The following is a 57671-nucleotide window of genomic DNA, read 5'->3' on the forward strand; positions in this document are numbered from 1 at the left end:
TAGTGAAACAGGGCTACATTACAATCGTTATCGCTATTATGATAATGATATGGGAATGTTTATCTCAAGAGATCCAATTGGGCTAAAGGGTGGTAATAATGTATTTGCTTATGCACCTAATCCAACAGGGTGGGTTGATCCGTTGGGGTTGACGGCTGGGGCTATAGGTTGTGCTGCAGGGCCTGTAGGTTGTGGTATCGGAATAGGTGGCAGCCTCCTGGCAGCATTCATATTGGGTGGAGGAGCGACTGTATCTGGAGATACTCCTAAACAAAAAACTGCAACTGATACTCCTTGTACAAGCTGTCAACCTTGTCCCCCTTGTAGACCGTATCCAAAAGGGACTATTGGTTATCAAGGACCTGAGACTCATCAAAGAGGTATCGATGCTGGTAAGGCCCACTATCACATTTTCGTTGTAAATCAAAATACTAGAACCTGTCAATGTTTTTGGAATTATGGTAAAAAAAGTGAGTGGGGGCATCAGTACTTTGGTTTTATTAAGTCAACATGGATAAATTTAAATAGTAGTCCTAAAAGACCACCAAACTATCCACATTAAGGTATAAATAATGTATTTATCAACTAGAGTTTGTGCACAGCCAAATATTAATCATAATAATTTTTCATTATCGTATGATGATGAAATATGGCAGTCTACGAGTAAAGTTAATAAGGTTGAGCAATTATACTTTGACCAATATGGTCTTCTATTGGCTGATGAATATGTAGAACATTTTCAGCCTAAAAATGCTTTGTCTCTAAATTACTTTGAATATAATTTTTATCCCTGTATTTTGAAAGTCAGAGATTACGAGGACTGGATTCAGGCGTGCCACTTTTATCCTGATCAAGCAGTTTATGAAGAAGCTAACTTAGTTTCGATAGGATATGATGTCATGGATCTTGGATTTATCAGCATAGTTTCGCATGGTATATCTGCACAATATAGAGGTGATTTAGATTCATTAAATAAATTTAATTTGTTGAAAAGTCCTGTAATAGCTGACTGTTATTTAAATTTAAATATAAATCAAATACCAGAACACCCGTGGAAAATAGTTGAAGTATTCATTAATAGTGGAACTTATGAGACGTTTAATCATTGGTTATAAGAACAAAAAATGACTGAACGGCCCCGACTATATCGGAGAGTGGATTACTTGAGTCAGGCAGCTCTGTCTGACTCACTAAGACTTTCATAACATCGTCTCTCAAACTAAAAAGGCGACACATAACCAATTATACTATGCAAACGTGTTTTGTTAAACCAATCGACCCATTCAAGATTTACTAATTTAACATCACTCACACCTTGCCATTGTTGCTTTAAATAATCAATCACCTCAATTTTATAAAGCCCCTTAACCGTTTCAGATAATGCATTATCGTATGAATCACCTGTCGCACCAACAGATGCAATGATGCCAGAATCAGCCATCTTATCAGTATAGCGAATGGCTAAATACTGAACACCTCTATCACTATGATGAATCACATCTTTAGGATGGTTTTTATCGGCTATCGCTCAAGAGTATAGCGACACTCATGTATTCCCACTGTCTATGACCAAGTAAGCTTTGCTCCAGTAGCAAGGTTAGTTTGGCTACAAGAACATCCCATCAATGATCAAGTGAACCAGCAGGACAAAGAGTGGTTAACTAAGTTTGAACAGTGGGAGAAAGAAAGACGCATAGATCCCCGCGAGCACCCTTACTATGCAAAAGACTATAGCAAAAAAGATAAACTAGCTGATATCTTAAACCTGCACGTTTATTACTATCATAATGACCAGCTTGGCACGCCTAATGAGTTAACCAATGAAAATGGTGAGGTGGTTTGGTTGGCTGACTATGAGTCGTGGGGTGAGATTTATAAAGAAAAGTATATTACGCAAAATATAGGCGAATTAGAGATCGCTTCAAATCAATTACAGCCGATACGTTTCCAAGGACAGAGCTTTGATAGTGAAACAGGGCTACATTACAATCGTTATCGCTATTATGATAATGATATGGGAATGTTTATCTCAAGAGATCCAATTGGGCTAAAGGGTGGTAATAATGTATTTGCTTATGCACCTAATCCAACAGGGTGGGTTGATCCGTTGGGGTTGACGGCTGGGGCTATAGGTTGTGCTGCAGGGCCTGTAGGTTGTGGTATCGGAATAGGTGGCAGCCTCCTGGCAGCATTCATATTGGGTGGAGGAGCGACTGTATCTGGAGATACTCCTAAACAAAAAACTGCAACTGATACTCCTTGTACAAGCTGTCAACCTTGTCCCCCTTGTCGTACTGTCAGTGGAAAAATAGTATATCCTGGAGTAATAGGTTATCGTCTTGATAGAGTTCCACCTTCTAGACCTCACTATCCATTTTCAGGAGATCACTATAACTTATCTAAAGCAAATCAAAATCCTAACAACTGCCAATGTTTTTGGCGGTCTGCTGGTGTTAGTGATGCTTCAAATGGAAAACCACCTCCGCCTAATTCAATACCTATTGAACCTTTTGTTAAGGAGTCTTTAAAATGAACCAGATAAATATTGATAGCCTGGAGATTGGAGATAGAGTTGTAACATCAGATGGTTGGAAAGGTTGCATTGTATGCAATATTGAAGACTCGAAATACTCTAATAAATATCCTAAAAAAGATTGGGAGTATCTTAACTCAGGTGTATTAATTATGACTGATGAAGCCGGATTAATATATTATCCTTCAACTTCTAAAGTTAAGAAAATTAATTAAGATACAGTTAATCATATCTAAAGTATTGAATAAGAATATATTGGTATTGGTAACCAAGAGCTAGGCATAGACAGAAAGGCCTATAAAATAGATGACTTAATAGCTCAGAATAAAGCCACAACAACTGCTAATGGATTAAGTGTCAATATAGATATACCTAGTACCAGTCGCTTTCAACCTCAATACATAGGATCATATAAAGAAGGCACTCGAGACCCAAATAAAGAGCGGCAGATGCAAGAAGCTAGAGAAATAGCTGAAGCGAACCCTAACCGTGAAATCGATAAACTAAGAGCAGTAGTGAAGTATGCGCTTAACCCAAGTATGAATCCGTACTACCAGCTGCGTACTAGCGTCACAAGTCGATAAGGATAATAATATGCAACTTCGAGATGACTTTGCTAAACATATCAGTGAGTTAAAGAATCCTATTGATCGACCGTATACAACCGATATAGACAAAAGCTTATTTGAAAGTATTGAGGATGTCGAACATCTAAACAAAGAAATAAAGAATATCAATCCTGACTATCTAACCTTTTTGCCTGCCTACTTTTGGGTGTTTTACTTTGCTATCGGTTGGGTGTATGTATCAGCTATTTTTTTATCAAATTTTATTTATGATGGTATCACTTATGTCTATGTAAGACCCGAGGGATGGGGTTTATTAAATATTATAGGCACTTTGTTTTATGTATCTTCTGCTGGAATACCTATTTTTTTACTTCTTTTTCAATTCATACAGAAACACCCATTTCGCACCCAATACTACTTTTTAAAAAAAGAGCAAAAAATAGCCTACTACTATCGTCCTTTTTGGAAAATTAGACAACCGTATGAGCTTAAAATAGTCGATTATAAAGACGTTCATCCAGATTTGCATCAGGACCCATACAACCAAGCATATACACCGCTCAACCTATATGTCGCAGACTCTAAAACAGGTGACATTACTCATCACATGAAGCTAGAGGATTATAGAGTAGACCCAAGGGTACAATGGGCCTTTATCCGTACCTATATGGAAAGCGATGCCAAAGAGTTACCCATAGACCAAAAGTTATGCCAAGCTTATCCCGAAGACACCAGCAAATCACTATTTGCCTGTGCTGACATCATCTACCGTAAAACAGGTGTACTACCTAGCAACCATTCAGGCGGTGATCAAATCATTGTCTTTATCATAGGCTCACTCATAGCACTAGGTAACCTATTTCAAGCCAACCATTATCAATGTACCAAACAAGCCATATTACATCCTGACGTTAAACAGATGCTCACATGGGATGGTAAAGATAATCCATATCCCATACAGCCGATAACGCATGAGGCAAAACTTGCCTTTGAAGGCAGGAACTGGGAGGTTAACGTCAGATGGGTATTAATCATTCTAATTAACGTAAGCTTATTTGCATGGGCGGTGTATGCTTACAATAGCTAGTCAGAGTCATTCAGCTACGAACTAGCGTCACAAGTCGATAAGGATAAGATAATGATTGAAGACAAACATAGCGAGTTAGCCAAGCATATTCAAAAAGCTAAAAATCATTTCAATGCTATAGGCTTATAGATGTTATGATCAAAACAATTATTCCAAAAGACCTTAAGACTAACAATAGTTATATTATAAGAGGCCTTCATTCAGGTATCATACTATGTATACTTGCCAACGGATTCATGTTACTTCCATCCTTAATGAGCTATTATTATAAATCTATAAATATTTTATTATTTATAACTGCCATATTAATTTTGCTAATACCTAAACATTATAAAATCCAAACATTAAAACGGTACTTTTATCTGAGTTTTTTAGGTGCTCTATACGGAAGTTTAAGTTTATTCATATGCTTTTTTTCATATTTTATGAATATTGAAATTTATAACTCTAAAATTGTATTAATAGGTTTCATAATATCATTTGTCATGATGATGATAGAATATATTTTGATTATTAAAACTAAACACTACATACACTATTATGATTATATTCTATCTAACATCATAACAAATAATAAAATTTGTTTATTTGATTTTGTTAATTGGACTGAAATGGAGAGAAAAGCTAAGATTAAAACTAATCCAAGTTCATTTTATATGCGAATTCTTGGAATTTTACTGATACCTATTATTATATTCGGTATATTTGGTAAAGGATCAGTTGGTGTAAGTTTAGTATTCGCTAAAAAATACAATAGTACGGTAGGTGATAGTTTTTTGTTGTACCTAATTGGTCTAGGTGTATTCGTCATTTATCTTTTCGCTAATAAAGTACTTGTTCACTATGCATTTTTAGCATACTCAGCTTATAAAGTCGAAAAAAACTTACTTTCTGACTCTTATTGAGCTCACAAACTATCCCTTAAAGAAATATTATGATAATAGCTAAGATTATCGAACAATCGTAATGACAACGGTAAAAGAGAATTGAAATACACTTTTTAGCAGAATGGAACTTTGAACTTTCCCCCTGTGTCAGGATAGTTGTCACCCCTAAATAAAAACTAAAGGGGGCGACAAGGAACAAAGATGCCAAGATATAGTGAAGAGAGAAAACAAGCAATACTGAGTAAACTATCCCGACCCAACAACATGAGTGTCGCAGAAGTTGCAAGAAGAGAAGGCATTGGACTACAGACCCTGTATAATTGGCGTAATCAAGCCCAAAAGCAAGGACAACCCATGCCCGGCAATAAAAACACCCCCGACAACTGGTCAAGTGAAGCCAAGCTTGCCACCATCATGGAACCAGCGGACTGACTGAGACCGAGCTTAGCGAATACTGTCGTAGTAAAGGCCTATACGTCGAACAAATCAAAGCATGGCGAGCAGGTGCCCTATCAGGATTCAATCAAACGCATGAGCAGAGCCTAGCAAGCAGACGACAACAGCAAGCCGATCGTAAGAAGATTAAAAAGCTAGAACGTGAACTTCATCGCAAAGAAAAAGCACTTGCTGAAACTGCCGCCTTACTGGTGCTCAGAAAAAAGCTGGATGCGCTTTGGGAGACAGACAACGAGGACGATTAACCTCACTACCACAGCGTAAACAGTACATCATTTGGATACAAGAAGCCACACACTCAGGGGCAAGACTACCGCCTGCTTGTACCGAGGTTGGCATTAGTGTACGCACTTATAGACGATGGTATAAAGAGGGTCAAATCCATCATGACAAGCGAGCCGAGGCCATACGCTCTAGGCCTAGTAATAAGCTGACTGATGCTGAAACAGCCAGTATTATCGCCGTCTGTAACGAGCCCCGCTTTGCAAGTCTCCCACCGACACAGATAGTTCCCACTTTACTCGATAAAGGCATCTACCATGCTTCAGAATCCACCTTTTACCGCGTACTTAAAACACATAATCAATTGAGTCATAGAGGACGTAGCCTCGCGCCCAGAGCTGACAGTGCACCGCAGTCTTTTACCGCCACAGCCCCCTGCCAAGTGTTCTGTTGGGATATTACTTACTTGCCAAGTCCTGTACGGGGTCAGTTTTACTATCTGCATATGATTGAAGATGTGTATAGTCGTAAGATTGTGGGCTGGGAGGTATATGATCACGAGTCAGGTGAGCTTGCTGCCAAGCTTTTACAGCGTACGTTAATTAAAGAGAGATGTCTGCATTCAGGCGTGGTTCTACATTCTGATAATGGTGCACCGATGAAGGCTCAAACGATGCGTATGAAAGCGTATGAGCTTGGGGTTGTGACCTCTTATAGTAGACCTCGAGTAAGTAATGATAATCCGTTTGCAGAGTCTTTATTTAAGACATGCAAGTATCGCCCTAATTGGCCAACAGATGGCTTTAATAGCCTTGAGACCGCGAGGCAATGGGTGCTTAAGTTTACTCATTGGTACAATATGGAGCATAAGCATAGCAAGCTACGCTTTGTGACACCTAATGAGCGTCATACAGGTGAAGATAAAGAGATACTAGCGAAACGCAAACTGATAATGGAGGATGCTAAAAGTCTAAACCCTACTCGTTGGGGAAGCCGTGCCGTAAGAAATTGTACGCCAGTTAAGCCAACGACTTTAAATCCGTTAAAAGAGCCAAAATCGATTGATGAGATGAGAGTCGCCTAATTCGTAAATTGGTGACAACTATGTTGACAAACACCGCTTTATACAAACTTGCTTATAGGTGAGTCCATGTATCCTACTTGTAAGCGCCTCATGCTGAAACCTTAGTTATCTTACTTTATAGTGCCAATCGCTTCTTTGAGCGAGAACGCTCTGATCCCAAAGGTAACCGAGTGTCTGCTAGAGACACTGCTACATCTGCCTATCAAAATAATTCTACTCAATTCAGCAATAAAGGTAGACCTACCGAACTGATTAGCAATGGTAAACTTATACGCTACCGTTATGATGAACATGGCAGAGTCGTACATAAAATAATCACAGCCGATAACACTCAATTAGCGAATCAGCAATCAAACAATAGCCTGGTTCAGTTTAGAAAAGAACTAAACTTTAGCTACAACCCTAATAACGAGTTGATCAAAACAGAGCTTATACATCATAAAGGTAGCGATACTACCACAACCATTACGCATTACTATTATGATGCCTTTGGACGGCGTATTCACAAACAAAGTAACATCAACCAAAAAGATAGTATTCAAAGTAACGCTACTCATGTGCTCTGGGATGGTGACAAAGCGATCCAAGAATATACTGATGATCAAGTGTTCACTACCATATACGATCAAAACAGCTTTGCACCTATTGCTAGAGCAGTGTGGTTAAAAGATGATGATAAGCAAAGTATACAGGTGTACTACTATCATAATGATCAGCTTGGCACGCCTAATGAGTTAACCAATGAAAATGGTGAGGTGGTTTGGTTGGCTGACTATGAGGCGTGGGGTGAGATTTATAAAGAGAAGTATATTACGCAAAATATAGGCGAATTAGAGATCGATTCAATTTCGCTACAGCCGATACGTTTCCAAGGACAGAGCTGTGATAGTGAAACAGGGCTACATTACAATCGTTATCGCTATTATGATAATGATATGGGAATGTTTATTTCAAGAGATCCAATTGGGTTAATGGGTGGAGAAAACGTATTCTTTTATGCTCCTAATCCTACGGGGTGGATTGATCCGTTGGGGTTGCAAAGGAGAGCAGCCTATCTGTTGAATAAGGAACCAAAACCCTTTGAGTGGAAAAATGTACTTGGTAGCAATGGTATGAAATCCAGTGGTGGCCAAATGGGAAGACCTAAGAAAGAACCTGAAATTGATCCTTCTAGAGCTAATACTACACATATGGGAAATGTTGATATAACTGGTAGAGCTTTTAGAGGCGTGGAACTTGGAGCAGGTATGGGGAAAAGTTACGATGAAAATGGCGTTCCTACACAATGTTATCAAATCACTCCATGTTTGACTGGAGGTACTGAAGTAAGGCTAAGTGGAGGTCTAAATAAAACCATAACTAATTCTTCTTCAAGTAAGGGAGTCTCTTTCTCCAATCAAGCTTGCACTGATGCATCTGCTACTTATGGAGTCGGAGGTAATGCCAGCTTATGTGCAGGTGATGATGGTAGTTTAACGAGTGGTGGTGGTGTTACATTAGGCGGTGGTACTGGTGTTTCTAGTAAAATATGTAGACCACTAGTATGGTGTGAATAATATAAGGAGTGTTATGTGAAAAGTCATCTACTATTATTAATATTTTTATTATGTTCGTGTACTTATAATCAAGGTACAAATGTTAAACTTACTTTAGAACAAGAATGTGAGAATTCTTTACGTAAGGATAGTACTCAATGCAAAATTGCTTACGAAGATGATTTATCCTTAGATAAAAAACAGCAGTTATTAGGAATGTACTATTTAACGAATTCTAGTAGAGTCGAAGAAGATTGTAAGAAATCTAAATATTGGTTTACTCAATCTGCTTATAGAAATAATCCTGAAGCCTTTGACGGTTTAGGTACTTTATATTATTCAGGTTGTGGTGTTAATAAAGATTTTAAAAAAGCTGAGGAGTATTTCTTATTAGCTTATGATAATCATAGTAGACAAGCTGCAGCAAATTTAGGCAATATATATGTCCTAGGTGGCTATGGAATAGAACAAGATTTTAAAAAAGCTTTAAAATGGTTTAACTTAGCTATAGATAAAACACCTTTAAGAGCATATAGAGGTTTAGCTCAGACCTATTATTATTTAGATGATTATGAAAATTCTTTTAAATATACATTGGAAGCAGCGAATTTAGATGATGCTGAATCTCAACATAATATTGGTTATATGTATGAATCAGGACTAGGTGTAAAGAAGGACTTATATAAAGCAAAATATTGGTATGAAAAATCTGCAGCTCAGGGTTTTGCATTGGCTTATAAAAAACTAGAAGATTTATCATTTGATAGTACTAACTAAATATTTAAATCAAAAGATGGTTTTCAAACCCTCACACATAAGCTGGTCTAGCACTACTATTACAATACAACGCCAATCATATAAAACAAACTCCATCTGAAAATGACTTTCCTGAAAACGATAAAGATAGTCATAAAGGCTATGCAAAATAATAGCTGCTGCGATACAAGGTATTGGGGTTTTCCAAAATCTAAAGTTAAACATTATTGTTTTAGATAATTAATCACCAGTAAAGCTATTTCGGATTTTTATTATGAAATACTTAAAATATTTATTGATTATTATCTTATGTCTCGTTGTTATCTCATGGCTCTATTCTTATTTAATCAGTCCAAATGTAAAATTAGTCAACAATACAAATGATGTCATAAGAATAGCTAAAATTGAGTTTGATAACAGTAAAATAGAGCCTGAATATGATGACATAAAAAATTCGTTTCTTAGCGAAGTATCCCTAAAGCCAAATGCCAGTTATTCATATGATGTTAGTATGAAGTCTATACTATCTGAGAAAGTTATTAGAATGGTTATATCATATGAAAAAGGAGAGTTTGGTGTAGGCAAACGTTTCACCTTAGGCCAGAATGGTTTCTGTAAATACACATTAGATATTTATGATGGCTATGTTGATATCAAAACTAGTAAACTCAACTTATGTTATAAAAAGTTATATTTAGTAGAGTAAAAGAGACTAAGGCATCAATGGTTATGAATGAAAATATTTCTAAGTCAGTCATCGATTTTTCAGTATCCAGAGTTAAACATTACTGTCTGAGTTAATCATAGCGTACTTTAAATGGATTAATGTCATAGCCAATGACACTCAAGACCTCAGCACCAACTGCAACCACAGAGCACACATCCCCTATCATTCCACCCAAAAAATTGATTCAAATAAAAATGGCTTGGTTAACAGCAAATGGCTAGCCTAATTCTCCAAGATGGAAGTATTTCAGATACTAAGTTAAGGTGTTATATGAAGAACAAAATTAAGAAAAGGCTATTTCTAGTTGCTTTAAGCTGTGCACTGTTACAACCAAAACAAAATCTGATTCCCCAGTTCCTTGCAATTCTGAAATTCTAATTAAATCTCCTTGCCTAAATTAAGAATTAATGTATAACCCTCCATTTCTTTCAATAAACAAGCTTGTTAGAAACAATATAAAGCTTAAAAAGACTATTTTAGAATGAGATAGCATATTTTAAACCTTATAACTTATTTATAGTTTTTAAATCGACTCTAATAATGAAACCATATCGTTGATAAACTGATTGGTTGACAGATTTATATGATTTTTGCAGCTAATCTCGCCATACGCTTTTATCTACCGGTTTGGGCGAGACGGTGACACGAATTGTTCGATTGCTGTTACCTCGACACTCACTCAATATCTAGTCACCGTAACTCGCCCATACCAGTAGGATACCGCTACTGTCGAGGCTAAACCGCTCCACGAGACTACTATTCAACTTATACCTACCTAATCAGCATTATTTGCCACTTATTACTGTGCCTAACTCTAATTAATTTATTAGTGCTTAATTTTAAATAGTCCTTTACTGCTCTGAATTTTTATAATATAGTTAACAAAGTTAATAGTTAATTTGGTTAACTAATATAATCAGCTAGATAATAGGATGCTATGGATAATTCAAAACTATACAAAAACCTATGTGATTTTAGAGAAAGAACATATCGCATATTTCTTAATAGCAAAGAGAAAGCCAATTCAAGTATTACGGATGCGAGCACTCATGATGAGCATTACCTAAATTTAATATCATCATTAGGCAAATCAAATTTAGCGACCATTGCAGAAGTAGCAAATATATCACGCCCTGCAGCAACCAAAGTTATCAAAAAATTTTTGCAAAAAGGCTATGTTACTAAGACTCTAAATAGTGAAGACAATCGAGAATATTTTATCGAGCTTTCATCATGTGCTTGTCAATATATGCAAGAGAGTGAGGCGCTATTTGCTCAAATTTTAGATGAAAAACTTTCCGTATTAACAGATACCGAAATACAAGAACTATCACGAATAATGCAAAAATTGATTACTGACAATAATTGGGAGTAATTTATCTCACGATAATAGCCCTTAACTTAATAGAAATATAGGAATGAAAAATTATGGATTTTATAAAAAAGCTATTGGGAATTGCTCCACAAAAGACAGAAGAAGGTGGGTATATCCCATCAAAACTTGCCCTAAAACTTGCAACATCTGCAACGACTGATTATGAAAAAATTTACACTGATAAACAGTATAAAGGTGCTAAGAAGATTTTAATGATTTGCACGCAAGAAAATCAGATGACCATGCAAAATGGTAAAGTATTTTCTACAGGGAATCACCCTGTAGAGATGCTTGTACCAATGTTACACCTTGATGATGCAGGTTTTGAGATTGATATCGCAACACCAACTGGAAAACCTGTGCAAATTGAAATGTGGGCATTTCCTAATGAAGATAGCTATGTCAAAACTATTTATCAAACATACCAATCGCAATTTGACAAACCTATTAATTTACACGATTTTGCCCAAAACCAACTATTAAATGATGACTATCTAGCCCTATTTATCCCAGGTGGTCACGGTGCTATGCTTGGGCTTCCTGATAATAAGGATGTTGGCAGTATTCTGCATTATTTCCATACAAACAATCGCTACACATTAGCAATATGCCACGCACCAGCAGCACTTTTAGCCGCCGATTTAGATAAATCTCAAGACTTCATTTATCAAGGTTATAAGATTGCTGCCTTCCCAGACTCTGTGGATAAGCAGACACCCATGATTGGATATATGCCGGGACATATGCCTTGGTTATTTGGGGAAAAACTTGAGAATCTTGGCGTCAAAATCGTCAATAAAAAAGCTGACAATACCTGCTATGTAGATAGAAAGCTAATCACAGGCGCAAGTCCTAATGCTGCTAACGAGTTTGGTAAATTATGTGCAGAGCATTTGTTAAAAGAGAGTAAATTATGAGTAACATTAAACAAAAAAATTGACAAGCAAACGAGATAGCCCTCAAGTCTTGTTTTGGTTCGGAAGCCTATATCACATTATTAAGTTAAAAAATTAACGTATTCAACAATTAAACCACCATCCATAAAAAAACCCCGCTACATAATATGTAGCGGGGTTGAAACTTTGTACTTACTTAAAAGGTAACATAAGTTTTGAAATATGGCGCAGCGGACGGGACTCGAACCCGCGACCCCCGGCGTGACAGGCCGGTATTCTAACCAACTGAACTACCGCTGCTAAGGTCGTCTAGCTTATTTATCCACTTGGTGTTGAAACCATTGCTATATAGTGGTGGGTGATGACAGGCTCGAACTGCCGACATTCTGCGTGTAAGGCAGACGCTCTACCAACTGAGCTAATCACCCTTAGGTCTTGCTCTGTGGGTGTGTATTATATAGATTTTCATTAGTGTGTCAAACCTTTTTTGACATATATTGATAAAAAGTTCATTTTTGTGTTTTTATCAATCTAAGGCAGGCTATTTATTACCGTTTAAAGCAGGTATGTTAAACTAGGTGATTAATCAAAATCAATTTATCATACGAAAAACAAGTACGCCTAATTCTAAGTACTTATAAATTAAACAAAAAGTTTAAAAACTAATTTGAGAATAAGAGACGTTCATGAATAATGCAGATAATCCGACTCGGGTAGTAATCGATCTTGATGGCAGTTTGGATGAGTTAGACGATGATGACATTACTTTACCCGACTTACCCAGTGCGCAAGATATTCCAATTATTGAGACACCGCGAGTTGAACAAGCGAACACGCCATCAGTTGATAAGTTAGATACTGGTGCTGCTCATAACGCGGTTGATCAAACGCCACCCGTTTCAATATCAAGTCATGAGGTTAGTGCTAGTCTTGATAATGAGAGTGAGCAAGATAAACAAGACCGAAAACGAGGTGGTTGGTTTTCTCGAATGAAGTCAGGGTTATCTAAGTCACGTAAGAACTTAGCTGAAGGTGTGGCCAATATCTTAATCGGTGGCAAAGAGATTGATGATGAGCTATTGGAAGAGGTAGAAGATCAGCTATTGGTCGCTGATATCGGGGTGGAAGCCACGGATAAAATCATCAAAAGTCTGACCGAGCAGACTGCCCGTGGCGATTTGATTTATTCTCATTCATTGTACAAAGCCCTACAAAAAGAATTGGTTGAAATACTAGAGCCAAAGGTGGCCCCGCTAATTATCGATACGACGAAAAAGCCGTTCGTTATATTAGTGGTGGGTGTCAATGGCGTCGGTAAAACCACTACTATCGGTAAGTTGGCAAAACGTCTGCAAGCCGAAGGTAAATCGGTGATGCTTGCTGCTGGAGATACCTTTAGAGCCGCAGCAACAGAGCAACTTCAAGTATGGGGCGAGCGAAATAACATACCCGTTGTTGCGCAAGGTCATGGTGCGGATAGTGCGTCAGTTGTTTTTGATGCGATGCAATCTGCCAAAGCCAAAAATATCGATGTATTAATTGCCGATACGGCCGGACGTTTGCAAAACAAAACCCATTTAATGGCTGAGCTTGAAAAAGTGGTGCGTATTATGCGCAAGTCTGATCCTACTGCACCGCATGAAGGGATGATTGTACTTGATGCAGGCACAGGGCAGAATGCCATTAATCAGGTGAAAATATTTAACGATGCTGTGCCTTTAACGGGAATTACTATTACCAAACTGGATGGCACCGCAAAAGGTGGTGTGGTGTTTAATATCGCAAATACTACCGATATTCCCATTCGCTATATTGGGGTAGGTGAGTCGATCGATGATTTACGTGCGTTTAGTCCTAAGCAGTTTGTGGCTGCCTTATTTGAGACGGATGAACAATAAATTTAACACCCAGTATGTCATCAATGGCGACAGTGCAAACTTTGTAAAATGGCATCATTGTGATGCCATTTTTTTTGTGTCAAGATAGTAGAGAGATCAGCTCCTGATTTTTAAGGGCAGTTGTCAATGAATCTATCACTATGTAAGGATACTTTAAAGGTGAATAAAATGATTGTAACTTCGACTGACATTGCCGGATACCCCTTAGTCTTGATGGCAGGTAGGGTGGCTGAAGCATGTGATGCACCGAAACTTTTGGCGGTCAATTGGTTAGAGGCGGGTAAAGAGTGGCAAAGCTGCAAAACGGTTGTGCAGTTGAAGAAGCAACTAGAGCTTGATGATAATCATTTTAAGTTTGTGAATAGAAATAGCCTAAGCAAAGATGATGTCACTCACACTGTCCTCTTAACAACAATTACTCAACTACAAGAATATCAAGATAGAAATCGCCGAAGTTTTGACTTACCGCTAAATATGTCATTGGGAACTGCCTTCCAACAACGTGTTTGGCAAGCATTGCAGCAGATTCCTTATGGGAAAACGATCAGCTATTCACAGTTAGCGCACAATATAGGCAAACCGACCGCGTATCGTGCGGTTGCGAATGCCAATGGCAAAAACCCGTTTAGTATTCTCATTCCTTGTCACCGTGTTATCGCAAGTAACGGTGCATTAGGTGGGTATACTGGTGGGCTTGACAAAAAGAAATTACTGTTGCAAATTGAAGAGCATTAAACCTTATGCTATCTAAAAAATATGTATTATGACTGCCGTGCAAAAAGATAATAATTTCCCGCCACATAAAACGGATGGTAGTCACCACCATGGCGAGGATATGCCTGAAGAACCTCGAAATAAAGGGAATTTAAAACAATACGCCATTGAGCAATCCCAACCTCAACAAACCCTTCAAGCTAACGCTAATCTAAACCAAGTCAGTCAACCTGAGTCTGCTCAATTTCAAGTTAATGAAAGCGGCGAAAACCTTCAAAACCAAATCAAACGCCAGCGTGAATGGGTCTATTTAACCCATTATCTGACCATTCAAGGCCTAGATCCCATTCATATTATCTCCGGCCAAGATGATGGCTTTGAACCTGATTTTACCTTGGTATTTTGGGAGAATAATCAACTGGTATATATCGGTATTGAGCTGACAACTTTGCCAAGATTGCGCACCCAGATGAGTGAAAAAGGACTGATTGCTAAGCGCTGGTATTGGCAAGCATTGAATGTCGTCGCAAAGCAGAATATCTCGGGTCATCTTTATGATGAGGATAATGGTTATCTAACGGCTGAGCGCTTTAAGATTCCGATGAAAACCTTGTATATGCCGAATAATAAATTTATAAAATTAAGAAAGGGTAGAACAATTTCAAGTATTACCCAACAAGATATCGATAAGGTAATGCAAAAAAAACAACCGAAGATTGAAGCGTATCAGACTAGACGGGCACTTGATGAGTTATGGCTGTTGATTCATACGGATAAGTATCAGCCAGATACCATATTGTCGTTTGAAAAAGATAAAGTGACAGGTTGTGATATTAATCTGACGCATAGCACTGCTTTTGATAATGTTCAGATTACGTGCTATCCCAGCTATAAAATACTAAATGTACAAAAAAAGACCAGTCATTGATCTGGTACTAGGGCGTGTGGAACATTCGACCATGGCACTGGCGGAGACTATTTTTTAGTCAATTTGCAGTGAAATTTTTGACGCTTAGTCATTCTAAGTTAGAACCCTAAATTTTTAAAAGCCGCCATATATTGGCAAAAAAGAGTCCCGCCCCTTCCGGCTGATACTAAAATCGCCCCAGACGTTGTTACAAAACTAGCCAAGGTCTAGACATTAGCGTCAGTTTGCGCCTAGTCTGGAACGATTTTAGCTATCAGCAGTGCTAATTTGCGAATGTTCCACACGCCCTAATTTTAGCTTTTTCATATACTGCAACGGCTTTATCAAACTCAATTTATATCTCTATCTTTCTCTCTAAGTGCTTAGACCTCTATAAATTCATTAGCGAAGGTCTTTGTGAATGGGTATGGCTAATGCGGGCTTTAAAAATCTACAGTCATTAATTTAACCTGAATTCGGGATAATCAACCCATTAAAGTTAAGGTTATAGGCACTCCTTTGTTGCAAAGCAATGCATCTCATCTTTTAAAGAAACGGTCATTCATCTCTTTTAAACTTAGGAAAGGTTAGCTCCCTTCCTTTTCCAAAGGAAGGGTTGGGGATGGATTTATTAACTCAAATAAAAACAAGAGCTTACTAAGATTATTATCCCGAATTCAGGTTAATTTAATAAGCAATAGTTATGAGGCATAAATGCCTTTACTTAAAAGCACAGGACAACAACATTTTTTATATAAATTTCAATCATATTTTCATTAGGATGACTCTAATAATTAATAAAATAAACTCTTATATATTTAAGGAGTTAACCTTCTATAATATTTCATAAATTAAGCTTCTCTTTCATTCAATCACCAAATACTTGTTTTCAATACTTATTTTTAATCACACCTGCCAGCGGACGCCAGCATGACTACCTTAACTTTATCAATTAATAATAAAAGCTATCATTTCGATGATCTTGATCCCCGAACGACTTTACTAGACCTTTTTCGACACCACTTGCACATTACAGGCCCCAAAAAGGGCTGTGATCATGGACAATGCGGTGCCTGTACTATTTTGATTAATGGTCAACGTATTAATTCATGTTTAACCTTAGCGGTAATGCACGAAGGTGATGAGATAACCACTATTGAAGGGATTGGTTTACCTGAGACTTTATCTGATTTGCAAAAAGCATTTAGAGATCATGATGCCTTTCAATGTGGCTATTGCACACCGGGTCAGATTTGTTCTGCTACTGCCCTTATTGAAGAGGTTAAGCAACAGTGGCCAAGTTATGTCACTGAAGACTTAAAAAAACCGAATGCGCTATTAGTCAACGAAATTGCCGAGCGTATGAGTGGTAATATTTGCCGATGTTCTGCGTACCCCAATATTATTAATGCCATATCTGAAGTGCTGCAAAAAGAACTTAAGCTTTTTGAGGATTCACATAACTTAAATAAGTTGCCTAACTCAAATGAAAGTACAGCTTCTCAATCAGGTAGCAGCGGTATTACAGGTATATGGTCCCCAGCGCCCAGTCAAGCGCAATTACAAAATAATCAATCGACTAAAGCCTCTAACAATCAACCCAGCACTAAAAACAATAACCAAAGCAACAAGAACGATGCCCAACGTTTAGGAGAAAACTCATGAAACGTTTTGAATATGTCCGTGCCAATGAGTTAAATCCTGCTTGCGTTGCTGCCAGCTCAGAAGGCGCTGCCTTTATCGGTGGCGGTACAAACTTACTTGATCTTATGAAGCTTGAGATTGAGACACCGATTAAACTTGTTGATATTACTCAGTTAGAACTTACGCAGATTGAGCCGACATCAGAAGGTGGTTTACGTATTGGAGCCTTGGTGACCAATAGTGATTTGGCAACTCATCCTGACATCATAGCCAATTATCCAGTACTCTCTCGCGCCATATTAGCGGGTGCGTCAGGTCAGCTACGCAATAAGGCGACGACTGGCGGTAATTTTCTGCAACGAACCCGTTGCTACTATTTTTACCAACCAGATAGTCCATGTAACAAACGTGAACCGGGCACAGGCTGTCCAGCAATTGAAGGTCAAAACCGCTCACTTGCCATATTAGGTACCAGCGATCATTGTATCGCACAGCATCCCTCTGATATGGCAGTAGCAATGAGATTATTAGATGCGACGTTAGAGACCCAAAATCCAGATGGTAGCTCTAGGAAAATTCCGATTAAAGATTTCTATCGTTTGCCTGAAGACACTCCTCATATTGAAACAGTATTAGAACCGGGTGAATTGATCACTCATATCGTACTTCCAACGCCGATTAAAGGTATGCATACTTATGACAAGATTCGTGACCGTGCGTCCTATGCCTTCGCTCTAGTATCAGCAGCTGCAGTGATAGATAAAGATGATACGGGTACTTTAACCACTGTACGTTTGGCGTTTGGTGGCATCGGGTCGCAGCCGTGGCGTAATGAGGCGGTAGAGGCGTCCCTTGAGGGCACTAAAGGAGATATTCCTGATATTGTGAATGCTGCCAATATTCTTTTAGAAACGGCGAAAGGTCAGGGACAAAACAACTTTAAAATTCCACTAACCCGCCGTTTACTTAAACAAATTATCCAGCGCGCTCTTGACGCTAAGGAAGCTTAACCATGCCATCATTAAATAAAGCGTTAAATGAAGCATTCAATAAAGGAATCCTTAATTCCGAACCAAGCAAAAAAATGATCATGAATGAGCCGGTTGCGACCCTATTTGACAAAACATCGAGTCAGTTAGTTGGTCAACCTATCACTCGGGTGGATGGTTCTTTAAAAGTGAGTGGGCAGGCGCCTTATGCAGCAGAATATCATGTAGACAATATGGCTTATGGCGTATTGGTAGGCGCAACTATTGCTAAAGGTCGTGTTAAAGATATTGATAAAAGCCCAGTTGCCGATATACCAGGCGTTATTAAAGTAGTGACTGATCCAAAGCATTTTATTAGAAACTCCCAGCAAGGCGGCAAAATGAAAGCGCCGACCCAAGGCACTAACGAGATTGCCTATCATGGTCAGCCGATAGCGGTTGTCATCGCTGAAACCTTTGAAGCGGCCACCGAAGCGGCTAAGGCTTTAAAAGTTACTTATGAGGATCAGACGGATAAAGCGGCTTTAGATTTTAAGTCAGAGCTTAAAAACACTCATGAGGTTAATGAGAAAGAAGGGTCTGATAAAAATAGTGAACAAGGCGACCCTGAAAAAAGCTTAGAGAGTGCAGCGGTTCGTTTAGACCGCATTTATACCACGCCTAGCCAAAGTAACTCGCCAATGGAGCCGCATTCATCACTAGCCCATTGGGAAGGGGATAAGCTCACTATTTATACCTCTAACCAGATGGTGGCGTTTGGTAAAAAACAAATAGCGGATGCCTTACAGATTGATGCTGATAACGTTCATTTAATTGCACGATATGTCGGTGGCGGCTTTGGTAGTAAATTAGGTATTGCCCCTGAGTCAATCGCTGCCGCTATTGCAGCCAAAGAGCTTGAACGTCCTGTACTGATAATGATGACGCGTCCGCAGGTGATGGAGGCAACGGTGAGACGGTCTAATACCCGTCAAAGAGTCGCCATTGGCTGTCGTGAAAACGGGGTAATAGACACCATTATTCATGAATCAATATCTAGCAATCTACCTGATGAGGCATTTTTTGAGCCATCTGCCTTGTCGACTCATTTTCTGTATCGTGGTGAAAACCGCAAAGTCGAATACCAAATGGTTGATATGAACTGGACGCTTGCAGGTTCGATGCGCGCACCAGGCGAAGCGGTTGGTCAGATTGCACTTGAATGTGCGATGGATGAGTTGGCTTGTCAGCTCAATATAGACCCTATTGAGCTACGTCGTCTTAATGAGCCAGAAGAGGATCCATCAAAGCAGATCCCTTTTTCAACAAGACAGCTTATACCGTGCATTGAGCAGGGCGCAAAAGCATTTGGTTGGGATGAGAAGCATATCGCAAAACCAGCCAGTCGTTTAGAAGGCGACTGGTGGATCGGTACTGGTATGGCAGTCGCCTCAAGGGGCAATCAGCTAATGCCTGCAGAGGCTCGTGCTACCTTACAGCTGGATTCAACCAAATCTTATGGTATTAAAGCGGTGATTGAATCCGATATGACTGATATCGGTACAGGATCTTATACTGTATTTTCTCAGGTAGCAGCGGATATTTTGGGCTTACCTATCGACCATATTGAGATGAAACTGGGTGATAGTAATTTGCCAGCCGCTCCCGGTTCTGGTGGAAGTTTTGGTGCAGCCAGTGCGGGTAGTAGTATTTATCTTGCTTGCGCCGAATTACGGGAGCAAATTGCCAAACGGATTGGCCTGCATGCTGACACTATACAGTTGCAACAAGGTCAAGTCTCTAAAATCGGCGATCATGACGCCACACTGACAGAAACGGCAATTGAAGCGGGCAAGAATGTGCTTGGTAGTGTCCTTAGTAAGTTAGATAAGCTAGATAAGTTAGACAAACTTGACAATATTGCAGAAAAAGTAGGGTTACCGATCTCTATTAACGGATCTGAGGCAACGGAAAAAGAGGACTATGACTTTAGTCATTTTGCCGCTTATCCACTAGCCGATATTATCGCCAAACTTGATAACCAACAACTAAGTGCAAAAGGCGAAATCGCACCCGGTAAAAACGGTAAAACCCATCGTCAAGCCTGCTATGGTGCCAACTTTGCAGAAGTTGCTGTACATCGGATTACAGGTGAGATACGCGTGAAGAATATGACGGGTGCATTCACTGCAGGACGTATTTTGAATCATAAGCTAGCAACTTCACAATGTTATGGCGGTATGGTATTTGGGATTGGTTCAGCGTTGATGGAAGAGGTCATTCATGATAAACGTGATGGAAGATTGTGTAACCATGACTTGGCTGAATATCATATTCCTGTGAATGCAGATGTCCCTCAACTTGAAGTCATCCTCGTTGAAGAAGATGACCCGTATACCAATCCGATGCACATTAAAGGGATCGGAGAGACAGCCATCTCAGGTGCTGCTGCTGCAATTGCCAATGCGGTATATAACGCAGTCGGTGTACGTATTTATGACTTCCCGATTACGTTAGATAAGCTGATTGATCAATTGCCAGATTAAGACGCGGACGTTTTATAGCATTGGCGTTTTGACAGGGCAGGCCGTACATCACTGTACTATTTGCCCTCATTTTATCGATTAGCAGCTCTATTCAATCAATTCTAAACAGGCCTATTTTTTAATTTTAAACACCTTAAATAAGTCGATATTATGAATCATGTTTCTGATATTTTAAAATTGGCGACTGAAGCCTACCACAGCGGTATTGAAGCGGTACTAGCAACAGTTGTGCGTACTGAGGGTTCTGCGTATCGTAAAGAAGGTGCGATGATGCTTATCTGTGCAGATGGCCGCTCAGTAGGCATGATTAGTGGGGGTTGTTTAGAGCCACATATCATTAAAAGAGCTTTTTGGATTACCCGCAATGGACCTTCTGTTCAGGTCTATCAAACGGGGGAGGATGATAGCGCTCATCAAAACAATACTAAGCAAAATAGTAATCATAATAGTATACGAAATGATGAAAATAGTGATTTGAATGCTGATAATAAACGTGATTTAGACTGGAACTATGTTTTAAAGGACCAGTATGATAGTCATAACGACGATGATATAGATCTCAATTTTGGTTTGGGCTGTAATGGGCGTGTTCATGTACTATTCGAGCGATTAGCATCTGCGATGCCCCTGATTAACTGCATGAAAGAGGTTCGCAATAATGAGCAAACGATGCGAGTCGCTACTTTAATCCGTTCAGACGATCCGTCTCATCCTATTGGTGTTCATATTCATTTATATGATTTTATAGCTTACTCAAAGTTTACGATTTTAAATGAAGATTTAAAACATACTCCCAGTGATCCTACCCTAATACAGGCAATTAAAACGCTATCTTCAAAAGCATCAGAGGATAATTTAATAGCTGCCAATCAATATTGTCAAAAAAAGGCTTCTAAAAAACAGACTTCTAAAAAACAGGCTCAATTTGTGAGTGTGAAGGGCGTTGTCGATAATAATCTAGACCATATTATTGAGACACAGTGGTTAGTGAGAGACTTGCAACCGCAAATTAAGCTACTGATTTGCGGAGCAGGCAACGATGTATTGCCATTGGTCACGCTTGCAAAAATGCAGGATTGGCAAGTTACGGTGATAGATAGCCGTGCTCATTACGCCACTCGCGCGCGTTTTATGCAAGCTGATAACGTCCTATGTTTGCCACTAGAGGATAGCGACACCCTTATTAATCTTAGCCGAAATGCTGCCGTTGCCGTTATGTCTCATAGTCTCAGTCAAGATAGAGCACGTCTAAAAGTGCTGCTTGCCAATCCACCGGCATACCTAGGTCAATTAGGTCCTAAATATCGAACAGAACGATTGATTTCTGAAATTAAAGACAGCTATCAAGGCGACATCTCGCAATTACAGCAAGGTATCGATCAACTGCATTATCCTATTGGATATAAACTTGGCGGTGATGGGCCAGAGGCATTAGCATTAGGTATCATGGCACAGATTAACGCGGTGATGCATAGTGTTGGTTTTATGACTTCAAACGATGCTACAAGTCAAGAAGACCCTTTAAACTCCAAATCAAAGGAGATTTCAAAGGAGAGTTCAAAGGAGAATAACGCTTGTGTGCCTGCCTTAAACTCTGCTTTAAACCATACTGTAAGCTTTTAATTTATGCCGAACCTCACTCACAACACTTATAAAAACCATGCCGTTATTTTGCTGGCGAGTGGTTTAAGTCAGCGTTTAGGCACTCCCAAACAGCTATTAACGCAACATGGTCAAACTTTGATTGAAGTCATGATTCGCATGGCATTGGCTACCAATCCAAAAGCTAACGTGATTGTGATTCCAGAGGGTCATTTGCCGATTAAAAGAGTCATAGATAGATTGATTGCTGACATTGAGCCTATTGAGGTTGTTTTTAATAAAGAACCTGAGAAGGGTATGGGGCATAGTCTAAGCTTGGGTATTGATGCTTTGAATACTCTAGCTACTGATAATTTAGCGACTAGTCAATTAACTACCAACAACTTGGCGATTAATAAAGTTATGATTTTAGGGGTAGACCAAATTTTATTAGACACTCAGCATTTAAATAATTTACTGAAAGAAAGTACTAAAGTTGTCGCCAGTCGCTATCCTAAATCTGACAAGATTATGCAGGACAATCGTTTTGATAGTCGTAATGCTACTAATCCTGTCTTAAAAACAAGTAACGACAACCCTAATTATTCTAAAGATGTCAGTTTAGATAGTAGTGAGACAGTCGTTGGTTTACCAGTAGTCATTAACTACGAGCTTCTAAAAAATTGGCAGTCAAGTTTACAGGGAGATAAAGGACTGCGTCATCAAATTAGAGCATTGGCGGCTGATGAGGTCGCGATTGTTAATAACCTCAATTTAAGTCTTGATATTGATACTCCTGAGCAGCTTAAGCTTGCAATTGATATGGGTTGGCTGGCTAGTTAGTTTGCAACTCAATTGATTAATCAACTTAACCTAAACCCATTTAGTCTGTTTAACTTGATTCATTATTCCTAGTTTAATTATTCAATGTTAGAGTTTGATTTAACCCCAATTATTGTTTTATAGAGACGGTAAGTATTTGATAGTTTATAATTTTCTGCTTACTCTTATACGCTATCGTCTCTGTAACGTAATAGATATGTTATTCAATATTACTCGTAATCATTTTTAGAAGTCAGTCAACGGTTTAAATTTTAGCTACTTTCTAAACCTAATATCCCTTCCACATTAATCATTTCTTCTTATTAAAAGTTTGTAGACACATTCTAATCTTTTATATGTATCTTCCTATTTATATTAAGCCTACCAACAGTTTAAGTAACACTGCCACTTCAAATATTGTAGTGATTTTACCAGTTACGTTTATTTTGTTATTCCTAAAAACTCATTAGTTAGGATTTTATTAAATTATAGATCCATAATAGAATAGTATTAGATTTAGCAATATTGGGTTGTAAGCTATCTTTATATTAATTCAAACTAATATATACAATAAATGTATTAACTCCTAAGATAACAGGTAAGTTATCTTAAATTTTTAATTTGCTTTTGCAGGGACAAAACTAAAATGAAACAAATAAGTGTAAAACTCTATAATAATACTGAACAATTTGAACAAATTTTAATAACAACAAATGATAATAAACCCACTGTTATTAAAGCTATCAGAAATGCCAATTATGAGTTTTTTGATGAGTCTATCGGTGTTGCTCCTAACCATATTATTACCAAACGCAACAACAATGACTTACATGTTTCATTTGAAGTAGACGGTCAAGAATCAGATTTAATTATTGAAGACTTTTATGAAGATGAGAGTCAGGCGCTGGTTGGTATCGCCGAAGATGGTAATTATTACTACTATATTCCAGACACTGGTGAAGTCATTGATTATGTCACTCAGCTTGAAACGGGTGACGTAGAAGGTCAAGCTTTGGGCGGCGAACCAATGGTAGCGCCACTATGGGTAACTTTAGTATCTGGTATGACACCCGGTCTGCCATGGTGGACTATCGGTCTTGGTGGTTTGTTGCTCGCAGGTGGCGCATTGGCATTAGACGATGATGACAGTAGTGACAGTGAGCCTAGACTGCCTATTGATGCTATCGATGATGGCAGTCTAGCTGAGCCAGTTTACACGGTAGCTGAAGATACTGTTCTTAATAATATTGATGTTTTATCTAATGATCTCAGTCCCAATGGCGAAACATTGGTTGTTAGTGATGCCAGTAGTCCAAATGGAACAGTGACTATTAATGAAGATGGCACTCTTAACTTTACGCCCAATCCTGATTTTTATGGACCAACAACCATTGTTTATACTATCAGTGATGGAGCAGGTGGTAGTGATACTGCGACTGTCTTTATAGACGTTACTCCAGTAAATGACCCACCAACCGCCAAAGATGATGCGCTAACCACGGATGAGGACACCGCCGTTGCTGTCGTATTAGAAGGTAGTGACATTGATGGCAGCATCGCAAGCTACACCATCTTGCAAGTACCGCCAGTCAGTCAAGGCGTATTAACCTATGATGACGATGGCGATACTACCACTGCACCAGTTGAAGTTACCGCCAATACGGTATTGACCCCAGAGCAAGCCGCAAGCTTGCAATTTGTCCCTGCACCAAACTTTAACGGCGCCGTAAACCCGATTAAATACAGCAGCACCGATGATGATGGGGCGGTCTCACAGCCTGCGACGATTACTCTTGATATTACCGATGTCATTGATCCGCCTATTGCTGTCGATGCCACCGTCAGTACTCTTGAGGGTACCCCAGTATCTGTACCGCTTATCGCCACAGATGTTAATGGTACAGTTGAGAGCATTACCATTACCACGCTACCAGATGCTGCCCAAGGCGTCTTAAGCTATACCGACGCCACTGGCACCAGTGTGCCTGTTGAAGCAGGCGTTGCCATACCCGCAGATCTAGCCCAAAGCGTGATCTTCACTCCAGCCGATAACTTTAACGGCGCCATTGACCCGATTGAATTTACGGCCACCGATGATGATGGTGAGACAGACACCGCGGTAGTCACCATTACCATGACCGATGTCAACACCCCACCAACCGCCAAAGATGATGCGCTAACCACGGATGAGGACACCGCCGTTGCTGTCGTATTAGAAGGTAGTGACATTGATGGCAGCATCGCAAGCTACACCATCTTGCAAGTACCGCCAGTCAGTCAAGGCGTATTAACCTATGATGACGATGGCGATACTACCACTGCACCAGTTGAAGTTACCGCCAATACGGTATTGACCCCAGAGCAAGCCGCAAGCTTGCAATTTGTCCCTGCACCAAACTTTAACGGCGCCGTAAACCCGATTAAATACAGCAGCACCGATGATGATGGGGCGGTCTCACAGCCTGCGACGATTACCCTTGATATTACCGATGTGAATGATCCACCGATTGCCGTCGATGCCACCGTCAGTACCCTTGAGGGTACCCCAGTGACTGTACCGCTTATCGCCACAGATGTTGATGGCACGGTTGAGAGCATTACCATTACCACGCTACCAGATGCTGCCCAAGGCGTCTTAAGCTATACCGACGCCACTGGCACCAGTGTGCCTGTTGAAGCAGGCGTTGCCATACCTGCAGATCTAGCCCAAAGCGTGATCTTCACTCCAGCCGATAACTTTAACGGCGCCATTGACCCGATTGAATTTACGGCCATCGATGATGATGGTGAGACAGACACCGCGGTAGTCACCATTACCATGACCGATGTCAACACCCCACCAACCGCCAAAGATGATGCGCTAACCACGGATGAGGACACCGCCGTTGCTGTCGTATTAGAAGGTAGTGACATTGATGGCAGCATCGCAAGCTACACCATCTTGCAAGTACCGCCAGTCAGTCAAGGCGTATTAACCTATGATGACGATGGCGATACTACCACTGCACCAGTTGAAGTTACCGCCAATACGGTATTGACCCCAGAGCAAGCCGCGAGCTTGCAATTTATCCCTGCACCAAACTTTAACGGCGCCGTAAACCCGATTAAATACAGCAGCACCGATGATGATGGGGCGGTCTCACAGCCTGCGACGATTGAAATATCTGTAGTATCTGTTTTAGATACGACTTATGTGGTGATAACGGGTGATAGCAATGTCATAGAGGGTAGTGAAGCAGAGTATTCTGTTCAACTTCTCGATTATGAGGGTAATCCAGTTGTTGTAACTCAAGATACAAATGTCGTTGTTAAATTTACTAATCAGACAACGGTTGATGGCGACACTGAGTATGTAGATGGTCAAGAAATCGTAGTTACAATACCTAACGGATCTTCTAGGGCGCCTCTTGATGTTCAAACCATTGATGATTATTTAGCAGAAGGTAGTGAAGATTACACCTTAGAAATCATTGCCATTGGAAATAATGAATTCGAACAAGTAAGTACAAATGGGTTCACTGATAGTAAGGGTGCTGAGCATGTAGCAACTGTTACAACTACTATTACTAATGATGCCCCTCTAAGTTCTGAAGATATCGTATATGTGCGTTTATTTGGAAACGATAGTGTGGTTGAAGGTGATGCTAATAATGAGCTGAATCACAGCATAGAAATTGTTGATTCTTTAGGTAATCCAGTTTCTGTATACACCGGACAACAGCTTACCGTTACGTTGGCATACAATCCAGATTTAACGTCTGCTGATGATTATTCTAGTGATAATACGATGCCACCAAGCAAAATAACGACTGTGGTAATTAATGGAACTGATGAAGGATTGACTCAATTTCCGATTACCAATACTGTGATTAATGACCTTTTAGATGAGGGTATAGAAAGTTATACCTTATCTGTGATAGCAGTAAATGATGATAATAATAGTTTTGAATTAGTGCAGTTTAATGCTAATGATAGTGTGGTTGGTTTAATTAAAGATAATACTGATATTAGCACTATCATTTTAACAGGCGCTGAGTCTGTTGAAGAGGGCGGTGACGCTCAATATACGGTTGAAATAGACAATGCCCCTGTCACTGATGTGACCGTAGACATCACTTACACCTATACCAATGTCCAAACTGGTGACATCGAAACCAATACTGAAACAGTCACCATTAAAGCGGGTGAAACAACAGCCACCTTTACAGTAGATGCGGTAGATGATCTGCTTGCTGAAACCGATGAGAACTTCACCGTAACCATCTCTAATCCAGTAGGCGGTGGACTTGAATCCATTGTTGTTGATGAGACGCAAGACAGTGTCAATACAGCAATCGTTGATGGTACAGCAACCAATGATGACACGGTTTATGCAGTTATCACAGGTGATGCCACAGTTGATGAGGGCGACACAGCAGATTATAGCGTTCAGCTACTAGATAACGATGGCAATGCCGTTGTAGTCACCCAAGACACCCAAGTGACAGTGACCTTTAACAATGGCACCACTCAAGATGCTGACACCGAATACAATGACACCAATACGATTACCGTCACCATCCCAGCAGGACAATCAAGCGCTCCACTAGATGTTGAAACAGTAGATGACTACCTAGCCGATGATGGTGAGAACTATACGTTAACCATTACTGAGGTAGGGGCGAATGAATTTGAAGCCGTCAATACAGAGGGTTATACAGACAGTAATGCCGTAGAGCATAACAACGATGTGACTACCACCATCAACAGTAACACCGATACCGACAGTAGTAACGAGAACGGCTATGACAGCAATGATGTCATTACCGTTAAGCTTACTGGTAATGCCTCAGAGACGGAAGGCGATAACGTTACCTTAACGCATACCTTAGAGCTTGTGGACGCTAATGATGATCCAGTCATGCTTTATGAGAATCAAAGCTTAGAGATTACTTTAAGCTATAGCTCAGATGCTACTGATGCCGATGACTTTACCGCTAACAGTAAACAAACCACCGTGACCATCACAGGCACAGCAGAGGGCGTATCTAGTGCTGAAATTAGCAACACCATCAAAGATGATTTACTAGGCGAGGGTACTGAAGCCTATACCCTAACCATCACTGACGTTAACGATGTGAATAACAGCTTTGAGAAAGTCGACATTGACAATCAAGACAGCGTTACCGGTGAAATAGTTGATGATACAGATGTTACTACTATTACCCTAAGTGGGGACACCAGTGTTACCGAGGGCAGTGAAGCTCAATATGCGGTTGAAATAGACAATGCCCCTGTCACTGATGTGACCGTAGACATCACTTACACCTATACCAATGTCCAAACTGGTGACATCGAAACCAATACTGAAACAGTCACCATTAAAGCGGGTGAAACGACAGCCACCTTTACAGTAGATGCGGTAGATGATCTGCTTGCTGAAACCGATGAGAACTTCACCGTAACCATCTCTAATCCCGTAGGCGGTGGACTTGAATCCATTGTTGTTGATGAGACGCAAGATAGTGTTAACACAGCAATCGTTGATGATGCAGCAACCAATGATGACACGGTTTATGCAGTTATCACAGGTGATGCCACAGTTGATGAGGGCGACACAGCAGATTATAGCGTTCAGCTACTAGATAACGATGGCAATGCCGTTGTAGTCACCCAAGACACCCAAGTGACAGTGACCTTTAACAATGGCACCACTCAAGATGCTGACACCGAATACAATGACACCAATACGATTACCTTCACCATCCCAGCAGGACAATCAAGCGCTCCACTAGATGTTGAAACAGTAGATGACTACCTAGCCGATGATGGTGAGAACTATACGTTAACCATTACTGAGGTAGGGACTAATGAATTTGAAGCCGTGGACTTCAGTGATACCGCGACAAACAATGTCACCACCACCATCAACAGTAACACCGATACCGACAGCAGTAACGAGAACGGCTATGACAGCAATGATGTCATTACCGTTAAGCTTACTGGTAATGCCTCAGAGATAGAAGGCGATAACGTTACCTTAACGCATACCTTAGAGCTTGTGGACGCTAATGATGATCCAGTCATGCTTTATGAGAATCAAAGCTTAGAGATTACTTTAAGCTATAGCTCAGATGCTACTGATGCCGATGACTTTACCGCTAACAGTAAACAAACCACCGTGACCATCACAGGCACAGCAGAGGGCGTATCTAGTGCTGAAATTAGCAACACCATCAAAGATGATTTACTAGGCGAGGGCAATGAAGCCTATACTCTAACCGTCACTGACGTTAACGATGTGAATAATAGCTTTGAGAAGGTCGACATTGACAATCAAGATAGCGTGACCGGTGAAATTATCGATAACACCGACGTCACGACCATTACTCTAAGCGGTGATACCAGTGTTACCGAGGGCGGTGACGCTCAATATACGGTTGAAATAGACAATGCCCCTGTTACTGACGTAACCGTAGACATCACTTACACCTATACCAATGTCCAAACCGGTGACATCGAAACCAACACCCAAACAGTCACCATTAAAGCCGGTGAAACCACCGCCACCTTTAAAGTCAATGCGGTAGATGATCTGCTTGCTGAGACCGATGAGAACTTCACCGTAACCATCTCCAACCCTGTAGGCGGTGGACTTGAATCCATTGTTGTCGATGAGACGCAAGATAGTGTTAACACAGCAATCGTAGATGATGCAGCAACCAATGATGACACGGTTTACGCAGTTATCACAGGCGATGCCACAGTTGATGAGGGCGACACTGCAGATTATAGCGTTCAGTTACTAGATAACGATGGTAATCCAGTCGTTGTCACCAAAGATACGCAAGTCACAGTGACCTTTGAAAATGGTAGCACTCAAGATGCTGACACCGAATACAATGACACCAATACGATTACCGTCACCATTCCAGCAGGACAATCAAGTGCTCCTCTAAATGTTGAAACCGTAGATGATTACCTAGCCGATGATGGTGAAGACTATATGTTAACCATTACTGAGGTAGGGGCGAATGAATTTGAAGCCGTGGACATCGGTGGCTTTACCGACACCACAGGCACCACGCACAGCGGTGTGGTGACCACCACCATTGACAGCAACACCGATACCGATAGCAGTAACGAGAACGGCTATGACAGCAATGATGTCATTACCGTTAAGCTAACGGGCAATGCCTCAGAGACAGAAGGCGATAACGTTACCTTAACGCATACCTTAGAGCTGGTTGATGCTAATGATGTTGCCGTCATGCTTTATGAGAATCAAAGCCTAGAGGTCACTTTAAGCTATAGCTCAGATGACACCGATGCCGATGACTTTAGCGCTAACAGTAAACAAACCACCGTGACCATCACAGGCACAGCAGAGGGCGTCTCTAGTGCTGAAATTAGCAACACCATCAAAGATGATTTACTAGGTGAGGGTACTGAAGCCTATACCCTAACCATCACTGACGTTAACGATGTGAATAATAGCTTTGAGAAAGTCGACATTGACAATCAAGATAGCGTGACCGGTGAAATAGTTGATGAAGTAGAGGGCAGTAAAGACGTTGTCTATGCTCAAATCACTGTCGACCAAGACAGCATAGAAGAGGGTGGAGAGCTTACTTACACCGTCACCTTAGTAGACAAAGACGGTAATTCTGTTGACGTACCAGCAGGCACTGACATAGAAGTAGTGCTAGATTGGAGGGGTACAGCAAGTACAGGACAAGACACCAGTGCACTACCAGATAGTATTACTTTATCTGGCACTAACAGCACCACCTTTAGCGTTGATGCAACAGATGACGTTCTAAAAGAGGGTGCAGAACCGCTTGTCGCCACTATTACTGATGTCATCGATGCAAGCAACCACTTTGAAGATGTTGCACCCCGCACTACGGATGACGCCAACGTTGCCACTAGTGAAATCGTTGATGATGCAGCAACCAATGATGACACGGTTTATGCAGTTATCACAGGTGATGCTACAGTTGATGAGGGCGACACAGCAGATTATAGCGTTCAGCTACTAGATAACGATGGCAATGCCGTTGTAGTCACCCAAGACACCCAAGTGACAGTGACCTTTGAAAATGGTAGCACTCAAGATGCTGACACCGAATACAATGACACCAATACGATTACCGTCACCATCCCATCAGGACAATCAAGTGCTCCACTAGATGTTGCAACGGTAGATGACTACCTAGCCGATGATGGTGAGAACTATACGTTAACCATTACTGAAGTAGCTACCGACGAATTTGAAGCGGTGGGCTTTAGTGGCTTTAGTGACAACAACAACGTTGCTCATAGTAACAATGTGACTACCACTATCAACAGCAACACCAATGGCGACAGCAGTAACGAGAACGGCTATGACAGCAATGATATCATTACCGTTAAGCTTACGGGTAATGCCTCAGATACAGAAGGCAATGACGTTACCTTAACGCATACCTTAGCGCTTGTGGATGCTAATGATGTACCAGTGACGCTTTATGAGAATCAAAGCCTTGAGATTACTTTAAGCTATAGCTCAGATGACACCGATGCCGATGACTTTACTGACAACAGTAAGCAAACCACCGTAACCATCACAGGCACAGCAGAGGGCGTCTCTAGTGCTGACATTATTAACACTATCAAAGATGATTTACTAGGCGAGGGTACTGAAGCCTATACCCTAACCATCACTGACGTTAACGATGTGAATAATAGCTTTGAGAAAGTCGACATTGACAATCAAGACAGCGTGACCGGTGAAATAGTTGATGAAGCTTTAGATAACGCGGATATCACGACCATTACCCTAAGCGGTGACACCAGTGTTACCGAGGGCGGTGACGCTAAATATACGGTTGAAATAGACAATGCCCCTGTTACTGACGTAACCGTAGACATCACTTACACCTACACCAATGCGCAAACGGGTGACATCGAAACCAATACGCAAACAGTCACCATTAAAGCGGGTGAAACGACTGCCACCTTTACAGTAGATGCGGTAGATGATTTGCTTGCTGAGACTGATGAGAACTTCACCGTAACCATCTCCAACCCTGTAGGCGGTGGACTTGAATCCATTGTTGTCGATGAGACGCAAGATAGTGTTAACACAGCAATCGTTGATGGTATAGCAACCAATGATGACACCGTTTATGCCCGTATTGTCAATGATGACAGCGCCGTAGAAGGAGAGGAACTCACTCATAAGGTTGAACTAGTCGATAGCGATGGCAAACCAGTAATGGTTGCTGAGGGAGAGAGCATTACCGTTACCCTAAGCTATAGCGATGACCTAACTGCCAATCCTGTAACCGCTAACCCAGATGGTAGCAGTGATTACACTGGCCAAACCAGCGTGACCATAGCAGCAGGTCAATCAAGTGCTGTTATCACCAATAGCACCAATGATGATCACTTTAGTGAAGTGGATGAGGTTTATACCGTCAGCATTGATAGTGTGACTCAAGCCAATGGCACCTATGAAGCCGTTGCGGTCAGTACAAAGCCTGAAGAGCAAAGTGTTACTGGTACGATATTAAGCAACACAGATACCGATAATGAGCCTGAGAGTGGCTACAACAGCAACGATACCGTTTATGTACAACTTGATGGTAATGCCAGTGTTACTGAAGGGGATGCAAACTCAACCCTCACCCATACCATTAAGCTTGTGGACAGTAATAACATTGCCGTTAATTTATATGACGGTCAAAGCATAGAAGTTGACCTTGTTTATAGTCGTGATGACACCGTGGATGCGGACTATGAAGGTGACCGAATTGCAGACACTATTATCATTACGGGTACAGCAGACGGCGTAAGCGAGATAACCCTTAGCCAAACTGCATTCGATGACATCCTTAAAGAGGGAGTAGAGAGCTACACCTTAAATATAGAAGCAGTACGTGATACCAGCAGTGGTATTAAATTCGAGAATGTGGTTGTTGATACGGATAACGACAGCGTAACCGGTGAAATTATCGACAACACCGATGTCACCACCATTACCCTAAGCGGTGATACCAGTGTTACCGAGGGCGGTGACGCTAAATATACGGTTGAAATAGACAATGCTCCTGTTACCGATGTAACCGTTGACATCACTTACACCTATACCAATGCGCAAACGGGTGACATCGAAACCAACACTGAAACAGTCACCATTAAAGCCGGTGAAACCACCGCCACCTTTACGGTAGATGCAGTAGATGATCTGCTTGCTGAGACTGATGAGAACTTCACCGTAACCATCTCCAACCCTGTAGGCGGTGGACTTGAATCCATTGTTGTCGATGAGACGCAAGATAGTGTTAACACAGCAATCGTTGATGGTACAGCAACCAATGATGACACGGTTTATGCAGTTATCACAGGTGATGCTAATGTTACCGAGGGCGACACAGCAGATTATAGCGTTCAGTTACTAGATAACGATGGTAATGCCGTTGTAGTCACCGAAGACACGCAAGTGACAGTGACCTTTAATCATGCGACAACAAACGGCACTCAAGATGCTGACACTGAATACAACGATGCACAAACCATAACCGTTACCATACCAGCGGGCTCATCAAGCATCGACTTAGACGTCGATACCATTGACGACTATTTAAATGATGATGGTGAGAACTATACGTTAACCATTACTGAAGTAGGGGCGAATGAATTTGAAGCCGTCAATACAGAGGGTTATACAGACAGTAATGGCGTAGAGTATAACAACAATGTGACTACCACCATCAACAGTAACACCAATACCGACAGTAGTAACGAGAACGGCTATGACAGCAATGATGTTGTTACCGTTAAGCTTACTGGTAATGCCTCAGAGACAGAAGACGATAACGTTATCTTAACGCATACTTTAGCGCTTGTTGATGCTAATGATGTTGCCGTCATGCTTTATGAGAATCAAAGCCTAGAGGTCACTTTAAGCTATAGCTCAGATGACACCGATGCCGATGACTTTACCGCTAACAGTAAACAAACCACGGTGACCATCACAGGCACAGCAGAGGGCGTCTCTAGTGCTGACATTATTAACACCATCAAAGATGATTTACTAGGTGAGGGTACTGAAGCCTATACCCTAACCATCACTGACGTTAACGATGTGAATAATAGCTTTGAGAAAGTCGACATTGACAATCAAGACAGCGTAACCGGTGAAATAGTTGATGATACCGACGTCACCACCATTACCCTAAGCGGTGATACCAGTGTTACCGAGGGCGATGACGCTCAATATACGGTTGAAATAGACAATGCTCCTGTTACCGATGTAACCGTTGACATCACTTACACCTATACCAATGCGCAAACTGGTGACATCGAAACCAACACCCAAACAGTCACCATTAAAGCCGGTGAAAACACTGCCGACTTCACTGTCGATGCGGTAGATGACCTGCTTGCTGAGACGGATGAGAACTTCACCGTAACCATCTCCAATCCCGTAGGCGGTGGACTTGAATCCATTGTTGTCGATGAGACACAAAACAGTGTCAACACAGCAATCGTAGATGATGCAGCAACCAATGATGACACGGTTTACGCAGTTATCACAGGCGATGCCACAGTTGATGAGGGCGACACTGCAGACTATAGCGTTCAGCTACTAGATAACGATGGCAATCCAGTCGTTGTGACCGAAGACACCCAAGTGACAGTGACCTTTAACAATGGCACCACTCAAGACACAGATACCGAATACAACGATGCACAAACCATCACCGTCACCATCCCAGCAGGACAATCAAGTGCTCCACTAGATGTTGAAACAGTAGATGACTACCTAGCCGATGATGGTGAGAACTATACGTTAACCATTACTGACGTAGGCGCTAATGAATTTGAAGCCGTCAATACAGAGGGTTATACAGACAGTAATGGCGTAGAGCATAACAACAATGTGACTACCACCATCAACAGCAACACCAATACCGACAGCAGTAACGAGAACGGTTATGACAGCAATGATGTCATTACCGTTAAGCTTACTGGTAATGCTTCAGAGACGGAAGGCGATAAAGTTACCTTAACGCATACCTTAGCGCTTGTTGATGCTAATGGTAAACCAGTAGATATCTCATCCGGACAAAGTATCGTCGTTAATTTGGCATATCTCCTTGATGACACTAATGCAAGTGACTTTACTGCTGACAGCAAACTTACAGAGGTAACTTTTGACGCAACGACAGGTAATACCATAACTTTAACCAACACTGTAGTCGATGATACCTTAATAGAAGGTAAAGAGAATTATCTGCTTGAAATCAGCTCTATTGATGCTTCAAACAGTGGCTATGAGAAAGTTGAAATACATTCTAAAGACAGTGTCATTGGTGAGATTATTGATGATGTTAATACAAACCCAGATAGTAATTCTGTTAAAGAAGATGGTATTACTAAAGTCTCAGGTAATGTGTTAGACAATGAAGAAATTGGGAATGGTACAACAGTTACCTTAACTAATTCGCCAACTAATGAAAGTGATTATGGGTCATTAACGCTTAATAGTGATGGCAGTTATACCTATACTCTTGATAATGATAGCCCAACAGTACAAGCTTTAGCTCAAGGTGAAAAGGTTGAACAAGCATACATTTATGAATTAGAAGATGGAACAACGGAAACGCTAACCATTACTATCGAAGGTGCTAACGACGCACCAATCTTGGATATATCTGCTAATGACAATACAACATCTGATTACACTAATAATTTTGTTGAAGGTGGCGATGCTGTCGCAATTGCAGATGCAAGTAATATTGTCGACATAGATAACAACGATAAGGTATCCAAAGTGGTTGTTGAGCTGACTAATCCAGAAGCTGGAGATAGTCTAACTTTAGGTACGTTACCTAGTGGGTTTAGCGTATCAGGCGATGGTACGTCACAAATTGTCATCACTGGTGACGCAAGCCAGCAAGCCTATCAAGACCTAATAAACTCGATAACATTTAATAATAACTCCACAACGCCAAGTGAAGTCGATAGAGTTATTAAAACGGTGATAACGGATAAAAACGGTCTAGATAGCAACACGACGACAACTACAATTAAGGTTGATTCCACACCGCAAGCGGTCAATGACACTACTCAAGTTGCTGAAGGTGGGGTAACGATCACCAGTGACTCTCAAAACCTTAACTTACTTACCAATGATGACTTAGGCACGCCTAATACCACTATTACTGGCTTTAGTTATAATGATGTTAATGGCGAAGCTCAAGTTGGCGTGACAGGAACTGAAGTCACAACTCAATACGGTGAAATCATCATTAATAGTGATGGGTCATGGGAATATACTTCTGATATAACTGAGGTGAATCTAGAAGGTGTGGTAGAAGGCATTACTTACACCATAACCGATAGCGATGGTGATACCTCAGACGCTTCGTTTGATATCACAGTAACGGATACTAATCCAACAGCGCTTCGTCCAGAAGTGACGGTCAGTGAAGATGATTTAGCTGATGGCACAGATTCAGTGAAAGAGGCATTAATTGCCACCCATAACCTTGATATTACCAAGGGTGCAGATGCCATTAGTAATACGCAATTCACTGTTGATGAAACCATTAGTGGTCTTAATGCGTTGAATCTTACTTCTGCTGGTGAAAGTCTCGATTATGCTATTAGTAATGACGGACATACTGTAACAGCGACTAAACAAACATCTGGTGATGCTGTATTTACTATCGATATCAATAATCCAACTGAAAACACGGGTGAAGATCAATCCTTTACATTCGAGCTGTTAGATCAACTTGATCATGCGACAAATACCGATTCATTAACATTGCCCATTAATTATGTCCTAAAAGATACAGACAGCAGTACTACTCAGCAGTTTAAAATCATTGTTGTAGACGATGGTGTATTAGCGATAGACGATACAGTTGTCGAAGTTGTTGAAGATTCGTATGACAACACAGATGCTAGTACTATTGAAGCCTCAACCGTTTCTGGAAATGTGACGGATAATGATTTAGGTGCAGATAGCAATTTACAGATAAACACCTTTAGTTATCTTGATGAAAATGGTGATGAAGTTAATGATTCTACCGATTTCGGTACAGCCTTAGTGACACCTACAGGCACTTTAACTGTTAACAAAGACGGCACTTGGACCTTTGAAGCAGATAAAGCGATTGATAACCGTGACCCAGCGCCAAACCTGCAAAACGATGGTTCATTTAGTTATACCTTAATTGATGCTGATGGTGATACTTCTAATAGTGCCACGCAAACGATAAGAGTCACTGATACAACGCCTGAAATTGCATCCGATGAAAATGTGGTATTGGATGAAAATAAATTGTTTGGTAGTTCTGGGGTTCGCGCCATTCATGAAGTTAAGGTCAGTAACGCATTTGATATTCAGGGTAATGCAGATGATATTGCTGATATTTATTTCACAATAGATGATGGGGAGCCAACTAATTTCTTCTTAAGTAATGGCAATCCTTTATATTATCGCTATAAAGAGGATAGCGCGGGTAATATTGATTATAGTACGATTTATGCAACCACCTCTCAGGCAGGTCCGATTAATGATGGTGTAGATGCTCAAGGCAATTTTGATGCATCTGCCAGTAATGTCGCCTTTAAAGTAGAAATCGATCCAGCTACCCTAAGCTATGAGGCAACATTATTCAAAACCATTAGACATTATAATGTCGATGCTGATAATGATGGTGAGTTAGATAACATCATATTCGATTTAGGGTATGCGGTTATAGACACTGATGGTTCTATTGATGAAGACACATTTGATGTTGAGGTCAAAAACAGGACAGTTAACTTAGACTTAGATTTCGAGATAAATGAAGCCGATTATGGAGATAAAACCGAGGACGGTAGAGATGTCTTAGTTATCAATGTTGCAGAAAGTTTTGATAATGGAAAGGTTGATATTTACAATCATGATGAATCCTCAAGTTATGAGATGTCTTCAGGTGAGACCATTTATATAGATATTAACGGTAAAAAAGTAGATCAAACTGATGAAACTGCCGTCGGAACGATTAAAAATAATGGAGATGGTACGCTTGAGTTTAACCCCGATGAAAACTATTCCACCTTTGCCAATACCAATGCAAACGAGGATAATTTAGTTATCTTTAATGTCAAAGCCGTTGATGGCGGTACGCTAATCGACTTGGCAACTACCATTCAAGTTAATCCAATTGAAGATGCGCCTATTATCATTATTGATGCTGATGACGTTAATAAAGTGGGTGATGATTACGTGGTTTATGTCGAAGAAGATACGTCAGCTCAATTAGGATTTTTAGCACCGATAATTGGTGATTTAGGCGTCGAGACAAGTACAGATTTATCGAATTATGATGCAGATTATGTGATGGGTACATCGGTACCTAATGATGATGATATTAATGGTGGTTCCGTTGATCGTGCAGAGCGCTTCGGTGCGATAACCCTTAGTGGTATTGTTAAGGGTGCTGAGCTTTTTTATATAGATGACGCAGGAGCTAAGCAATCTGTATTTATAGGGTCAAACAATGATACCGATGTCGACATTCAAATATCTGATAATCTCAATGCAGCACACATTGCTGGATTAGGGACAGAAGTTGTTTCACTGACTCAAGCTCAGTTCGAGTCCCTGCAAATAGCACCACCAACACATAGTGGTAACAATTTTGATATCACGATGAGCGTAACCGAATATGAGGTTGATGATTCTGGTAATCCTATTACCACAGAGTTTGAGACTCATGGTATAGAAACCACAGCGACAATAACCGTTGATGTTCAAGCGGTGACTGATAAACCTTCTATAGCCCTAGTTGATAATGATACCAATGACAATATAACTCTGAGTGATAGCAATAGCGATGGTGATAATGACACCATTAATGCAATTATTGATGAAGATACCTCATTAAATCTTAAAGACATTATTGATGAGCAGTTTCCAGACAACGATGGTTCAGAGCAATATCAGTATCAGTTTTCAGGTTTGCCCGATGGTACAAAGATAGTTGTTGGTAATATTACCCAAACAGTTGTCGATGGGGATGTCGTGACTTTTGATTTAACAACCGTTGAAGAAACAACAGACCCTATTGTTTCTATTACACCACCAAAAGATTTTGCAGGTAGTATTAATGACGCTACCATCACACTCATTACAAAAGATAGAGAGATGGGTGGTGAAACTGATGTGACGGATGGGGCAGACGACACTCCAAACATCGTATCTGAAGAAACTTCTGTTGCTCTAAATTTAACGGTCAACCCAACCATAGACGTAACTGTCGAAACACCAAATAGCGGTAAAGAAGATACTGCTATCAACTTGTTTACTCAAACGAATGGTGATTCTATATTTGAAGTCACTGATGATTCAAATGAATCAATATCTAAAGTTGGTATTCTTAAATCTGAAATTGATACGCTAATTTCAAGTGGTGCAGTGATTGCTTTAGATGGTACGGCCATTACAACCAGTGAGTTAAATGTTAATGGTGAATACTACCTATTTGATACAGCTACTCTAGCTAATTACACCATCACGCCGCCTGCGCACAGTAGCACTGATATAGATTTAACCTATTATGTAGAAACTACCGATGGTTCTGTTGATAGTAATAATCCTATTGCAGATAGTAAAACATTCGATGTAACCATTGAAGTTACTCCAGTTGCAGAAAGTGTCGATAGTGACAGTGACAATGACGGCACCAATGATGTCGCAATTAATGATGATCATGACTATCAGACTAACGCATTTGAAGATGGTGATGATGATAAAGTCAGCAGTACAGAGCCTGTGTGGTTTGATTTATCTCAAGAAGGAATCTTCGTACTTGCTGAAAAATGGTCTAATGAAGATGATACTGCAAGTTTTGGATCGGAAGATCATACAGACGGTACGACTGATTCTGAAGAGACGTTTGCTCGCTTAACGATACAAACCAAGGATGAAAACGGTAACTTCGTTAATACAGCAAGTGCTCAAATTCGTTATGAGATAGACGGTCAAGTTATTATTGAAACGATAGGCATAGATGGTATAGATGTACCTGCTAAAGCACTTGAGTCTATGCAATTTATTCCACCAGAAAACTACGCTGGTGAATTAAAAATTATAGTTAAGGCAGTAACCATAGATTATGATGAAGATACCAATGCGAAAAGTGCTGAAGTCGAATCTGGAGAATCTATACTAACGTTAACTGTTGAATCGGTACCAGACGATGTCTTAATAAGTGTTCAACCAGCTCGCGGGGCTGAGGATGCGGGACGCTCTGATGGTAATCCAAATGGTGAGTCGCCATATATACCAGACTCTACTATAGATGCGCCTGAAAATGGTATCAAGCTCAAAATTAAAGCGCAGTCAGAAGATGAAGATGGTTCTGAAACCTTTAATATAACGATTGATGCAATACCAGATGGTGCTGCTTTATATGTTTATAATCCAACAAGCGGCGCATATGTATTAATAGACAAAAACTCATCGGGGATTGCTGAAAGCATTGAAGTAACCGATTCAGGTAATGGTACTTGGTCTGTTAAGCTATTAGATTATGACGATGCAAATACTCCGTATTTCATTCCTCCGTTAAATGATGATACAGACTATACCTTATCAGTAAGTGGTGAGTCTGTTGAAGATGGCGTCACTAACTCTACGGGTGAGGCTTTAAATCTATTTGTTAAAGTAGATGAAGTCCCAGACAAAATTCTTAACGACGAGTTGAATCAGATCACTCAAAGTAATGATTCTACAATAGACAATCCTGCCCCTGGCACCTATGCAATTGTTACAGAAGAAGCAAACAATAATATTGAGTTTAAGTCTATTTTTGCGACTTATAATGATGCTGATACGTCAAATGATATTGTGTCTTATGATAGTGATGGTTCGGAGGTAGTGACGTATGTCATAACTGGGCTTGATGATCGCTTCACGATGTCTGGTAGTGATGTTACTTTCCTAGGGGGTTCAGAAGCAGGACGCAAATGGGTAGTGACGAAGGATGCTATCGAAACGGGTGAGGTTAATATCCAAACTGAGGATAACTTTGCTGGCGTAATAGACTTTGTTATTAAAGGTATTAGCACAGAAGAAGCAGGGGGAAGTGAAACAGCGCAGAACGATCGAGAGGTTAGTATATTTGTAAAACCTGACGCTTCTGACAATGACGTTGTCAATACAATCGTTGATCAAAATGAAAATGCACCAGTAGTTTTGGATTTTGAATCTGCATTTAATAAAACTGATACACCGGATGACGCTAGAAATGGTGTGGAAGCGTTAAAGAGTGTGTCGGTCAAAGTTACTGATTTAGAAGCGTTGGGTGTTCAACTTAAAGTTGATGGTACTGTTATTGACAGTAGTCAAGCAGATGATATCACTGGATTTTATGTCATAAATAGAGACAGCAATGGTGAGCTACCTGAAGTTACAATTGAAGCTTTAATAGATGATTCTGAACCTAATTATGTAAATCATCAATCTGGTACTGGCTTATATGAATTTGCTATTCAATATAATGTGACTGATTCTGTATATAGTACAGAACAAGTTTCAGACGCTAGCTTAGTCTATCAGACAGAAACGACTGAAGATGCTGTTTATACAGTTGATGTACTCCCAATTACTGATGAACCTTCTTTATTAAATTCTACAGAAATTGCTGTTCCTGTAACCATTGATATAACAAATACAGACGCTACTGATAATGAAGTTGTTAAAACTGTCACACTGACGTCTCCAGACAAAGATGGGTCCGAAAAATTTACTCGCGTAGAGGTTAAAGGTGTTCCAGATGGAATTTTAGTAGAGGTGGATGCAGAGGGCGCTAGTGGTAATTATGTTGAGGCTATTAAAGCGGGTGATACATGGTATGTAGATTTCGCTAATGAAACCATCGATAGCACGGACAGTGCGAGCGTTGACATCAAGTTCAGCATAAAACAAGGCTATGATGTAGATAGTATTGCAGACTTACCGATTACTGTGAGAGCTTTCAATCAAGACGCCCCAGATTCAGAAAGATCTGCTCAAGTAACTTTCCCATTAACGATAAATACCAATACGACAGGTGGTGATAATGAGGATCCTGATTTAATAGCAGACTTAACAGTGACACCTATCACGCTGATAGAAGATGGAGAAGGTCAGCCATTAAGCGATTATGTGACAGGTACACTTAATGATATTGCTTATAATAATCAAGATTCTGTGCCGTTCTCCTTCACTATAACCAACCTTCCTGAGGATGTGTTGCTCGAATATACTGACGGTACTGTGTCTGGAGCATCGGTAACCAAACAAGGTGATACTTGGTTAATAAGTGGTAATGCAACTCAAGATTCTGATATTGCGGATCTGTTAAGTCAAATCACATTGGTTCCGACACGAGATTTTAGTACAAATATCACCGATTCAGCTAATCCTGACAATGAAGCGGTTACGTTAGATATTTCGTTTACGGCAACAGACAGTGAAGGTGACTCTAAAACAGTTACCGCTGCTGATGCAGACTTCCCAATAGGTAATCCGGGATCAAATGATAGTACGTTAATTGTGCTACCAATAACTGATTATATGGACTTCAACGAAGCTAATCCTAGTGATCCAGCAAATAATGACAACATAGTCATTGATGAAGATACGCCTATTGCCTTAAACCTAGATTTAACAAATACTGCTGACTCAGGTAGCGTTAATGTGATTAATGGCAAGGTTTACTTAAAAATTGCTGATGATGCAACAGTCAATGGCGAATTAACAGATACAGATGGTAATCCACTAAACGTCGTTAGTAATCCACCAAATACTGATCTAGTAGGCGATTACTATGAAGTGGAGGTTGACCCTAATAATCCTTCGTCCGCTAACTTTAAATTTCAGCCCGCTACAAATGAAGACGGTAATGTAGTTGTCGAAGCTTATGTCGTGCATCAGGAAATTTCAGATATTGCAAATCACGATACCACCATCAAAGTCTCGCGTAAGGATTTCGAAATAACTGTTGAACCAAGTCCAGATACATTAGTTTTAGAATTATCAAACGATTCAGAATTGGCTGTTGATGAAGATAATGAGGTGAGTATTGTCTACGATACAGTTCAAACCGATGAAGATGATCACCCTGCTACTTTTATTATCGAAAATGTAAATGATGATTTTAACGTCGTCTATATTTTGGATGACGGAACAGTTGAGTCAGCTACTAAGACAGGTTTAGGCTCATGGAGTGTACCGAGTACTGCAGATAACCCAACACCAGTCATTAAAATTATCGCGCCTAATAACTATAGTGGTCAAGAAACTATAGATATTTCAGTGCTTAGCGACGGTGGATTACAAGGTGAGACTACTTCTGTAGACATAGAGTTTAAGCCAGTTGCCGATGCTATTGAGTTTGACCCACAAAAGACAGCTGGTACTGCTTACGAATGGGTCGAACTGAATACCAATACACGACTTATTGATGATGACGGTAGTGAAACGTTAACACTAACCTTATCACCCGAGGCAGGGCAGATGTTTAATGACACTATGTTGTTTAGAATTGGCGATTCAGGAGAGGTTATTGGGCTTAATAATGGTGAGACAGCTAATAATGTGACTGTTAATTTTGATCAATCGGCTAATGATGGAGCAGGTGCTTATACCATATCTGGCATAGGCGTTGATGATGTAAATAGCTTGCAAATAATGTATCAGAATTATAATGGTGACATTAATTATACGGCTCAAACTATAGATCCTAGTAATCCAGATTTAGGACAGGAATCAACAGGAGTTGCAACCCTAAAACTTAATAAATCAGTTGATATCACTACTGGCGATGAAAATAATACCATTAATACGACTGATAGTAGCACTATTGTTAGTGCTGGAGCTGGTGATGACGTTGTAAATGGTGGTGCAGGTGACGATACCATTGATGGCGGTGCTGGGGCTGATAACATAAATGGTGGCGCCGGTGATGATATAATCACTTATGACTCGTCTGACATTAGTATTAACGGCGGTGATGGAGAAGATACATTGCTTATACCATCTACTACTTCTGGTGTTATTGATTTCAGTACCCTAAGTGATGTATCAGATATTGAATCCATAGATTTAACTGAGTCTACCGTTGAGCTTTCAAATATATCTGTGCAGGATGTTATCAATATAACCAATAATGATAACGTATTTAAAATTGAGGGAAATGCTGATGACAGTGTTTCATTAGTAGACGGAGAATGGGAATCACCAAGTAGCTCAGGTGGCTATTTGGTTTACAAAGCGGTTAATAGCGATGTCACCTTACTAATCAATGACGATATATTATAAGTCCTAATTTAATCTTCTTTAATAAAACAGCCCGCTATGAAATATAGCGGGCTGTTTGTTTGAATAGGTCATTAAAGTATCGAAATTTAATGACAGACTAGTCAGCGCCGAGTCGTTCTAAAATCTCATCTGGAAAATCAACATTGGTATAAACGTCTTGTACGTCATCTAAGTCTTCTAACATGTCTATCATCTTCATGACTTTTTCAGCATCATCGATATTGTCAATGACTGCTGTAGTAGAGGGAGACATAGTCACTTCAGCATTGCTAGATTCGTAACCGGCGTCATTTAATGCATCTTTAACCACACCAAAACTATCAGGCTCAGTTATCACCATAAGCGTCTCACCGTCATTTTCAATGTCTAACGCGCCTGCCTCTAAAGCCACAAGCAAGATTTCATCTTCGAGTGACACATCATCAAAGGTAATTTCACCACGTTTGTTAAAAAGATAGGATACCGAACCTGCTGTGCCAAGATTACCATCATATTTAGTAAACGCGTGACGCACTTCACTCACGGTACGATTGACATTATCCGTCATTGTCTCAACCAAAACAGCAACGCCGCCAACCCCATAACCTTCGTAAGTCAGCTCATCCATCTCGCCGCCTTCACTGTTACCAGCGCCGCGTTCAATGGCACGCTTAATGGTGTCTTTGGTCATATTAGCGGACAGTGCTTTTTCAACGGCGGCGCGCAGGCGAGGGTTACTCTCTGGGTCTGGGTCACCCTGTTTGGTAGCTGAGACAAGCTCACGAATTATTTTGGTAAAGATTTTGCCACGTTTGGCATCTTCTTTGGCCTTCTTGTGCTTAATATTTGCCCATTTAGAATGACCCGCCATAATCTGTTTATCCTTATTAAAAGTGTGATGTCAAATTGTGAAGTAAATATGTTAAGTGAATAGTTCATTAGCTATAATCGGTCGCTAATACTAAAGAATAAAACCTATAAAATTAAGAGTTTGTTAATAGACAGCGACGACCGTAAGAGATGTTTTTAATACGTTGAACGTATAATTATATCAGAAATATTAGATTTGCAAGACTGCTATCAGAGGATGAAAATAAAGGTTTGGCATTCAAGATAACGTCATAAATAATGCAATTAAAGACACAACTAGGAGGTTGATCAAATCATTAAATGAGCATGACTGCCAACAAAGTTGATGCAATAGGTAACATTGCTGAATTAATCACGTATAATGTCAAGGTATTATAGACCAGTTACCCTTATATATGAAAAAACTCACCTTAAATAAGCTCAATACTTTACGAAATCGCATTCATATTGTGATTGAAGGGACAGATACCCCTTTAGGTAAATTTTTTGACATTGTCTTACTGATCGCAATCGCTGCCAGTGTCGGCGTGGTCATGTTAGACAGTGTGCTTTATTTGCGTTTGCAATATGGTTTGATATTTTTCTATGCAGAATGGTTCTTTACTATTTTGTTTACTATTGAGTATCTATTACGGTTATTCTCCGCGCCCAATCGCTTTCGTTATATTTTTAGTTTCTTTGGGGTTGTGGATCTATTATCGGTATTACCCAGTTACTTAAGTCTTATTTTCGGCGGTGTGCAGTATCTAATTGTTGTTCGTATTCTACGAATATTACGTGTCTTTAGGGTACTAAAGCTCAAAGCCTATATGCAGCAGGCGGGTTTTTTAGCCTCTGCACTTAAAACCAGCCAGCAAAAAATTACCGTATTCTTCTTATCGGTATTACTATTAGTCACGATATTTGGCTCAGTGGTCTATGTGGTGGAAGGCCCTGAAAATGGGTTTACCAGTATCCCCGTGTCTATATATTGGGCAATTGTCACCTTGACGACTGTCGGATATGGGGATATGTCGCCTAAGACGCCCTTAGGTCAGGCCATTGCAAGCATGGTAATGATTACCGGTTATTCAATCATTGCGGTACCCACAGGTATTTTCACCTCAGAGCTTTCAAAGAGTATGCGACCGCAGTTGCATCCGATAACTTGTCCAAATTGTGGTAAGTTTGGTCATGCAGCTGCTGCTCAGTTTTGTGATCGTTGTGGTCATGATCTTCATATCTAGTTTGGTTAATTCTAGTTTCGTTATTTATAGTTGAATCCATCAGATGTACTGTCTAATAGTAAGACTTACTTTAATAGTTAGACCTAGAATGGTTAGACCTAATAGCTTACGTTTATGATATTCAAAAAATGCCACACATGCTCTAATAAATGTCGCATTAACCCTTTTAAAATGTTTAGGCAGTCATATACTAAGCCTATACCTATAAACTTACAAAACCATTCAACAAACTAAACCCTTAAAGTTAAAAACCATAGAACTTATAAACTAGATGCTTATAAACTAGATGCTTATAAACTTCAAACCTAGAATAAGAAGAACCCGAAAATATGCCAAATTTATTAAAAAGATCGTTAAATGTTGCCAATCGTGTTCGTCACACTGCTAGCGTAGCAGGCCTTTCAGCGTTAAGAGTGGCAAAAGGGGAGCGTCCCGATGCCGTCATGCTAAGAGAAACCTTTGAACAGTTAGGCACTACCTATATTAAGATTGGTCAGTTTATCGCCAGTACGCCCTCGTTATTTCCTCGTGACTATGTGATTGCCTTTCAAGGCTGCTTGGATCAGACCACACCTCTGCCGTTTAAGTATATTGAGCAGGTCTTAACAGAAGAGCTGCTTGAGGGCTCAGAGACGCTAGAAGATAAATTCGCCAGTATTGATAAAAAACCCTTAGCATCCGCCAGTATTGCACAAGTTCACGCCGCCACATTGCATAATGGCCGTGAGGTTGTGTTAAAAGTGCAAAAGCCTGATGTTGATGTCATCATGCAGACTGATCTTGGTGTGCTGCATGCCGTGACTAAGCTTGTTGAGAGGCTGATGCCACAGATGCGTTTTGCTAATATTTCACCGATTATAGATGAGATTCGCATCCGAATGATTGCTGAGACTGACTTCATTGCAGAAGCTAAAAATATTGATGACTTTCAACAGTTTTTGCAAATGACCGGCAATAAGCAAGTTGTGGCCCCCGAAGTGGTGGAAGAGCTAACGACAAAACGCGTACTAACTATGAGCCGGCTACATGGGATGTCAATGGTGGATGAGGTGGCCATGCGTCAATACTGTGATGATCCTGCACAGGTCATGGCAGATACCCTTAATACTTGGTTTGCAAGCCTCATGTTTTGTAATAGCTTCCACGCCGATCTACATGCGGGCAACTTGATGCTGCTGACAGATGGGCGCATTGGTTTTATTGACTTTGGTATTGTCGGTAAGTTAAAACCGGAGAGTTGGCAGGCTTGTATGGGCATGATGCAGGCACTCAATGAAAATGACTATGTCACCATGGCGCAATGTATGATAGACATGGGCATGACTCATGAGCGTGAGCATGTTGACCAAGCCCAGTTGGCGGGCGATCTTGCTAAGATGATCACCCGTATTATGGCTGAAGATAAAACCTACACCAGTGGTAAAGCTTTTAATAGCAAAGAGCAGGCGGACGAGCTCAATAAAATGATGCTAGAGATCGTCGAGGTGGGTAAGCGTCACGGTATTCATTTTCCTAGAGATTTTGCCTTATTGACTAAGCAGATGCTATATTTTGATCGCTTTATGCGTACGCTAGCCCCTGATATGGATATGTTTAATGATGCAAGGGTTAATTTATTAGGGCGTCAGGCTTAACCTAATCGCATAAATTAAGCGCATAGCTTAATCGTATAAACTATAAGCTGTTAATTAAGGTTTTAGAACTAAAAAGTGTCCCATAAGAAGTTAATATGATAACCAAATTACCTCGGTGGATTTTAGTAGGTGGGGCGGTACTTGCGTTTAGTGCAGGCTGCGTCAATATCATTGCCTTAAGTGGCTTTACACAGCTATCGGTATCACATGTCACAGGTAACGTAAGCTTATTCTCAGCAGCCATTGCAGCAATGGATTGGTCGTCTCTTTTATTTATTGGCGCCTCACTGTTGTCCTTTTTATCAGGTGCTATTTTAAGTGGTTATCTGGTAGGTCAGCATTCTTTAAAGCTTGGGCGTCAATATGGACTGGCTTTATTTGCTGAAGCGGGACTGTTGATCTGTAGCTTTATACTATTTTTTCATCATGATTACTTTGGACAAATGCTTGCCGCTATGGCGTGTGGGTTACAAAACGCGATGGTCGCAACCTATAGTGGCGCTGTCATTCGAACGACACACTTAACGGGATTAACGTCCGATATGGGTGCTGCTATCGGCAACTGGTTAGCGGGGCGTCCGATTAGTAAGATGACCTTGGGGTTTCAAGCGATTATATGGTACAGCTTCTGTGGCGGCGGTGTGGTAGGGGCTTTAGGATTTTTCAAAATAGGCTATGCCGCTATGCTTATTCCTATTCTGATTGTTTTTTCGGCAGCGGTGTTTTATCAGATAGCCTCAAGTCAATTGCCAGAAAAAAGAGATGCTTAAGTACCGCTATGGCTTGAGTATATATTCTATAAGGCGCCAATGGTTGCTCATCCAGATAGTTATCGATTTCAAAACTATACCTTTTCTATAAAATAACCCATCAATGATCAATAGTTGTAGCGAGTGGTAAAGCGAAGCGTAACCCACGGATTTTTAGATGACTCTAATCATTCAGGTCATTCAGGTTTAGCTTTAACTTATTTAATCAGTTATTTAATCGCTTATTTAATCGCTTATTTAATAATGCCGCGGTTAAATACTTCGCGTAGCTCAAAGCTGGTATGCACTTGGCTAACGCCTTCAATTCGATTTAGGCGGTGTAATAAAAACTCTTCATAATGGGCCATATTTCTCACGACGACTTTCAGTAAGTAATCTTCCCTGCGACCTGTTACGATACTACAGCTGACGACTTCTTCAAAGCTTTGAATTTTATTTTCAAACTCAGCGAAGCGATCGGCAGTATGCTTATCCATACCGACTGCTATATATATAGCTAAGCTATAGCCAAGCTTCTGTGGGTCAACCGATGCGTGATAACCGGTAATAATACCTGCTTCCTCTAAGCGCTTAACGCGTCTTGCGCAAGGTGTGGCAGATAAGTGAACGGCCTCCGCAATATCAGTAATACTCATACGAGCATCCTGCTGTAGTAAGGTCATGATTTGATGATCTATTTTGTCTAGCTGCTGATTTTCTTTATCAAAGTTGTTATTAATAGACATTTATTTGTTATCCCGTTCAATAAATAGAGAGTATCACTAATTTTAATCTAAAATATATAATAAAACACTATTTAAATGACATATTTACTCAAATTTTGGTGATTTAATCGCTAACGTTTTTGGTATGATAGTCAGCATACATTAGGATAGTTTGTATTGTTTAGAATAGATTGTTTAGGATAGATTATTTAGGTTAATTAGCCTATATCCAATTAAAATTAATTATATACCGAAATGATAATTTAAAGACCAAAGAGGGCATCCCATGAGCCAAGTAATGAGCCAAACAGAAACAGTTGAACCAAAAGTGAAACCTAAATTTGACGCCTTTGATTTTCGTAAATATCAGCCTTTTGCTTTTGCGCCAAACCTACCTGATCGTACTTGGCCAAACAAAACCATTACTCAAGCGCCGATTTGGACCAGTGTAGATCTACGTGATGGTAACCAAGCCTTGATTGACCCGATGACCATTGAACAAAAAATGCAATTTTTTAAAGTGCTGGTTGAAGTCGGTTTTAAAGAGATAGAAATTGGGTTTCCCTCTGCTGCCCAAGTTGAATTTGACTTCGCGCGTAAGTTAATCGAAGAGGGTCACATTCCTGATGATGTCACTATTCAAGTATTGGTGCAGGCGCGTGAGCATTTGATTGAACGCACTTTTGAGGCCTTAAAAGGCGTGCGCCGTGCCATTGTCCATGTCTACAATTCTACGAGCCGAGTACAACGCGATAAAGTATATGGTAAGAGCAAGGATGAGATTAAACAGATAGCATTAGATGGTGCAAAAATGCTTAACGACTATGCTGACAAGCATCCAGAGACGCAATGGGTGTTTCAGTATTCTCCAGAAAGCTTTAGCCAAACTGAAACGGACTTTGCAATCGAAGTATGTGATGCAGTCATAGAAGAATGGCAGCCTCAAAACGGTCGAGAAGTTATTATCAACTTACCCGCAACCGTTGAGTCTTCAATGCCAAATATTTTTGCCGATCAAGTTGAGTATTTTTGTCGTCATCTAAAGCAGCGTAGTGATGTCATCATTAGTTTGCATACTCATAATGACAGAGGAACCGCTATTGCGGCGGCTGAACTTGGCATGCTCGCCGGAGCAGACCGTATTGAGGGTACTTTGCTTGGCAATGGTGAGCGTACGGGTAATATGGACATCATGGTCATGGCGATGAATTTGTTTAGTCAAGGTGTCGATCCCGAACTTGATTTTAGTGACATGAGTAAAATCGTCAACATAGTCAGTGAGTGTAATAACTTGCCTGTGCATCCTCGTCATCCTTATGTGGGCGAACTTGTATTCACGGCGTTTAGTGGATCGCATCAAGATGCCATTAAGAAATCTTTGGATTATAACGAGAAAAATCGCGAAACAACTCAAAATATCTGGGATGTGGCTTACTTGCCCATAGATCCTGCGCATATTGGGCGTAGTTATCAAGATGTGGTTCGTATTAATAGTCAATCTGGGAAAGGCGGGGTCGCCTACATTTTACAGCGTAATTATGGCTTTAACTTACCACGCTGGATGCAAATTGACTTTAGCCGTGTGGTACAACAAAAAGCAGAAGATGCGGCGCGTGAGCTTAAAAATGAAGAGATTTTAGAAGCTTTTGAATCCACATATTTACAAAATTCAGGCTTTGAGTTATTAGACCATAGTGTTAATAATAAAGCCGGTCAGGTCGAGTTTCAGGGTCAAGTGGTGATCAATGGTGAAACGGTAGAAATTAACGGTAAAGGCAATGGGCCGTTGTCTTCATTTATCGATGGGGTTGCTCGACATACGGGAAAACAGCTTCATATTATTAACTATTCAGAGCATGCAATGACGCAAACTTTTGCTAATGGTGTTAATGGCAATAATGATGCCATTAGTAATGACGCTAATAATAGCGATAAGACCAATGCTCAAGCCGCGGCATATATTCAATTAAATGTTGATGGTGAGATATACTCAGGTATTGGGACTCATACTAGTACTGTATCGGCGATGTTGAAAGGGGCGTTATCAGCATTGTCACAAGCCGTTTAAACAGAACTATCTGGCTTAAATATATTTTCTTTTAATTCTAAAAAAGGCTTGCCAGTGTGCAAGCCTTTTTATTGGTTTTGAGTCGGACTAAAGTAAAAAACTGTCGTACTATAAACTTTGATACTATTTGACCAAATTTATTCAACCCAAAGCTTTTAACGCAAAACTATTTGGCCCAAATCTGCTGATGCTTTTGTCTTAATTGAGCGTCGGTTTCGACGCGCTCAGGATCTTGAATGATACAGTCAATAGGGCAAACCTTATCACAGGTCGGAGCCTCATAAAAGCCCACACATTCGGTACATAGACTAGGATCAATAACATAGGTTTTTTGACCCTTTTGTTCATAACTGATCGCCTCATTCGGGCACTCAGGTTCGCATATATCACAGTTGATACAGTCAGAAGTTATCTTAAGCGCCATAACGCTCTCCTAATATCAGTATGGAGACTTAGAATAATTGTAGATAAACCCTTTACGAGCTTTGAGTGAATTCAGCACACTCTAATTTTCACCAATTAACCCTTACAATTTACTAAGGTGTTATCAATATTTACCAAATAGCTTTATTCACTAAGTGGCATTTAATATTCTCCCAATAACCATCCACTAATATAAGCAAAATACTCACGGAACCACGCATTATATCGTATTGATAGTGGGGTGGGGCTGGCAAGGGCGATGATATTTTCATACCCTTGTTTTTTTGCAATGGCTTTGGAGCGTGGAATATGAAAGTCACTGGTTACAATCGCAATCGGGTCACTGAGTTGAACGCCTTGTTGTTGCAAAATAGGCTGAGTAAATAAGAAGTTCTCTTCGGTACTGGTGCTTTGCTCTTCATGCATAATATGGTCTAAAGGTATGCCATGCAATGCGTATAAATAGCGAGCCATGGACTCACCTTCACTACGTGTCTCTCCCATACCCATGCCGCCACTGGTGACCACTACAGCATTGGATTGGTCTTTAATCAGTGGAGCGGCAGTGTCAAGACGGCTGGCAAGCGTCGGTGTAGGTACCCCATCTTCCACACCACCTCCTAAAATTATAATGGCCGCAACCGGTTGATACGTCTCGTTTGTCTGTTTGATAGTTTCATTCAACGAAAATGCAAATAGCATAAAACTAATCAACCATATACCAAAAGTCACCCAAAGTCCTTTCCATATCCTACCTAGGACCTTATGTGCTCGAATACTGGATAATATACGTTTCCAAAATAGGGCATGGATGATAAAAATTAACCCGATGAAAAAAGGCACAACGGTACCAACGTTAATTTTATCAGCAGCAATTAACAGCGTACAATCTATAGCTAGGACGAGCCCTAGAATCATGAGTATTATTCTTATCAAATTAGACATAAGTGTTTGACTATCGTTAAGTTTGGTTTCTATTATAACGTCAACTAAACCCTTTAACGATAAAAGTTCGCTCAAGTAAGCTGTCTTAAATCAATTTATAATAAATACCTTTTCTATAAATAACCTATCCTTGATAGTCTTGGTCAGACTCATTGAACTTACTCTTAGTAGTGCTTGTGCTTGTCTTACTCGATTGGTTAATATCTAGATTTTGTATACGTATACAGCCCATAGTTTAGCGATTACGTGAAAATTGGTTGCTTAACGTTTTTCATAATTAATGCGAACTCTAGTAGTTTTGCATCGATATCTTTAAATGGATTGATAATTTGAGCGGTCCAACCTGAGCCTAGCGCCGCCTCGATGGCATTGCCTTTTTTGTCCCCCATCTGTTCGAGCGTATAGGTCAAGTTGCCAGCTGGGGTCATAATCTCAATGATGTCGCCTACTTCCAACTTGTTCTTAATGTCTAAGGTCAGTTTTTCTGGGGTAATAGCGATGACTTCCGCGACAAATTGCTGGCTATCCGTTTTTGATGCCCCATAGTCATAATTTTGATATTCACTGTGGACGTGGCGACGTAAGAAGCCTTCGGTGTAGCCTCGGTTTGCAAGCCCATCTAATGCGCTGATTAACGTTGTATCAAATGGCTTGCCAGCGACGGCGTCATCAATGGCTTGGCGATAGACTTGTGCAGTTCGAGCAACGTAGTAATGCGACTTAGTACGCCCTTCAATTTTTAAAGAGTGAACGCCCATTTGAGTCAGTTCGGGTACCAGCTCTACGGCACGTAAATCTTTAGAGTTCATGATGTAAGTGCCATGCTCATCTTCATACATGGCCATCAGTTCACCAGGGCGGTTTTGCTCTTCTAATAAGACCACCTCATCGCTGGGTTGCTGTACGTAATCTTCGCTTGTATCCTTATGTTTGGTAGCCTCATTATTTAAGACCCCTGTATGATTTAAGACCCCTGTATTCAAAACCCCATTGCCATGTTGATTAATCGTTTCAAATGGTGCGGTGTTGGTTTGTTGAGAATTAGACTGACTATTATCAAATTGCTGAGGATCAAACTGCTGAGGTTGACTGTTGGTGCGCTTATTTTGACTTTGTTGTTCATCGTGATCCTTGCTAATAGGAACGATGTCACCGACTTCATTTTCATGTGCTTTATACGTGTTGTAATTCCAGCGGCAGGCATTGGTACAGGTTCCTTGGTTGGCATCACGTTTGTTTATATAACCTGATAATAAACAACGCCCAGAGTAAGCCATGCACAAGGCACCGTGTACGAACACCTCAATCTCCATACCAGGTACTTCGTCAATAATTTGGCTAATTTCTTTTAAAGACAATTCACGAGAGACAATGACACGACTAACGCCAATTTGCTTCCAGAACTTTACGGTTGCCCAGTTTACGGCATTGGCCTGCACCGATAGATGGATTTCTATATCGGGGAAATGTTCACGCACCATCATAATCATGCCCGCATCAGACATAATCAAGGCATCAGGTTGCATTTCAACGACGGGGCGAATGTCTTCAATAAAGGTCTTTAACTTGGCGTTATGAGCTTGAATATTGACTACCACATAGAACTTCTTGCCCAGGCTATGAGCATAATCGATACCGCGGCGTAAATTCTCTTCATCAAAATCATTATTACGTACCCGTAGGCTATAACGAGCTTGACCGGCATAGACTGCATCAGCACCGTAAGCAAAAGCGTATTGCATATTTTTAAATGTACCCGCTGGGCAAAGTAGCTCTGGCTTATGAGATTCTTGAGGTTTATCTGATGCTTTAGTGGTCAATGTGGCTTGAATGCTTTGATGAGAAGATGTCATGTCATTACCTTTGTGTTAGTAACATTTAATGATGGTTTTGCTTAAAGAGGGTGATTTAGCGACTGTTAATCAGCTTTTAGAACAACTAGGTCCTAATGTTAAAAAGTAATTCTTAGACTAAGGGATTAAGGTTTGGTTTTTAAAATAATAAAGACGGGCATATTATAGAGTATACTGGCCTATCAATAAATCAGAGGGTTATTAAATTTGGACTTACGCAGAATTAAAATTTGTGGGCTTGGTAATCACCTATTTACATTGTTTGAGAGGTAAAGTCAGATGTTTAATAAGTGATCCTCAGTCGCCGATAAATATTTAAATATCGTTATTTACGTAAGTTCAATAAATAATAGATCCTGAGCAATAAAAAATAGATTTCAAATCAAATTGCATTGAATACAGCTATTAATCCCTGCATAATATGCGGTGAATAGCGACTTTAATCACCGCACTTAATGCACTAAATTTAAATCACTTAAAGTACAAGTTGAATGTCACCTTATGAATACGGTTACCTACATACATGAACGCGACAACTGGACACATTAGCCTCATTAAGCCCCCATTAGTAGTAGCGCTCGGTTGCCTTATAACCATTTTAAAGTATATTACCTATCGCTAACCTAAATTGGAAATTAAAAAAAGACCATTTGTTACGTACAAATGGTCTTTTTTTAAAATGGTCTTTTGAATGTTGTAGAGTGATTTTGTTAAATGATTTCTTTTACTTAAGCCGTTTTAAGACTCAGATTCAAGGGCATCAAAGTGAATCACACTGCGAATGCTTTTACCCTCATGCATTAACTCAAAAGCCTCATTAATGTCTTCAAGTGGCATGGTATGAGTAATAAAGTCTTGTAATGGAATTTCGCCGGCAAGATAACGCTCGACATAGCCTGGTAATTCACTGCGACCCTTCACACCGCCAAATGCGGAACCTTTCCAGACGCGACCTGTGACTAGCTGAAACGGACGAGTGGAGATCTCTTCACCGGCGCCTGCGACACCAATGATAATAGACTCCCCCCAACCTTTATGACAGCATTCTAAAGCAGAGCGCATGACATCCACATTACCGATACATTCAAACGAATAATCGACACCGCCATCTGTCAGCTCGACAATAACCTCTTGGATGGGCTTGTCATAGTCTTTTGGGTTAATGCAATCAGTGGCACCGAGTTTTTTAGCCAGCTCAAATTTGCTTTCATTAATATCGATACCGATAATGCGACGGGCTTTAGCCATCGTAGCGCCGATGACCGCAGATAGTCCGATACCGCCAAGACCGAAGATTGCCACTGTGGCGCCTTCTTCAACTTTGGCGGTATTCATCACGGCACCCATACCGGTAGTGACGCCGCAGCCTAATAGACAGACCTCTTCAAGAGGTGCTTCTTTATTGACTTTGGCAAGTGAAATCTCTGGTAGTACCGTATATTCTGAGAACGTTGAGCAGCCCATATAATGATAAATGGGTTCGCCGTCTTTATAGAAGCGGGTAGTGCCGTCTGGCATAAGCCCTTTACCTTGAGTTTCACGTACCGCAGAGCATAGATTGGTCTTACCAGAGCGGCACATTTTGCAGACACCACACTCCGCTGTGTATAACGGAATCACATGATCACCAACTTCTACACTGGTCACCCCTTCGCCTACTTGCTCTACAATACCGCCGCCTTCATGACCTAAAATAGCGGGAAAAACACCTTCAGGGTCTGCGCCCGATAGGGTATAAGCATCGGTATGACACACGCCGCTGGCAAGTATTTTGACCAGAACTTCCCCTTTACGAGGCAGCATGACATCTACTTCTTCAATTTTTAGAGGTTCATTAGGGCCCCAAGCCACCGCTGCTTTAGATTTAATAAATTGATCAGACTTATCAGACATAGATTCTCTCGCTTATTTTATGTTTGTTAATTAATAATAGAGCGTTACAGATTTAGTATTTGTGACGACTGGTCATCGTTTATTTAATCCCTTTAATTTGAACTCTTTGAAAGGTAGAGCTAAACGATTATGAATAACCTTCAGTCGCCTATAAGAGTTTAAAATTTTTAATTTCCGTGCGTCTTCAATAAGAAGATTAGTTAGAGGATGAATTAGGCGATACGTTCGTGTCGCTAGACTTTTTTACGATGTCATCCAAACCAGAAACGTGAATACTGCGCTGCGGGAAAGGAATATCAATACTGTTATTATCTAATGCGACTTTGAAGTCTTCAAGTAATTGACACTGCATCGCCCACCAATCCTCATTAGATGACCATACATTTAAGGTTAAGTCGACTGAGTTATCGCCTAAGTTAGTAACCCTAACCACAGGTTCTGGATCCTTGAAGGCCAAAGGATTGTTTTTGACAGTATCCAATAAGACATCTTTGGCCTGCTTTATATTAGCATCGTAACCAATACCAACTGTTATATCGACTCGGCGGTTTGGTAACGACGTGTAATTGACAATGGCGGAGGTACTAATATCACTGTTGGGGATGACCACATCGTGGTTGTTGATGGTGGTGATGTGAGTATTAATTAAGGTAATATCAGTGACGGTACCGGTATAGCTGCTAATTTGAACATAGTCCCCACGTACGAAAGGTCGGAATATGACAATCAATATACCAGCGGCAAAGTTTGATAATTGATCTTTTA

31 protein-coding genes, 2 tRNA genes and 2 pseudogenes (1 of these 35 running past the window's edge) are annotated in these 57671 nt (G+C 40.4%); 25 read left to right on the forward strand and 10 right to left on the reverse strand.

Annotation, left to right across the window (positions count from 1 at the left end; all coding sequences use genetic code 11):
* The coding region (locus tag AC2SLT_RS11975) for an RHS repeat-associated core domain-containing protein (protein WP_486547887.1) at positions 1-562 on the forward strand (562 nt) is incomplete at its 5' end.
* A 10-nt stretch (positions 563-572) separates the two neighbouring features.
* Entirely contained in the window at positions 573-1115 is a 543-nt protein-coding gene (locus tag AC2SLT_RS11980; RefSeq protein WP_486547888.1) for a hypothetical protein, read from the forward strand.
* Positions 1116-1219: 104 nt separating this feature from the next.
* Here the strand turns inward: AC2SLT_RS11980 and AC2SLT_RS11985 are convergent.
* Positions 1220-1528 (reverse strand): annotated as a pseudogene (locus tag AC2SLT_RS11985) (integrase core domain-containing protein); the annotation flags it as partial.
* A 105-nt stretch (positions 1529-1633) separates the two neighbouring features.
* On the opposite strand from AC2SLT_RS11985, the gene AC2SLT_RS11990 reads away from it, so the two are divergent.
* From AC2SLT_RS11990 to hchA, 10 genes and pseudogenes are all read left to right on the forward strand, one after another.
* Positions 1634-2533: an RHS repeat domain-containing protein gene (locus AC2SLT_RS11990; protein ID WP_486547889.1), complete on the forward strand. Its 900-nt coding sequence runs from the start codon at positions 1634-1636 to the stop codon at positions 2531-2533.
* The gene (locus AC2SLT_RS11995; protein ID WP_486547890.1) at positions 2530-2748 is read left to right on the forward strand and encodes a hypothetical protein; all 219 of its coding nucleotides are present in this window, start codon (positions 2530-2532) and stop codon (positions 2746-2748) included. The genes AC2SLT_RS11990 and AC2SLT_RS11995 overlap by 4 nt, the downstream gene beginning before the upstream one ends.
* A 234-nt stretch (positions 2749-2982) precedes the next feature.
* Positions 2983-3117 (forward strand): hypothetical protein, encoded by a 135-nt coding sequence (locus AC2SLT_RS12000; protein ID WP_486547891.1) that lies wholly within the window; start codon positions 2983-2985, stop codon positions 3115-3117.
* A gap of 10 nt (positions 3118-3127) precedes the next feature.
* A complete protein-coding gene (locus AC2SLT_RS12005) occupies positions 3128-4189 on the forward strand; it encodes a hypothetical protein (RefSeq protein WP_486547892.1) in 1062 nt (353 codons plus the stop codon).
* Between the two features lie 1088 nt (positions 4190-5277).
* Positions 5278-6838: pseudogene (locus AC2SLT_RS12010) on the forward strand (IS3 family transposase).
* A 170-nt stretch (positions 6839-7008) separates the two neighbouring features.
* Positions 7009-8394 carry an RHS repeat domain-containing protein gene (locus tag AC2SLT_RS12015; protein ID WP_486547893.1) on the forward strand — a complete coding sequence of 462 codons (1386 nt, stop codon included), beginning with the start codon at positions 7009-7011 and terminating at the stop codon, positions 8392-8394.
* Between the two features lie 15 nt (positions 8395-8409).
* Complete coding sequence (locus tag AC2SLT_RS12020) at positions 8410-9150, forward strand: tetratricopeptide repeat protein (RefSeq protein WP_486547894.1); 741 nt, start codon at positions 8410-8412, stop codon at positions 9148-9150.
* Between the two features lie 253 nt (positions 9151-9403).
* The gene (locus tag AC2SLT_RS12025) at positions 9404-9835 is read left to right on the forward strand and encodes a hypothetical protein (RefSeq protein ID WP_486547895.1); all 432 of its coding nucleotides are present in this window, start codon (positions 9404-9406) and stop codon (positions 9833-9835) included.
* A 958-nt stretch (positions 9836-10793) separates the two neighbouring features.
* Positions 10794-11231: a MarR family winged helix-turn-helix transcriptional regulator gene (locus AC2SLT_RS12030; RefSeq protein WP_486547896.1), complete on the forward strand. Its 438-nt coding sequence runs from the start codon at positions 10794-10796 to the stop codon at positions 11229-11231.
* 53 nt (positions 11232-11284) lie between these two features.
* Entirely contained in the window at positions 11285-12148 is an 864-nt protein-coding gene (gene hchA / locus AC2SLT_RS12035) for a glyoxalase III HchA (RefSeq protein ID WP_486547897.1), read from the forward strand.
* Between the two features lie 202 nt (positions 12149-12350).
* Here hchA and AC2SLT_RS12040 read toward each other — a convergent pair.
* A tRNA-Asp gene (locus tag AC2SLT_RS12040) sits at positions 12351-12427 on the reverse strand.
* A gap of 52 nt (positions 12428-12479) precedes the next feature.
* Positions 12480-12555, reverse strand: a tRNA-Val gene (locus AC2SLT_RS12045).
* A gap of 258 nt (positions 12556-12813) precedes the next feature.
* Here AC2SLT_RS12045 and ftsY point away from each other — a divergent pair.
* The 9 genes from ftsY to AC2SLT_RS12090 all read left to right on the forward strand — a co-directional run bounded on the left by ftsY (position 12814) and on the right by AC2SLT_RS12090 (position 44541).
* The gene (ftsY, locus tag AC2SLT_RS12050; RefSeq protein WP_486547898.1) at positions 12814-14025 is read left to right on the forward strand and encodes a signal recognition particle-docking protein FtsY; all 1212 of its coding nucleotides are present in this window, start codon (positions 12814-12816) and stop codon (positions 14023-14025) included.
* A gap of 168 nt (positions 14026-14193) precedes the next feature.
* Positions 14194-14760 carry a methylated-DNA--[protein]-cysteine S-methyltransferase gene (locus AC2SLT_RS12055; RefSeq protein ID WP_486547899.1) on the forward strand — a complete coding sequence of 189 codons (567 nt, stop codon included), beginning with the start codon at positions 14194-14196 and terminating at the stop codon, positions 14758-14760.
* 28 nt (positions 14761-14788) lie between these two features.
* Positions 14789-15667 (forward strand): hypothetical protein, encoded by an 879-nt coding sequence (locus AC2SLT_RS12060; protein ID WP_486547900.1) that lies wholly within the window; start codon positions 14789-14791, stop codon positions 15665-15667.
* 909 nt (positions 15668-16576) lie between these two features.
* On the forward strand, positions 16577-17311 hold the full coding sequence (locus AC2SLT_RS12065) for a 2Fe-2S iron-sulfur cluster-binding protein (RefSeq protein ID WP_486547901.1): 735 nt from the start codon (positions 16577-16579) through the stop codon (positions 17309-17311).
* Positions 17308-18300: an FAD binding domain-containing protein gene (locus AC2SLT_RS12070; RefSeq protein WP_486547902.1), complete on the forward strand. Its 993-nt coding sequence runs from the start codon at positions 17308-17310 to the stop codon at positions 18298-18300. Before AC2SLT_RS12065 ends, AC2SLT_RS12070 begins: the two co-directional genes overlap by 4 nt.
* A 2-nt stretch (positions 18301-18302) precedes the next feature.
* The gene (locus AC2SLT_RS12075) at positions 18303-20804 is read left to right on the forward strand and encodes a molybdopterin cofactor-binding domain-containing protein (protein ID WP_486547903.1); all 2502 of its coding nucleotides are present in this window, start codon (positions 18303-18305) and stop codon (positions 20802-20804) included.
* A gap of 150 nt (positions 20805-20954) precedes the next feature.
* Positions 20955-22427, forward strand: a complete 1473-nt coding sequence (locus tag AC2SLT_RS12080; protein WP_486547904.1) for an XdhC family protein — start codon at positions 20955-20957, stop codon at positions 22425-22427.
* A gap of 3 nt (positions 22428-22430) precedes the next feature.
* The gene (locus AC2SLT_RS12085; protein ID WP_486547905.1) at positions 22431-23228 is read left to right on the forward strand and encodes an NTP transferase domain-containing protein; all 798 of its coding nucleotides are present in this window, start codon (positions 22431-22433) and stop codon (positions 23226-23228) included.
* Positions 23229-23853: 625 nt separating this feature from the next.
* The gene (locus AC2SLT_RS12090; protein WP_486547906.1) at positions 23854-44541 is read left to right on the forward strand and encodes an immunoglobulin-like domain-containing protein; all 20688 of its coding nucleotides are present in this window, start codon (positions 23854-23856) and stop codon (positions 44539-44541) included.
* A gap of 97 nt (positions 44542-44638) precedes the next feature.
* Here the strand turns inward: AC2SLT_RS12090 and AC2SLT_RS12095 are convergent, their stop codons facing one another.
* Positions 44639-45391 carry a YebC/PmpR family DNA-binding transcriptional regulator gene (locus AC2SLT_RS12095; protein ID WP_486547907.1) on the reverse strand — a complete coding sequence of 251 codons (753 nt, stop codon included), beginning with the start codon at positions 45389-45391 and terminating at the stop codon, positions 44639-44641.
* Positions 45392-45785: 394 nt separating this feature from the next.
* On the opposite strand from AC2SLT_RS12095, the gene AC2SLT_RS12100 reads away from it, so the two are divergent.
* From AC2SLT_RS12100 to AC2SLT_RS12110, 3 genes are all read left to right on the forward strand, one after another.
* On the forward strand, positions 45786-46616 hold the full coding sequence (locus AC2SLT_RS12100) for an ion transporter (RefSeq protein ID WP_486547908.1): 831 nt from the start codon (positions 45786-45788) through the stop codon (positions 46614-46616).
* 329 nt (positions 46617-46945) lie between these two features.
* On the forward strand, positions 46946-48250 hold the full coding sequence (locus AC2SLT_RS12105) for an ABC1 kinase family protein (protein ID WP_486547909.1): 1305 nt from the start codon (positions 46946-46948) through the stop codon (positions 48248-48250).
* Between the two features lie 95 nt (positions 48251-48345).
* On the forward strand, positions 48346-49020 hold the full coding sequence (locus AC2SLT_RS12110; RefSeq protein WP_486547910.1) for a YoaK family protein: 675 nt from the start codon (positions 48346-48348) through the stop codon (positions 49018-49020).
* A 233-nt stretch (positions 49021-49253) separates the two neighbouring features.
* On the opposite strand, the gene AC2SLT_RS12115 is transcribed toward AC2SLT_RS12110, so the two are convergent.
* Positions 49254-49745, reverse strand: coding sequence for an Lrp/AsnC family transcriptional regulator (locus AC2SLT_RS12115; RefSeq protein ID WP_486547911.1), 492 nt, complete (start codon positions 49743-49745; stop codon positions 49254-49256).
* A gap of 277 nt (positions 49746-50022) precedes the next feature.
* On the opposite strand from AC2SLT_RS12115, the gene leuA reads away from it, so the two are divergent.
* Complete coding sequence (leuA, locus tag AC2SLT_RS12120) at positions 50023-51792, forward strand: 2-isopropylmalate synthase (protein WP_486547918.1); 1770 nt, start codon at positions 50023-50025, stop codon at positions 51790-51792.
* 166 nt (positions 51793-51958) lie between these two features.
* On the opposite strand, the gene AC2SLT_RS12125 is transcribed toward leuA, so the two are convergent.
* From AC2SLT_RS12125 to AC2SLT_RS12145, 5 genes are all read right to left on the reverse strand, one after another.
* Positions 51959-52216: a YfhL family 4Fe-4S dicluster ferredoxin gene (locus AC2SLT_RS12125; protein ID WP_486547912.1), complete on the reverse strand. Its 258-nt coding sequence runs from the start codon at positions 52214-52216 to the stop codon at positions 51959-51961.
* 161 nt (positions 52217-52377) lie between these two features.
* Complete coding sequence (locus tag AC2SLT_RS12130; RefSeq protein ID WP_486547913.1) at positions 52378-53133, reverse strand: YdcF family protein; 756 nt, start codon at positions 53131-53133, stop codon at positions 52378-52380.
* A 269-nt stretch (positions 53134-53402) separates the two neighbouring features.
* The gene (locus AC2SLT_RS12135) at positions 53403-54902 is read right to left on the reverse strand and encodes a peptidase U32 family protein (protein ID WP_486547919.1); all 1500 of its coding nucleotides are present in this window, start codon (positions 54900-54902) and stop codon (positions 53403-53405) included.
* Between the two features lie 849 nt (positions 54903-55751).
* On the reverse strand, positions 55752-56882 hold the full coding sequence (locus AC2SLT_RS12140; RefSeq protein ID WP_486547920.1) for an S-(hydroxymethyl)glutathione dehydrogenase/class III alcohol dehydrogenase: 1131 nt from the start codon (positions 56880-56882) through the stop codon (positions 55752-55754).
* A 220-nt stretch (positions 56883-57102) separates the two neighbouring features.
* Positions 57103-57671, reverse strand: the 3' portion of a protein-coding gene (locus AC2SLT_RS12145) for a mechanosensitive ion channel family protein (RefSeq protein ID WP_486547914.1). 310 nt of this gene lie beyond the right edge of the window; 569 of the gene's 879 nt are visible here — the last part of the coding sequence; its start codon lies off the right edge, out of view; it ends in the stop codon at positions 57103-57105.

The organism is Psychrobacter sp. CX18 (assembly GCF_057396215.1).

Excerpts from the sequence above, each read along its gene's own strand:
- AC2SLT_RS11980 (WP_486547888.1), top strand. The coding sequence starts at position 573 with ATGTATTTATCAACTAGAGTTTGTGCACAGCCAAATATTAATCATAAT.
- AC2SLT_RS11995 (WP_486547890.1), top strand. The coding sequence starts at position 2,530 with ATGAACCAGATAAATATTGATAGCCTGGAGATTGGAGATAGAGTTGTA.
- AC2SLT_RS12000 (WP_486547891.1), top strand. The coding sequence starts at position 2,983 with ATGCAAGAAGCTAGAGAAATAGCTGAAGCGAACCCTAACCGTGAAATC.
- AC2SLT_RS12005 (WP_486547892.1), top strand. The coding sequence starts at position 3,128 with ATGCAACTTCGAGATGACTTTGCTAAACATATCAGTGAGTTAAAGAAT.
- AC2SLT_RS12025 (WP_486547895.1), top strand. The coding sequence starts at position 9,404 with ATGAAATACTTAAAATATTTATTGATTATTATCTTATGTCTCGTTGTT.
- AC2SLT_RS12030 (WP_486547896.1), top strand. The coding sequence starts at position 10,794 with ATGGATAATTCAAAACTATACAAAAACCTATGTGATTTTAGAGAAAGA.
- hchA (WP_486547897.1), top strand. The coding sequence starts at position 11,285 with ATGGATTTTATAAAAAAGCTATTGGGAATTGCTCCACAAAAGACAGAA.
- ftsY (WP_486547898.1), top strand. The coding sequence starts at position 12,814 with ATGAATAATGCAGATAATCCGACTCGGGTAGTAATCGATCTTGATGGC.
- AC2SLT_RS12055 (WP_486547899.1), top strand. The coding sequence starts at position 14,194 with ATGATTGTAACTTCGACTGACATTGCCGGATACCCCTTAGTCTTGATG.
- AC2SLT_RS12060 (WP_486547900.1), top strand. The coding sequence starts at position 14,789 with ATGACTGCCGTGCAAAAAGATAATAATTTCCCGCCACATAAAACGGAT.
- AC2SLT_RS12065 (WP_486547901.1), top strand. The coding sequence starts at position 16,577 with ATGACTACCTTAACTTTATCAATTAATAATAAAAGCTATCATTTCGAT.
- AC2SLT_RS12070 (WP_486547902.1), top strand. The coding sequence starts at position 17,308 with ATGAAACGTTTTGAATATGTCCGTGCCAATGAGTTAAATCCTGCTTGC.
- AC2SLT_RS12075 (WP_486547903.1), top strand. The coding sequence starts at position 18,303 with ATGCCATCATTAAATAAAGCGTTAAATGAAGCATTCAATAAAGGAATC.
- AC2SLT_RS12080 (WP_486547904.1), top strand. The coding sequence starts at position 20,955 with ATGAATCATGTTTCTGATATTTTAAAATTGGCGACTGAAGCCTACCAC.
- AC2SLT_RS12085 (WP_486547905.1), top strand. The coding sequence starts at position 22,431 with ATGCCGAACCTCACTCACAACACTTATAAAAACCATGCCGTTATTTTG.
- AC2SLT_RS12090 (WP_486547906.1), top strand. The coding sequence starts at position 23,854 with ATGAAACAAATAAGTGTAAAACTCTATAATAATACTGAACAATTTGAA.
- AC2SLT_RS12095 (WP_486547907.1), bottom strand. The coding sequence starts at position 45,391 with ATGGCGGGTCATTCTAAATGGGCAAATATTAAGCACAAGAAGGCCAAA.
- AC2SLT_RS12100 (WP_486547908.1), top strand. The coding sequence starts at position 45,786 with ATGAAAAAACTCACCTTAAATAAGCTCAATACTTTACGAAATCGCATT.
- AC2SLT_RS12105 (WP_486547909.1), top strand. The coding sequence starts at position 46,946 with ATGCCAAATTTATTAAAAAGATCGTTAAATGTTGCCAATCGTGTTCGT.
- AC2SLT_RS12110 (WP_486547910.1), top strand. The coding sequence starts at position 48,346 with ATGATAACCAAATTACCTCGGTGGATTTTAGTAGGTGGGGCGGTACTT.
- AC2SLT_RS12115 (WP_486547911.1), bottom strand. The coding sequence starts at position 49,745 with ATGTCTATTAATAACAACTTTGATAAAGAAAATCAGCAGCTAGACAAA.
- leuA (WP_486547918.1), top strand. The coding sequence starts at position 50,023 with ATGAGCCAAACAGAAACAGTTGAACCAAAAGTGAAACCTAAATTTGAC.
- AC2SLT_RS12125 (WP_486547912.1), bottom strand. The coding sequence starts at position 52,216 with ATGGCGCTTAAGATAACTTCTGACTGTATCAACTGTGATATATGCGAA.
- AC2SLT_RS12130 (WP_486547913.1), bottom strand. The coding sequence starts at position 53,133 with ATGATTCTAGGGCTCGTCCTAGCTATAGATTGTACGCTGTTAATTGCT.
- AC2SLT_RS12135 (WP_486547919.1), bottom strand. The coding sequence starts at position 54,902 with ATGCAATACGCTTTTGCTTACGGTGCTGATGCAGTCTATGCCGGTCAA.